A 56115-nucleotide genomic window follows, 5' to 3' on the forward strand; every position below is an offset into this window, starting at 1 on the left:
CCCTGCATTTGACGTCCACCGGCAAGCTGTTTCTGTCCACCGGCGACGCGCGCCAGGTGCGCGCTTATGCGCTGCGCACCGGCTTGGCGGGCCACACCCGCAACAGCCTGACGGATCTGGACCGCCTGGAACGCGAGCTGGCCCTGGTGCGCCGCCACGGCTATGCGCGCGACAACGAAGAACTTGAGCTGGGCGTGCGATGCATCGCGGCCGGCATTTTCGATGACACCGGCAAGCTGGTGGCGGGCCTGTCGATCTCGGCGCCCGCTGAACGTTTGCAGGATGACTGGATCAAGGCGCTGGTGGATACCGCCGCCAGCATTTCCGAAGCATTGGGTTACGAACCCTCGGTCTCCACCGGTTTCAATGGGTTAGGCATGGCGGCGGAAGCCTTGCGTCCGTAGCTCGCACAGACGCAAAAAAAGCCCCGCAAGGGGCTTTTTTGTAGGCAGACAGCGCTTATTCGAACCGCATTACTGCTGTTCGACGCCTGCCTTCTTGAAGAGCTCGGCCCACTGCGGCACTTGCTGCTTCACCTTGGCTTCCAGCCCTTGCGGGTTGGCTTCATTGGTCAGCACGGTGGCGCCCAGCTGCTTCATGCGTTCCTGGAACTTGGGGTCGGCCAGGCCGGTTTGCAGGCTCTTGATCAGCTTGTCCACGACCGGCTTGGGCGTGCCCTTCGGCACCCACATCCCGTGCCAGATGCCCACTTCGAAGCCCTTGTAGCCGGACTCGTCCATCGTCGGCAGCTTGGGCAGCGTGGGGACGCGTTGCAGGCTGGTCACGGCGTAGGCCTTGACCTTGCCGCTGTCGATCTGCTGCGTTGTGTTGGTGGTCTGGTCGCACATCAGGTCGACCTGCTTGCCCAGCAGATCGTTCATGGCGGGGGCGGTGCCCTTGTACGGGATGGTCAGCAATTGCACGCCCAGCGCTTCCACCAGCATGGTGCCGCACAGATGGCTGGCGGCGCCGATGCCGGCATTGGCCAGCGAGACCTTGTCCTTGTTCGCCTTGACGTACTCGGCCAGTTCCTTGATGTTGTTAGGCGGGAAGTCCGAGCGCGCGATGATGGTCATTGGCACGTCGACCACCAGGCCGATGGGCTCGAAGCTCTTGTAAGGGTCGTAGCCGGGATTCTTGTACAGCGACGGCGCAGTGGAGAAGCCGGCGTGCATCAGCAGGATGGAATAGCCGTCCGGCTGGGCGCGCGCGACTTGCGTCGTGCCGATGGTGCCGCCGGCGCCGCCCTTGTTTTCCACCACAACCGTCTGGCCCAGGCTCGGCCGCATGGCTTCCGCCAGCGAGCGGGCGACGTTGTCGGTCGGACCGCCTGCGGCGAATGGCACCACCATATTGATGGGGCGTTCCGGATATTCCGCTTGGGCGGCGCCAGTGGCGAGCATGGCGCTGGCCGCGAGCAGGGCCGAAAGCGTGCGGGGGATGAGGGTCATGAAGTCTCCAATTGCAGGGTTTTGCTTGCTGCGATTTAGTTTTATGCCGCTGACTTATGGTTTGTTTTATCTGTCATCAGCGTGAAAGCAGTGTAGAAAAGAATTGATACGCCGTCATGTCCGGTATTTCCCGAATCATGGGAAATTCTTGTTCTGGATCAAAGGCGTGCAGCGGCCTGCACCGTTAAAGTGCAAATACTTGTTGCGTTGCACAAAAACAGCTTGACAAGAAAAACTGCCAGTCTAGAATGTGAATTGTGCAGTGCATCAAACGGGCCGGCGGTAGCTTGTAGTACCAGTTTCCGCGCACGTTTTTATTTTTCGTCGCAGACAACCATCCTGACTTGCCGGAAAGCTTCCGGCTACCCCTAAAGGAGCATTCTATGAGCGCAATTCCGCAACAAGTTCTGGACCGCCAGAAGGCCAGCATCAACACTTTCGTGGCCGCCCAATCCGCTGTTTTCGCTGGCTTTGAAAAGCTGGTTGAACTGAATATGAAGGTCGTGCGCGCCACGCTGGACGAAGTCGCCCAGCGCTCGCAGCAAGCCTCTGAAGTGAAAGATCCGCAAGAAGCCGCTGCGTTCGCATCGGGCCTGCTGCAACCGGGCGCTGAAAAGGCCATGGCTTACACCAAGCACGTGTATGACATCGTTGCCGGCGTGCAGGGCAACCTGGTCAAGCTGACCGAAGAACAGATCGCCGAAAGCCAGCAACAGCTGAGCGAAGCCGTCGACCAGTTCTCCAAGAACGCGCCGGCCGGTTCCGAAAGCGCCGTTGCCCTGATCAAGTCCTCGTTGGCCACCGCCAACAGCGCCTACGATTCCGTGACCAAGGCCGCCAAGCAGGCTGCTGAAGTCGCCGAATCGAACCTGAATGCCGCCGCCAACGCGACCTTCAAGGCTGCAACGGATGCCGCCGATGCCGCCACCAAGGTTGCCAGCCGTAGCCGTCGCACCGCCTAAGTTTTTGGCGCGCGATGCTGCGCAAATTGCAGTAATGTAGTACTGTTGAGTGACAGAGCAGAGCTGGAATTAGGGCCACCCACAGGGTGGCCCCTTTTTTTGCCTGCTTGTTTTGCTATCGCTTCTGGACGGCGTTCACGCACTCGCCCACCAGCGCCGGGCCGCGGTAGATCAACCCCGTATACAACTGTACGGCGTCGGCGCCTGCGGCCATTTTCTCGCGCGCCTGCTGGCCCGACATCACGCCGCCCACGCCAATAATGGCCAGGCTGTCGCCCAGCTGTTCCTTCAGGCGGCGAATCACCTTCAACGACAATTCATGCACCGGCGCGCCCGACAGGCCACCGGCCTCGTCCGCGTGCGCCTGGCCCGTGACGGCGTCGCGCGACAGCGTTGTGTTGGTGGCGATGACGCCGTCAATGCCGTGGCGCGGCAGCGTGTCGGCGATGGCGTCGATTTGGTCTTGCGTGAGATCGGGGGCAATTTTCACCGCCATCGGCACGCGGCGCTGGTGCTGATCTTCCAGCGCACGGCGCTTGTCGGCCAATTGCGCCAGCAGCGACGACAATTCATCGCCGCTTTGCAAGGCCCGCAGATTCTTGGTGTTGGGCGACGAAATATTCACCGTCACGTAGTCCGCATGGGGATACACGCCTTCCAGGCCGATCAGGTAATCATCGGCGGCGCGTTCAATCGGCGTATCGGCGTTCTTGCCGATATTCAAGCCCAGAATCCCGCCTTGCTTGCGCCATTGGCTGCGCTGCACGTTCGCCAGAAAGGCATCCAGGCCCTGGTTGTTGAAGCCCAGCCGGTTGATCAGCGCATTGGCGCGCGGCAGCCGGAACATGCGCGGCTTCGGGTTGCCGGGCTGCGCGCGCGGCGTCACCGTGCCGACTTCAATGAAACCAAACCCCAGATTGCCCAGCGCGTCGATATACGCGCCGTTCTTGTCCAGCCCCGCCGCCAGCCCGATGGGATTGGCCAGTTGCATGCCCATCAGCGTGCAAGGCGCTTTGGGCTGCGCATGCATGAGCTTGCGCGTGGCGCCGCATTCATACGCGCGTTGCAGGCCCGAAAGCGTAACTTCGTGGGCGGTTTCCGCGTCCATGGCGAACAACGCCGGGCGGGCCAGGGGATAGGCGTGGAAGAGGATAGACATGGGGCGGAATTGTAGAGCGAATTTCGCCGGCCTAGCGGGCAGCCGCAGGCGCGCGGGAACGCAACGGGGGATAAATCAGAGGGACGGATCGTGCTGGTCGCGCCATTCGCCGTCGACGAGGAATTGCGCGGGATGAAAGCTGGACTTATAGGACATCTTGCGGCTGTCTGCGATCCAGTAGCCCAGATACAGCCAGGGCAGGTTCAGCGTGCGGCACTGTTCGATCTGCCACAGGATGCTGTAGGTGCCAAGACTGCCCTCTACATCGGGGTCGTAGAAGGTGTAGACGGACGAAAGCCCGTCATCCAGCACATCGATGATGGACACCATCATCAGCACGCCTTCGGCATCGCGGAACTCCACCAGCCGGGTGTTCACGCGGCTGGTCAGCAGGAACTGCGCATACTGCGTGCGGCTGTCTTCGTCCATGCCGCCGCCCGGATGCCGCCCTTGTTGATAGCGCGTATAGAGGCGGTAATGTTCGGGCGACCAGGCCAGTTCTGCCACGAAGGACTGCAGATGTTGATGGTCGCGCCAGGCGCGCCGCTGGCTGCGGTTGGGCGCGAAGCCCGCCGTATCCACGCGCACGGGTACACAGGCGCGGCAGTTATCGCAATGGGGACGGTACGTGAACAGCCCGCTACGGCGAAAGCCTTGTTCGACCAGCTGTGAATAGGTGCCCGCGTTGATCAGATGGCCGGGCGCGGCCACCTGCGACCGAGCCTGGCGACCCGGCAGATAGCTGCAAGGGTAGGGGGCGGTTGCGTAGAACTGCAGCGTGGAGAAGGGAAGTTCTTTGAGCTGGCTCATGGGGAATTGCGCATCGCGCGGATACGTCGGCGATGGATCGCTACATATTAACGCCGAAGTCGGCGTCAAATGTGGCGTCGGGTAACAGCCGGCCGGTGCTGTCCAGCACGCCGCGCGCCCAGGGAATCGGGGGTTGCGACGTGGCATGGCGCACATGCTGCAAAAAGCGCGACCGCGAGATCGGACGCGCGCCCAGGCTGGCCAGATGGCGCGTCTGCTGCTGGCAATCGATGCGTTCCACGCCCTGGGTAGCCAGATAGCGCACCAGGTAGGCCAGCGCAATTTTCGAGGCGTTTGGCACGCGGGTGAACATGGATTCCCCGAAAAACATGCGGCCCAGGCTGATGCCGTAAAGCCCGCCTGCAAGCTCGCCGTCGATCCAGGTTTCGATGCTGTGCACATAGCCCGCCCGATGCCAGTCGGCATACGCCTGCTGCATGGCGGACGTAATCCATGTGCCGGGCTGGCCGTCGCGCGGGGCGGCGCATTGCGCCATCACCTGCGGGAACACGGTGTCCACGCGCACCTGCACGCGGGGCGACGCCATGTATTCCTGGCTAGCGATCTGGCGCAGCAGTTTGCGCAGTGAATGCGATGGCGAAAAGTCGTCAATGGCCAGAACCATGCGCGGATCGGGGCTCCACCACAGCACCGGTTCGCCCTCGGAATACCAGGGGAAGATGCCGTTGGAGTACGCCTGGATCAAGCGTTCCGGGGACAGGTCCGCGCCCGCGGCGAGCAGGCCGTCAGGTTCCGTCAGCGCGAATTCCGCTGGCGGAAACGGGGTGTCGACGGCAAGCCAGGGCAGCTTCAACGGTGCGATTCTAGGGTGTAGTGATGGGGGACGAAGACGCCTTGCTTGCGGTCGTCGAAGTAGTGGCGCAGCGTGGTTGTCACCGTGCGGAACGCCAGATCGTCCCAGGGAATTTCAGACTCTTCGTACCAGCGGGCCTCCAGGCTTTCAGGGCCGGGGTCCAGTTCAGGCCCCAACGCCTGGGCCAGATAGAACACATGCACCTGATCGATCTGCGGCAGGTCGATCAAGGTATAGAGTTCGCCCAGCTGAATGCGCGCACCGGATTCTTCCAGCGTTTCGCGGGCCGCGCCTTGCGCCGTGCTTTCACCCAGCTCCATGAAACCCGCCGGCAGCGTCCAGGTGTTGTAGCGCGGTTCAATTGCACGCCGGCACAGCAGCACGCGGTTTTCCCACACCGGCACCGTGCCGACCACCAATCGCGGGTTCTGATAGTGAATGGCGCCGCAGTGATCACAGATGTCGCGCTCACGGTTGTCGCCTTCCGGCACCCGGCGGTTCAGGGGGGTGCCGCACTGAGTGCAAAACAGCGAACGGCGGGGGGCGGGGAAGTATTCGATGGGCGGTTTTGCGGTCATGGGTACGATTCTAACGGCTGCGGCGGGGACTGGTGCGTCTGGCTGGCGACACGGGGGCGGGGCTGCCGAAGCGCTCTTCCAGGTGCTCGACAAACGACCTCACCTTGGGCGACAGGAAGCGCCGGTGGGGGTAAATGGCGTACATCGAGATCGGGGTGTGTGCGTAGTCGGTCAGCAGCGCGATCAGCCGGCCCGCGCGGATGTCGTCGCCCACCAGGAATTCGGGCTGCAGGATGATGCCGTGTCCCGCCAGCGAGGCGGTGCGCAGCACGTCGCCGTTGTTCGCGCGCAAGGCGGCGTTCACCCGCACCAGATGCGTCACCCCATCCTTCTCGAAATGCCATTCATTGCCGGTGCTGGCATACGCGTAATGCAGGCAGCGGTGCTGCTTCAAGTCTTCAGGGGTTTGGGGCGTGCCGTGGCGCTTCAGGTAGGCGGGCGCGGCGCAAACCAGCAGTTGCTGCGCCGCCAACGGGCGCGCCACCAGCGACGAATCCAAGAGCGGGCCGATGCGCACCGCGACGTCGTAGCCGTCTTCCACCAGATCCACCACGCGGTCGTTCAGGTCCAGGTCGATGATGACGTCGGGGTAACGCTGCAGGTATTCGGCGATGGCCGGCCCCAGGTGCAGAATGCCGAACGACACCGGCGCGCTGACCCGCAGGCGGCCGCTGGGGCGCTGGCCTTCGGCTTGTAGCGACAGTTCCAGGTCGGCCACTTCCGCCAGAATCGGCCGCACCCGTTCATAGAACGCACGGCCGGCGTCGGTCATGCTGAGCTTGCGTGTGGTGCGGTTCAGCAGGCGCACGCCGTACTTCTGTTCCAGGTAGGCGATCTGCCGTGTCACCACGGAGCGGGCCTGGCCCATCTTATCGGCCGCAGCCGCGAATGAGCCCAATTCCACGACCTTGGCGTAGGTCTGCATGGCGGTATGGGTGTCCACGATTATTTCCTATCGGGGAACAATAATTTGCAATTCTGCATGTTTATCTTTGTTTTTGGAATCGCAAGAATAGCGGCCATGAAGAATCTTCCCGTTTTGGGCGATTCCTGAAACTCGCTCGAAGGAGAGTGCAATGATCGATAACCGTACCGCGCCTTATGCCGCGCTGTTGCTTCGTGTGGCGCTTGGCGTCATGTTCCTGGCCCACGGCCTGACCAAGCTGCTGGTGTTTACGCTGCCCGGCACCGCGCAGTTCTTCGCCAAGATCGGCTTTGCCGGCTGGCTGGCTTACCCGGTCACGTTCTTCGAAGTGGGCGCGGGCGTGTTGCTGATTCTGGGCATCGTGCCGCGCTGGGTCGCCGCGATTGCGGTGGTGCAATTGTTCGTGGCGTCGACCGTTCACTTTGGCAACGGCTGGGGTTTCGGCAATGCGGGTGGCGGCTGGGAATATCCCATCTTCCTGACCGTGGCCGCCGCCGTGCTGGCGCTGCTGGGTGACGGCAAGTTCGCCTTGGTCAAGAGCGGCCGGGGCTGAGCGCCGCGCGCACTAGACTGTTAACCGTTGCGGTCGTGGTTGCGGGGGCGGGCGGGTCATAGAATGACCCGCCCGCCCTAATTCATTCAGGAGTTCCCATGCTGTTTCCGATGACCTTCGCCAAACGCGCCGTGGGCGCGCTGTTGTTCGCCGCGGCCCTGTCGCCCGCCGTACAGGCCTCGCCCGAGCAAGAGGCGGCCAACAAGGCGGCCGTGCTGGCGTTCTACGAGAAGGGGTTGAATCAGAAGGATGCCGACGCTGCGTTGCAATACGTGGGGGAACGCTATGTGCAGCACAACCCGAACGCGGCCGACGGCCCCGAGGGCTTTCGCAAGTTCGTCGCCTATTTGCGCGACAAATTTCCGAAGTCGCACAGCGAGATCAAGCGTGTCTTTACCGATGGCGACTACGTGATCCTGCATGTGCATGCGGTGCGCGAACCCGGCACGCGGGGCAATGCCATCATCGACATCTTCCGCCTGGAGCAAGGCAAGATCGTCGAACACTGGGACGCCGTGCAACCCATACCCGAACAAGCCGCCAATACCAACGGCATGTTCTAAGGCGCGCCTAGTCTGGCGTTGCGCTGGGGTTGGGCTCGAACGCCAAGCGCCGCGCAACCTCATGCCTGGCGATGGCTTCCAGCGGCGCGGCGCCATATACGCCCGGCCACGACACGGTGATGCGTTGCGCGGGCGCCAGATCCGCCAAGCTGTCCAAGAGCGGCGCGCCGCTATCCGCCACCAGCCGTTCCAGCAGCGCGGGCAGGTCGCGGTCCATCACGATGCCGGGCCCTGCGGGCGTCGTGGCGTACAACTGGCCCGCGTCGTCCAGCCACCAGTGGCTGACCCCGGCCACCGTCACATCCGTGTGCGTCAGCAAGCCTTGGTTGTCGTCGCTCAGGCGCAGCACATACGGCGCGCCATCCAGCCGCACAAACACCCGCTGCGGCCCGTTCTGGAAATACCAGCGGCCGGCCTCATCGTGTTCGTAATTGCGATTGATGAAGTCCAGGATCTGGGTATTGGTGATGGACTCGCCCGCGCCGCCTTGCGCAGCCTGACCCTGGGGGTGCAGGCGCCACCGGCCGCGCGCATCCAGCGACAGCCAGCCATACACGGCCGGCACATTGGGCCAGCGGGCGATTGCGTCCTTCACCGATTGATCCATGTCAGGGGCGAATGATGATGGGGGGAGGGTTGATGACGATGGCTGGCGCCGGCATGGGCATCACGACTTGCGGCGGTGCGTAGTAGCCGCCGCGATAGTCATCGCGGCATTTGCGCTTTTCCGTGTATTCGCCGTTGCGCTTCCACTTGCGTTCGACTTTGCACGCGCCGTCCCAATACTTCTCTTTGTACTCGCGTCCGTGGCGGTGATGGTGCCGGTCGGAATCGGCCTCGGCCGCCATCGGCGCAAGCGACATCAATGCCGCGGCGGACAGGGCAAGCAACGGGGAACAGGCACGGGAATTCAGAATGCGGTGCATAGGATCGACGTTAATTGAAAACGGCGTCACCATAGCAATCATTCGATTGACAGCGCGTAGGGATGCGTAACCAGATGCGCGGGAAATACGGGGGGAGGGGGGAAAGATGCTGGAGGCGCAAGCCGGAATCGAACCGACGTACACGGATTTGCAATCCGCTGCATAACCACTCTGCCATTGCGCCAGCACTTGCAAGAAAAAAGGAAGCGCGGGGTTGGCCGTTGCTTCCTTTTTGTATTTGGAGCGGGAGACGAGTCTCGAACTCGCGACCTCAACCTTGGCAAGGTTGCGCTCTACCAACTGAGCTACTCCCGCAGGGTACTGCCTTCGTACTAGGCTTGGTGTTATCTAGTACGGCATGCATTTCTGCACGCTATTTCTGCTTTTCTTGGTGAGGACTTCGGGACATTTCCCGCTAGGCCGTCTCCACCAAAGACAGCGATTATACACAGAATTTTTGGCTTGTGTAGAGGGGGGCGAAAAGAGTGCTGAAAAAGGCCACGTCCCTGCATCAGCGTGACGCGCCCATCGCCTTATGGCGGACTCGCCCCGTAGTGAAAGTGTTCCATGGGCTGCGGATTGCGCCGCTCTGAACTGGGCGCCGCGCCGTAGACCGCGCGATAGGACTTGCTGAAATGGCACGCGGATTGAAACCCGCAGGCCGATGTGATGCTCATGATCGACATGGGTGTCTGCCGCAACAGCGCGCGGGCGTGCCGCAGCCGCAAGCTCAGGTAATGCTGTTTGGGGGTGGTGTCCAGGTGCTCGCGAAATAGCCGTTGCAACTGGCGCTGGGACGCGCCCGACAACTGCGCCAGTTCATCCAGCGACAGCGGCTCTTTCAGGTTCACCTCCATCAGTGCGATCACTTCAGCCAAGGCCGGATGCGCGGCCGGCATGCGGATGGATATCGGCAAGCGCTGCTTGTCCTTGTGGTCGCGCACATGCTCGATGGTGAACTGGTTGGCGATGGCGGCCACGATGGCAGGCCCGGCAGACTCTCCCACCAGGTTCAGCATCATGTCCAGCGGCGCGGTGCCGCCGGTGCAGGTGATGCGATCCCGGTCGATCACGAACAGGTCTTCGGACAGCCGGCTGCCCGGAAACTCGCGCCGCAGCGTCGCCATGTCTTCCCAATGGCTGGCGCAGAGGTAGCCCTCCAGCAAGCCAGCCTTCATCAACGTATACGTGCCGGTGCACAGGCTGCCGAGTGTGATCTGCCGCGCAGCCACTTCACGCAGCCAATCCAACGTGGCGGGTTCCGTCTGCGGGCTCAAGCGCGTGCCGCCGCAAACAAAGACGGCATCCGGCAGATCGTCATCATCCAGCGGGCTGGCGTACACCGACAGTCCATTGCTGGCCACTGCCGGCCCGCCTGCCGGGCTGACGACCGACCACCGGTAGTACGGCACGCCCAACAGGTGATTGGCCATGCGCAGCACTTCGATCGCGGTCGAGAAAGACAGCATGGTGAAGTGCGGCAAAGGCAGGAAGCCGAAATGCCTGAGACGCTGACGATCCGGGCCCGTCGGACGGGTAATCATGACCACGCTCCTTGTTCGGAATTCCGATGAACCGATGTCTGGTTCAGCTGCTTCGGCTTTTAAAGGCTGCGTGGTGGAGCGGCCATACGTTTAAACCCTTAAGACAATTACTAAAACGCGCAGAGCCAGTCTGCATGCGGGTTTGCGGCCGATGGCGCCATCGGCTTGTCGCAATCGGACAAGATCTGGTCCGCTTGGGATAACTGCCTCTGAGCCGATTGGGAAAGAATGCTTCACAGGCTCGGCGCGTGCCGGATTTTCAAATGTCATCGCTCAAGCAGGAAGGGTCTCATGTTCCAGAGTTCATCTCCGTTCTTCGCTGCGCCGCTCGCCAAGCGCGATCCCATTGTGATGGCCATGCAAGACCGCGAACTGCGCCGGCAGCAGTCGCAAATCGAGCTGATCGCGTCTGAAAATCTGGTGTCGCGCGCGGTGATGGACGCACAAGGCTCGGTGCTGACCAACAAGTACGCCGAAGGCTACGTCGGCCGCCGTTACTACGGCGGCTGCGAGCATGTGGACGAAGTCGAGTCGCTGGCCATTCTGCGCGTGCGCGAATTGTTCCAGGCCGATTACGCGAATGTGCAGCCGCACTCCGGCGCGCAGGCCAACGGCGCGGTGATGCTGGCGCTGCTGCAACCGGGCGACACCGTGCTCGGCATGTCGCTGGATGCGGGCGGCCACCTGACGCATGGCGCCCGGCCGGCGATGTCGGGCAAATGGTTCAAGGCGGTGCAATACGGCGTGCGCCCGGACACCTACCTGATCGATTACGACGAGGTCCGCGACTTGGCGCGGGAACACCGGCCCAAGCTGATCATCGCGGGCTACTCGGCCTATCCCCGCAAGCTGGATTTCGCCCGCTTTCGCGAGATCGCCGATGAAGTCGGCGCGATGCTGATGGTGGACATGGCGCACATTGCGGGGCTGGTGGCGGCCGGCAAGCACCCAAGCCCCGTGCCGCACGCGCACGTCGTGACGTCCACCACGCACAAGACGCTGCGCGGCCCGCGTGGCGGGTTCATCCTGACCAACGACGGTGCCATCGCCAAGAAAATCAATTCCGCCGTCTTTCCCGGTTTGCAGGGCGGTCCACTGATGCATGTGGTCGCGGCCAAGGCCGTGGCGTTCGGCGAAGCCTTGCAAGCCGATTTCAAACGCTACATCGACCGGGTGCTGGATAACGCCGACGCGCTGGGCAACGTGCTGGCAAGCGGCGGCGTCGACCTGGTTTCCGGCGGCACCGACAACCACTTGCTATTGCTCGATCTGCGTTCCAAAGGCCTGACCGGCGCGCATGTGGAACGCACGCTGGAACTGGCGGGCATCACCTGCAACAAGAACGGCATTCCCTTCGATACGGAAAAGCCATCCGTGACCTCGGGTATCCGCTTGGGCACCCCAGCCTGCACCTCGCGCGGCTTCACCGAAGACGATTTTCGCGCCGTGGGCGACATGATTGTCCAGGTCATCGACATGTTGTCGACCAGTCCCGACGAGCACGAGGCCGTTGAACGCCGCATCCGCGGCGACGTGCTGGCGCTGTGCCAGCGCCATCCCATCTATTGATTGATCTTGCACCGAGGCATCCCATGAACACGCTTCATCAGAAAAGCACGGTTATTGACGGCCTGATCATCTCCAAGTGGGACCGTGCCGTTTTCGAAGACATGCAACGTGGTGGTTTGACCGCCGCCAATTGCACGGTGTCTGTTTGGGAAGGGTTTGATCAAACCGTCGCGAACATCGCTGAAATGAAACGCCTGATTCGCGACAACGCCGATTTGCTGACCCTTGTGCGCAGCACCGGCGACATCCGCCAAGCCAAGCGCGACGGCCGCACCGGCGTCATCCTGGGCTTCCAGAATGGCCAGGCGTTTGAAGACAATCTGGGCGCGGTCGAAGCCTTTGCCGACATGGGGGTGCGCGTGGTTCAGCTTTGCTACAACACGCAGAACCTGATTGGCACCGGCTGCTACGAGCGCGACGGCGGCCTGTCCGGCTACGGCCATGAAGTCGTGGCCGAGATGAATCGGGTCGGCATCATGATTGATTTGTCGCACGTTGGCGCAAAGACGTCCGAAGAAGCCATCCTGGCGTCCACCAAACCCGTTTGCTATTCGCACTGCCTGCCGTCAGGGCTGAAGGACCACCCGCGCAACAAGAGCGACGCACAGCTTCGCTTCATTGCCGAACGCGGGGGCTTCATCGGGGTGACGATGTTCCCGCCCTTTCTCAAGCGCGGCGTGCAGGCCACGGTCGACGACTACGTCGAAGCCATTGCCTACGTGGTCAATCTGGCGGGTGAAGACGCCGTGGGTATCGGCACCGATTTCACGCAAGGTTATGGCCAGCCGTTCTTCGATTGGCTGACGCACGACAAGGGCCGCTATCGCCGCCTGACCGACTTCGGCGCTATCCGAAACCCCGAAGGCATCCAGACCATCGGCGAATTCCCCAACCTGACCGCCGCGATGCAGCGTGCTGGCTGGAGCGAGGTGCATATTCGGAAAATTCTGGGTGAGAACTGGTTGCGCGTGTTCGGCGAAGTCTGGCCGGACCAGGCCGCATCAACATAAGGAGCCTGCGATGAATCCCCAGCTGCCTATCGACGTCAACGAACAGACCGGCGTCTGGAGCACCGACGGGCTGCCGATGCTGTATGTGCCACGTCACTTCTTCATCAACAACCATCTGGCGGCCGAACGCGCGCTGGGCCGCGACACGTACGCGCGCATCCTGTACGACGCGGGCCATCAATCCGCCTACTACTGGTGCGACAAGGAATCCCAGGAACACCGGCTCGCCGGACTTGCCGTATACGAGCACTACCTGATGCGGCTGTCTCAGCGCGGATGGGGCTTGTTCCGGCTGACTGACGCCGACCCGGCTGCGATGACGGCGCGTATTGAATTGCGCCATTCCGCGTTCGTCCTTGCCCAACCTCAGGCCAGCGGGAAGCTGTGCCACATGTTCTCGGGCTGGTTCGCGGGCGCGATGGACTGGGTGGCTGACCAGCACGGGGGCGTCGCCCGTGCGCAATGCGTCGAAAGCCGCTGCGCCGGAGAGGGCCATGCCCACTGCGAATTCTCCGTTCTCCCTGTCGCTGCCTGAGGCCGGCCATGCGCTATCCCCACTTGTTTGCGCCCCTGACGCTGAACCGCGTGGTGCTGCGCAACCGCATCGTCAGCACGGCGCACGCCGAGGTCCACGCCGAACCCGGCGGGCTGCCGGGCGACCGCTACATCGCGTACTACGAAGAAAAGGCCAAGGGCGGGCTGGGGCTGGCCATCTGTGGCGGTTCCAGCCCCGTGTCGATCGATAGCCCGCAAGGATGGTGGCGGTCGGTCAACCTGACGACCGACCGCGTCATCGAGCCGCTGGCCCGGCTTAGCGAAGCCATGCACCGCCACGGCGCCAAGGTCATGATTCAGGCCACGCACATGGGCAGGCGTTCGGCCTGGCATGGCGAGCACTGGCCGCACCTGTTGACGCCGTCCGGCGTACGCGAACCCGTTCACCGGGGCAACGCCAAGACGATCGAGGTCGAAGACATCGCACGCATCATCCGCGACTTTGCCGCGGCCGCCAAACGCGTTCAGCAGGCGGGGTTGGACGGCATCGAAATCTCGGCCGCGCATCAGCACCTGATTGACCAGTTCTGGAGCCCCCGCACCAACTTTCGCAGCGATGCCTATGGCGGCAGCCTTGAGAACCGGCTGCGCTTTGGCATCGACGTATTGAAAGCCGTGCGCGAAGCCGTCGGGCCGGATTTCTGTGTGGGGCTGCGCATGTGCGGGGATGAGTTCCACGAAGACGGGCTGGATCACGACGCGCTGCGCGACATTGCGCAAGCCATGGCCGAGACGGGCTTGATCGATTACCTGGGCGTGATCGGGTCAGGCGCCGACACGCACAACACGCTGGCCAACTGTATGCCGCCGATGGCGCTGCCGCCCGAACCCTTTGCGTATCTGGCGGCCAACATCAAGTCGGCCGTGCATATCCCCGTGATGCACGCGCAGAGCATCCGCGACGCCGTGCAGGCCGAACGCCTGCTGGCGGCGGGCCATGCGGATCTGGTCGGCATGACGCGCGCACACATTGCTGACCCGCATCTGGTCATGAAGATCCGCGACGACCGCGAAGACCAGATCAAACAGTGCGTGGGCGCCAACTACTGCATTGACCGGCAGTACGACGGGCTAGACGTGCTATGCATCCAGAATGCCGCGACGGCGCGGGAAGTGTCGATGCCGCACATCGTTCCCCGGTCGCGCGGGCCAAGGCGAAAGGTGGTGGTGGTGGGCGCCGGCCCCGCGGGCATGGAGGCCGCGCGCGTCTGTGCCGAACGGGGTCACGATGTCGTGCTGTTCGAACGCAACGCGGCCATAGGCGGCCAGATACTGCTTGCGGCCAAAGCGCCCCAGCGCGAGCAGATGGATGGCATCGTCCGCTGGTTTGACCTGGAACTCAAACGGCTGCGGGTCGACTGCCGGATGGGCGCGCTCGCCACGCAGGAAGCCGTTATGGCCGAACAGCCCGACATCGTGGTGCTGGCAACCGGCGGCTTGAGTCACGTGTATGACCAGGTCGAATGGGGCGTGGCGAGCGGCTTGGCGGTCAGCGCCTGGGACATTCTTTCCGGCAAGGAAAAGCCCGCGCGCAACGTGCTGGTCTATGACGGCATCGGCACGCACGCGGGCGCGGGTGTGGCGGATTTCATGGCCAGCCGGGGTTCGTTGGTTGAGGTCGTCACCCCCGACCCCAAGGTGGCGGACGACGTGGGCGGCACGACGTTCCCGATTTTCTACCGCCGTCTGTACGCGCAAGACGTCGTGTTCACGCCCAACTACTGGCTGGAGCGCGTCAGTACCGAAGGCGACAAGACCATCGCCTTGCTGCGCAATGAATACACGGATGCGCGCGAAGAACGTGTGGTGGATCAGGTGGTGATCGAAAATGGCATCGTGCCCAACGACGCTTTGTATTGGATGCTTAAGCCGCAGTCGGTGAACCTGGGTCAAACCGATGTGCAGGCGCTATACGCCGCCGAACCGCAGCCGGCGCTTACCGAAGCGCTGGGCGACGGCCGCTATCTGCTGTTCCGCGTTGGCGATTGCATTTCGATGCACAACATCCATGCGTCCATCTACGACGCCTTGCGCCTGTGTAAGGACTTCTGATCATGGCACCCTTCGCTGCCGTTATTACGGGCCTGTTCTGGTTGTCGGTGCTGGGCGTCGCCGCGGGCGGGCTACGCCGTGCGGCGCTATGGCGCACCGGGCGCAAGGCGCCCGTGCGCTGGCGGGGTCTGCTTGCCGCGCCTAAGCGCTACTTCGTAGACCTGCACCGAGTGGTGGCGCGCGACCCCTACATTGCCCGCACGCACATTGCGACGGCGGGCGCCGCCGTGGCGGCCATGATGCTGGTGGCCGTGAACTACGGCCTGGCGCTCTATTCGCCCGCGCTGGATCTGGCCATCGCGCTGGCCGCGCTGATCATGCTGGGCGGGGTCGGTTTTGTCTGGCACCGCCGCAGGAACCCGCCCGCCCGCTTGTCACGCGGGATGTGGGACAGGCTGCCCTGGATGCTGGGCGCGCTGGCGCTGGGCTTGTTGTTGCTGGGCGGCATACCCACGCCGTTACTGTCGGGGGCGGCAGGGCTGGCTACTGTCGCGCTGCTGGCGGTGGGCGCGTGGGAATTGACGGCGGGCATGGCGCGCGGCGGCCCGATGAAGCATGCCTTCGCGGGCTTGTTGCATCTGGCGTTTCATCCGCGCCCCGAACGCTTCGGCCGCACATCGGCGGGGCAAAAGGCGGCGCTGCGGCCCTTGGCGCTGGGCCCTGAACCCGGCGTGCAACCGCTGGGCGCGGGCCAGCCTTCTGGCTTTGCCTGGAACCAGCTGCTGAGCTTTGACGCCTGCGTGCAATGCGGCAAGTGCGTAGCGGCCTGTCCCGCCTATGCGGCGGGCCAGCCGCTGAATCCCAAGCAGCTGATCCAGAATCTGGTCACGGGGATGGCGGGCGATGCCACGCAGCCCATGGTGCCGGACCTGATCGCGCCGGAGTCGCTATGGGCGTGCACCACGTGCCGGGCGTGTGTGCACGAATGCCCCATGCTGATCGAACACGTCGACGCCGTGATCGACATGCGCCGCCAGCAAACGCTTGAGCATGGCGCAGCACCCGGCAAAGCGCCGGCCGTGCTGGCCAACCTGCGCGAGACCGCCACCGCAGGCGGCTTCGATCTGAACGCGCGCTTTCACTGGACGGCCGATCTGGGCGTGGCGCAAATCCAGCCCGGCAAGTCCGTGGATGTGTTGCTGATCGTGGGCGAGGGCGCGTTCGGCATGCGCTACCAACGCAGCCTGCGGGCGCTGGTGAAGGCGATGCAGGCGGGCGGGGTCGACTTCGCGGTGCTGGGCGTACTGGAAACCGATACCGGCGATGTGGCCCGGCGGCTGGGCGACGAGGCGACCTTCCAGGCGTTGGCGCGCCGCCTGATCCGCACGCTGTCCGCGTTGACGTTTGACCGCATCGTCACGCCGGACCCCCATGTTTTGCACAGCCTGCGCAATGAATACCCCGCGCTGGGCGGGCACTATCGGGTGCTGCATCACACTAGCCTGCTGTCGGCCTTGGTCAAGGCGGGCCGACTCCGATTCAAGCTGGCCGATCCGCCCCAGGCCCTGACGTATCACGACCCTTGCTATCTGGGCCGCTACAACGGCGAAACCGAGGCGCCGCGCGAGGTATTGCGTCATTTGGGGTTTCCCATCAAAGAGATGACACGCCACGGGCTGAACGGGCGTTGCTGCGGTGGTGGCGGCGGCGCGGCATTGACCGACATCCCCGGCAAGCAGCGCATTCCCGACCTGCGCATCCAGGATGCGCGCGATGTGGGCGCCGAGACTGTCGCGGTCGCCTGCCCAAACTGCACGGTCATGCTGGAAGGGGTGGTAGGCCCACGGCCGGATGTGCGGGATATCGCCGAACTGGTCGCCGACGCGTTGGAGCCACAATGAACCCCATCCGCAGACTTCCCGCCCGCCGGCCGCACACGCTGACCCCGGCAGGCATCAAGCGTATCGTGCTGGAACGCGTTCAGCCTGACGGCAAGCGCGCCAAGCCCGCGGCCGCGAACAAGCCTTTGCGCACGGACGAGCTTGCATTGCGCAACGTGTTGGCCGTTGCCCACAGCGATCGTGGCCAGCTGGATGCGCACGCGCGCCAGACCATCGCCGCGGCCGCGTTGCTGGCGCAAGCGGACACCGCCGTCCATCTGCTTGTGTTTGGCGAATTGGACGCTGACGCCGCGCACTTGGGCGTGGACGCGCTGACCTGCGTGCCGTCCACCTCGGTTCCCCCGGCCTATGCGCCTGACGTCGAACTGGCCATCTTGCTGACCTTGATCGACCGCCTTAGTCCCATGCACATCTTCCTGCCCGACAACGGGCTGCCGGATGGCGACCTTGGCCGTCGTCTGGCGGCGGCGACCCGCAGCACGGTCGCCACACATGTCGTGGCCCTGAGCCACGCGGGCGCGGCAAGTGCGTACGCAGGCAACACGCGCATGCAATGCCGGGCGTTGTCTCGGAGCTTGCCGCGCATTGTGCTGCTGGCGCCCGATGTCGTCGACGAGCGCTTGCCCTTCATCGGCCATGGCAAGCGGGCGCAGCTCGCGCCGCTGCGAGCCACCTCCGCCTATCGGGACCACGGCACCCGTTCGCTGCCCGCCACCGAGGTCGACCTTCAAGAAGCGGACCTGATCGTCGCCGCGGGCAACGGCGTTCGGGATCTAGCGGGCTTCCAAGACTTGGCCGATGCGCTGGGCGCGGCGGTAGGCGCCAGCCGCGTGGCGGTCGATGACGGCCGCTTTCCGCGCAGCCAGCAAATCGGCGCCACGGGCAAGACGGTCAGCGCCAGCGCCTATCTGGCGTTCGGCATTTCGGGAGCCGTGCAGCATCTGCAAGGCATCAAGGACTGCCGCCACGTCATTGCCGTAAATCTGGACGCCAGCGCACCGCTCGTCCGCCGCGCCGACCTGAGCATCATCGATGACACGCAAAGCGTGGCGCAGGCGCTGCTGGCCGAGGTTCGCCGTGCGCGCGCCGCGCATCAAGCCCAGCAGGTGCGGCATGACTAAGCTGCGCATTGCCGTACTGGTTTCCGTCGGAGCGCACCCCATCAGCGGCGCGGCGCGTTGGAGCCGTAATGACGCGCTGGCGCTAGCCATGGCGCAGGAGATGGTGAAGGGCGCGGCCGATATCGACGTCATCCATGCCGGCGATCCCGCCGAGCCCGCATTGCGCGACTATCTGGCGCTGGGCGCGGTCAGCGTCGACGCTATCGAGGCGCCATGCGGGCGCGACATTGTGGGCGCGCTGGCCGAACGCGTGCGTGGCTACCACATCGTGCTGTGCGGCACCCGGGCGGAAAGCGGGGAAGGCAGCGGCCTGCTGCCGTATTTATTGGCGCAGGCCATGCATGCGCCGCTATTGCCCGCGGTGCTGACCGCGCAGCTGCACGCGGACAGCATCGTCACACAGCAGTTTCTGCCCAAGGGCAGGCGGCGCGAAGTCGCCGCATCGTTGCCGGCGGTCCTGGCGGTGCATCCGCTGGCGCCGTTCGAACCGCGCCATGTCTATGCCCGTCAACGCGCTGGCCACGTTGCCGCACGCGTCGCGCGCGTGGTGGGCGCGCCCTTGGCGGCCGCGCGGGTGGAACCGGCCGTGGCGCCGCCCGTCAAGCTGGCCGCGCGGGAGTCACGGTCGGGGCGGGCGCGGCTGCTGGCCGCCACCACCCTGCAAAGCCGCGGCGGTGCGGTGATCACCCATGGGACCGCCGTTGAAAAGGCGCAGGCGGTCATTGCCTATCTGCGCCGTCACAGCCTGATCGATTATTGAGGTGGACGATGAATGCCTACAAACAGATTCCCGTCGTGCGTGCGCAGGCGGACGATGCCGTCCGCACCCTGATCGCCAATCGGCGGCCGGGCTACAGCCTGGATGCCGATTTCTATATCAGTCCTGCCATCTTTGATCTCGACATGGAAGACATCTTCGGCCGCCATTGGATCTTTGTGGCGGTCGAGCCCGACATCCCGGAGCCGGGCGACTACATCACGGTAGATATCGGCCGTCAGCCCGTGGTGATCTTGCGGGACGACGATGACCAGTTGCGCGCCTTTCATAACGTGTGCCGCCACCGGGGGTCGCGCTTGTGCGCGCAAGAGCAGGGGTCTGCGGGCAACCTTGTGTGCCCCTACCACCAATGGACGTACCGCCTGAACGGCAATCTGGCCTATGCCGAGCACATGGGTGAAAACTTTGACAAAAGCCAGCACAGCTTGAAGCCTGTGCGTATCGAGAGCGTGAGCGGCCTGATCTTCATCTGCCTGGACCCCGACGCGCCCGAAGATTTTCAAGCCTTTCGCGAGCAGGTCGAACCCTATCTGCGCCCGCATCGCATTCAAGACTGCAAGGTCGCGGCGCAGGTGGACATCGTGGAAGACTGCAACTGGAAGCTCACGATGGAGAACAACCGCGAGTGCTATCACTGCGCCGCCAACCACCCTGAGCTGACCGTGTCGGTCTTTGAATTTGGCTTTGGCTATCAGCCATCGCCCGCCAATGCGCGGCAGCTGGAGCAGTTTGCGCAGATATCGGCGCAACGCTGCCTGGAATGGGAGGCGGCGGGTTTGCCGTCAGAGGAACGCGATGCGCTGGATGACCGCGTCACTGGATACCGCGTGCGGCGCCTGCCATTGGACCTGAGCGGCGAATCCCAAACGCTGGACGGCAATGCCGCATCGCGCAAGTTGCTGGGCGATCTGGTGCGCCCCGACCTGGGCGGGCTGTCGCTGTGGACGCAGCCTAACGGCTGGTTCCATTTCATGAGCGATCACATCGTGGCGTTTTCCGTGCTGCCGCTGGGGCCTGAGAAGACCCTGGTCCGCACCCGCTGGCTCGTGCACAAGGACGCGGAAGAAGGCCGGGATTACGACATTGATCACCTGACTGCCGTGTGGCGCGCGACCAATGCGCAAGACCGCACGCTGGTGGAACTTTCGCAGCAAGGGGTGCGCAGCGCGGCCTATCAGCCCGGCCCCTATTCGCCGCATACGGAAGCGCTGGTAGAGAAGTTCTGCAACTGGTACATCGGCCGCTTGTCGGCGCGCTATCTGGGTTGAGGTTTCGCCATGCCGCACGCGCTTCGACGCATCCATCAACCCGAGTTCTGGCAGCGCTTGCCATCGCTTTGGGACAGCGATGTCGAGGAATCCCTGCAATGCTGCCAGGTCCGGCAAGAGACGCACGACGTCAAGAGCTTCTTCTTCCGGTCGCTGGCCGGGCATGCGTTTCGGTTCTCTCCTGGCCAGTTCCTCACTTTGGAGCTGGACGTCGATGGCCAGCGCGTGAACCGGTGCTACACGATCTCGTCGCCGCCGACCCGGCCGCATACGCTGTCGATCACCGTCAAGCGTGTGCCGGGCGGCACGGTGTCGAACTGGCTGCATGACCATCTGGAAGTGGGGGATTCCGTGCGCGTGCTGGGACCGGCTGGGGATTTTTCATCGGCATTGCATCCGGCCGAGCGCTATCTATTTTTGTCTGCGGGTTCCGGCGTTACGCCGTTGATGTCCATGGCGCGCACGCACCGCGACTTATGCGATGACCGCGATACCGTATTCGTGCATAGCGCCCGAACGCCGGACGACATCATCTTCGGACGCGAGCTGACGCTGCTGGCGTCCACGCAGCAGCGGTTTCGGGCGCATTTCATTTGCGAAGGGCTGGGCGAGCAGGGCGGCTGGCATGGGCTGACGGGCCGCATCACGCTGCCGCTGTTGCAGTTGATGGCGCCGGATTTCATGACGCGCGAGATCTTTGTCTGCGGGCCGGCGCCGTATATGCAGGCTGTCAGAGAGATGCTGCGCGAAGCCGGCTTCAACATGGCGCGGCATCACGAAGAGAGCTTCTCGTTTGACCGCTTGCCAGCGGTGCACCAAGCGCCGGGCGTGACGGAATTGTCCGCAGCTAACCAGAATTCCAGCCCGAATTCCAACCTGAATTCCAACCCGAATTCCAGCCCCGCACCGGCCACCGCCTTCAGCATTGTTTTCCAAAAAAGCCAGCGCACCATCGAATGCGGCGCGGCCCAAGCCCTGCTGGACGCCGCGCGGGATGCTGGCTTGCGCCTGCCCGCGTCGTGTACGCAGGGTATGTGCGGCACGTGCAAGGTGCGCTTGTTGGATGGCAAAGTCGACATGCGGCACCAGGGCGGAATACGCCAGCGCGAAATCGACCAAGGCATGGTGTTGTTATGTTGCAGTGTGCCTTTGACCAATTTGCGCATCGACAAATGAGGTTGGCCGATACTCATGCCTATGCAATATGCCCACGCCCCTGCGCCTGATGACACCCGCCCGCCGTTCGGTTCGGCTGCCACGGACTCCAGCGCGCTGCACTTCTGTTTTCTGCTGCTGCCGAAATTCTCGATGATCGCGTTTGCCGGCGCCGTGGAAACGCTGCGCATGGCCAACTACGTCAGTGGGCGGGAGCTGTATCGATGGTCCGTGATGACGCTGGACGGCACGGTGGTGCAGGCAAGTAATAACCTTCGGATATCACCCGTGGCGGGTCCGGCGCCCGATAGCGCCTTTGATGCTGTTTTCGTCTGCGGCGGGCTGCAGGTGCAGGACTATGTGTCCGATGCCCTGATCAAACTGCTTAATAGCTGGGCTCGGCGGGGTGTTGCGCTGGGAGGGCTTTGCACGGGCAGTTATGCGCTGGTGAAGGCGGGCCTGATGTCGGGCTATCGCTGCGCGGTGCATTGGGAAAACCTGTTCGCGGTCCGCGAAGAGTTTCCCTCTGCTGAGCTGACCGAAGCCCTCTACGTCATTGACCGCGACCGCATGACCAGTTCCGGCGGCACCGCGCCCATCGACCTGATGCTGCGCATCACCACGAAGCGGTTCGGCGCGCAGCTGGCTGACGCCGTGTCGGAACAATTCATTCTGGATCGAATACGGCTGGCGACCGAGCGGCAGCACATTCCGATGGCGGCCCGCGTGGGCTTTAACCGCCAGGGGCTGGTCAAGGTTGGGCAGTTGATGGAGGCGCATATTGAAGACCCGCTGCCCTTCGAGGACATTGCCAGCCAGGTTGGTTTGTCGCAGCGCCAATTGCAGCGCATGTTCAAGTACTACCTGGGCATGTCGCCGATGCGGTACTACCTGGGGTTAAGGCTGCTGCGCGCACGCGAACTCTTGTTGCAGACCCGGATGTCCATCATGGGGGTAACGGTGGCGTGCGGGTTTCAGTCGCCCTGCCACTTCAGCAAGGCGTATCGCGCGCGCTTTGGCCATTCACCCACCAGCGAACGGCGGCTGATGCGCGGGTAGCCGCCGGCCGGAGCCAGCGGCGCGGGGGGGGCGGTTCAGCGGGCGAGCATGGCGTGCGGATCAATCACGAACTTCTTGGGCGCGCCCGCATCGAACGCGGCATAGCCCTCGGGCGCGGCATCCAGCGAAATGACCTGTACGCCCACCACTTCGGCGATGTTGATTCGGTCCCACAGAATGGCCTGCATCAGGGCGCGGTTGTACTTGATGACCGGCGTCTGGCCGGTGTGGAAACTATGCGCTTTCGCCCAACCCAGGCCGAAGCGCACGGACAAGCTGCCGCGCTGGGCGGCGGCGTCGGCAGCGCCAGGGTCGTCGGTGACATACAGCCCCGGGATGCCGATGCGGCCCGCCACGCGCGTCACTTCCATCAATGCGTTCAAGACGGCGGCGGGCGCTTCGGCCTGTGATCCCGCGGCGCCGTGGCCGCGCGCTTCGAAACCCACGGCATCGATGGCGCAATCGACTTCGGGCGTGCCGAGCAGCGCGGCGATCTGTTCGCCCAACGTGGCGTCCAACGACAAGTCGGCCGTCTCGAAGCCGACCTTGCGCGCATGCGCCAGCCGCAAGGGATTCATATCGCCAACGATGACTACCGCCGCGCCCAGCAGCCGGGCCGACGCCGCCGCGGCCATGCCGACAGGCCCCGCGCCGGCGACGTAGACGGTGCTGCCGGGGCCAACGCCCGCGCTGACCGCGCCGTGATAGCCCGTGGGCAGAATGTCTGACAGACAGGTCAGGTCGCGGATCTTCGCCAGAGCCTGGTCGCGGTCAGGAAAACGCAGCAGGTTGAAGTCGGCGTAGGGCACCATGACATATTCCGCCTGGCCGCCGATCCAGTCGCCCATGTCGACGTAGCCATAGGCGCCGCCCGCGCGCGCGGGGTTCACCGTCAGGCACACGCCCGTGTCCTGTTCCTTGCAGGTGCGGCAGCGGCCGCAGGCCACGTTGAACGGCACGGATACCAGATCACCCGATTTCAGCGTTTCGACATCGCGGCCCACTTCGATGACTTCGCCCGTGATTTCATGGCCTAGCACCAGCCCCTTCTGCGCCGTGGTGCGGCCGCGCACCATGTGCTGATCTGACCCGCAGATGTTGGTGGACACCACCTTCAGGATCACGCCGTGCTCGATGTTGCGGCCGCGCGGGTCCACCAACTTGGGAAAGCTGATCGACTGCACCTCGACGCGCCCGTCGCCAACGTAAACCACGCCCCTGTTCGCTGCCATGTCTGCGTCTCCTTGCCTGGCCGATTCCTTGCCGGGCCCATATTCATGCGGGCGGATGCCCGTCAGCGTTTGATTTTGGCAAGCCGGCGCGTGCGCTAGCTGTCTGCAAGCGACACCCAGCGGCGGGTAGACGACAGCGCGGGCCAAGCGGCGGCCGGTGTCGCAATCAGGCAAATTCCTGTCCGGCGCGGCAAGGAGCGCCCGGCGTCTTGAGACAAAAATGCAGGCATGGCGCAGTGCCTGCCGCTGCGCACCGGATCGCGTCGTTTCCCAAGGAATCACCATGAGCCGCTATTCCCTCTTCAGCCTGATCCGCAACGGGCTGTCGAACCATCAACGCTGGCCGCGCGCCTGGCGCAGCCCCGAGCCCCGGCCGGAGTACGACGTGGTGGTGGTGGGTGGCGGCGGCCATGGGCTGGCCACCGCGTATTACCTGGCGAAGGAACACGGCGTGAAGCGCGTCGCGGTGCTGGAAAAGGGCTGGGTGGGCGGCGGCAACACCGCGCGCAACACCACGATTGTCCGGTCCAATTACCTGTGGGACGAGTCCTCGCAGTTGTATGAAAAGGCCATGCAACTGTGGGAAGGCCTGTCGCAGGAGTTGAACTACAACGTCATGTTCAGCCAGCGCGGCGTGATGAATCTGGCGCACACGCTGCAAGACGTGCGCGACACGCAACGCCGCATCAGCGCCAACCGCTATAACGGCGTCGACGGTGAATGGCTCACCCCCGCGCAAGTCAAGCAAATCGTCCCCTACATCAATCTGGATTGCCGCTACCCGGTGCTGGGCGCGTCGTTCCAACGGCGCGCGGGCGTGGCCCGGCATGACGCCGTCGCCTGGGGATACGCGCGCGCGGCCGACCGGCTGGGCGTGGACATCATCGAAAACTGTCCGGTCACCGGCATTCGCCGCGAGAACGGCCAGGTGCTGGGCGTGGAAACCGGCAAGGGCTATATCAAGGCGGCGAAAGTGGCGGTGGTGGCTGCGGGCCACTCCAGCGTCATCGCCGACATGGCGGGCATTCGCTTGCCGCTGGAAAGTCATCCGCTGCAAGCGCTGGTCTCTGAACCGCTGAAACCGATCCTGGACACCGTCGTCATGTCGAACGCGGTCCACGCGTATATCAGCCAGTCCGACAAAGGCGATCTCGTCATTGGCGCGGGCATCGATCAATACGTGGGCTACGGCCAGCGCGGCAGCTTTCACCTGATCGAAAGCACCTTGCAGGCCATTGTTGAAATGTTCCCCATCTTCAGCCGGGTGCGGATGAACCGGCAGTGGGGCGGCATCGTGGACGTGTCCCCCGACGCCTGTCCGATCATTTCCACCACCCCCATCAAGGGCCTGTATGTCAACTGCGGATGGGGTACGGGCGGCTTCAAGGCCACGCCCGGCTCGGGCTGGGTCTTCGCCTACACCGTGGCCAACAACGCGCCGCACCGGCTGAACGCGCCGTTTTCCCTGAACCGCTTTGAAACCGGCCATTTGATCGACGAACACGGCGCTGCCGCCGTGGCGCACTGACGACGGAGCTTGAGCATGCTGATGCTGACTTGCCCGTACTGCGGCCCCCGGGCCGAGACGGAGTTCACCTGCGGCGGCGAAGCCGATATCGTCCGCCCGCAAGATTGCGACACCCTGACCGACGCCCAATGGGCGAACTACCTCTTCATGCGCAAGAACGTGCGCGGACGCGCGCGCGAGCAGTGGCAGCACGCCCACGGCTGCCGCCGCTGGTTCCTGGCCGAGCGCGATACCGTCAGCCATGCGTTCCATGGGTTCCACACGTTCGAACACGCTGCGGGAGAGCGCAGATGACGCAAACGCATCGGCTGTCGAACCGTGGGCGCATTGACCCGGCCACGTCCCTCGAATTCACGTTCAATGGGCGCACCTATTTTGGTTGCCAGGGCGATACGCTGGCCTCGGCGTTGCTGGCCAACGGTGAACATTTCGTGGCGCGCAGCTGGAAGTACCACCGGCCGCGCGGCATCATGACGGCCGGTGTCGACGAGCCCAACGCGCTGGTGCAACTCGAGACCGGCGCGCACACGGTGCCGAACCCCTGCGCGACCACCGTCGAACTTTATGAAGGCTTGCGCGCCAGCAGCGTCAATGCCGCGCCCGACCTTGAACGCGACCGCATGGCGGTGTTGCAGCGCCTGGGCCGCTTCATCCCCGCAGGCTTCTACTACAAGACGTTCATGTGGCCGCACCGCTGGTGGCCGCGTTATGAACGGTGGATACGCAAGGCGGGCGGCTTGGGCCAGGCGCCGGCGCTGCCAGACCCCGATCACTACGACAAGCGCTACGCCCATTGCGATGTGCTGGTGGTGGGCGGCGGCCCGGCGGGCCTGGCTGCGGCCATGGCGGCGGGACTGACCGGCGCGCGCGTGATCCTGGTCGACAACCAGGCCGAGCTGGGCGGCAGCCTGCTGGCCCTGCCGTCTTTGATCAACGGCGCAGCCAACTCTGAATGGATTCAGCAGATGCATGCCGAGCTCCAGGGCATGAAGGAAGTCAGGATTCTGACGCGCAGCACGGCGTTCGGCTATCACGACCAGAACCTGCTGACGGTCTGTGAGCAACTGACCGACCATCTGCCGCCCGAACAGCGGCAGGGTGTGCGGCAACGGCTGTGGAAGGTGCGCGCCAAACAGGTGGTGCTGGCAACGGGCGCGCACGAGCGGCCCCTGCTGTTTGGCAACAATGACCTGCCCGGCGTCATGCTGGCGTCAGCGGTATCAACGTACGTGCGGCGCTACTGTGTTCTGCCGGGGCGGCGCGTGGTGCTCTACACCAATAACGACGGCGCTTACCGCACGGCGCTGGATTTGCGCGAGCAGGGCGCGAACATCACCGTGATCGATCCCCGGCCCGCGGGGCGGGGCGCCTGGCCCGACGCGGTGCGCAGCGCCGGTATCGAGGTCCGCAACGAAACGGTCGTGTTGCAGGCGCGCGGCAAACGCCACGTCACGGGCGTCGTCGTCGCCGCCTTCGCGGATGGCCGTGCCGGGCCGGGCAACGAAAAGCTGGCTTGCGACTTGCTCGCCGTGTCGGGCGGGTGGAATCCGGTATTGCATCTGCACGCGCAGTCCGGCGGAAAGACGCGCTGGGACGAGGCGCTGGCGTGCTTCGTGCCGGACGGGGCCACGCAGGCGCAGATCAGCGCGGGCGCGGCCAATGGTGAGTATCGTTTGTCGCAGGCGCTGCATGGCGGTAGCGCCGCCGGCGCGCATGCAGCCATGCTGGCTGGCTTTGATTCGGTAAGCCCCTTGTCTTGGCGCACGGTCGATATCTATCAAGATCCGCTGATGCCGCTTTGGCATGTGGCCAGGCCCGGCGCGACGGCCCGGCGTGGCGCGGCCCAGTTCGTTGACTTCCAGAATGACGTGACGGTGGCGGACATTCATCTGGCCGTGCGCGAAGGCTATCACTCGGTCGAGCACGTCAAACGCTATACCGCCATGGGATTTGGCACCGATCAGGGCAAACTGGGAAACATCAACGGCGCGGCGGTGTTGGCCGACGCCTTGGGCCAAACCATCGCACAGACGGGCACCACCACCTATCGTCCGAACTACACGCCCGTCACGTTCGGGGTGCTGGCGGGCCGTGAGTTGGGCGACTTCTTCGACCCCATCCGCAAGACCTGCGTGCACGAATGGCATGTGGCGCGGGGCGCGGTATTCGAAGACGTGGGCAACTGGAAGCGCCCTTGGTATTTCCCGCTACCCGGGGAAAACATGCACGCGGCCGTCGCCCGGGAATGCCTGGCCGTGCGCAACGGCGTGGGCATGCTGGATGCCTCCACATTGGGCAAGATCGACGTGCAAGGGCCGGACGCCGCCACCTTGTTGAACTGGGTCTACACCAATCTGTGGACCAAGCTCGACGTGGGCAAAGGCCGCTACGGCCTGATGCTGGATGAAAACGGCATGGTGTTCGACGACGGCGTCACCATGCGCCTGGGCGAGCAGCATTTCTTGATGAGCACCACCACCGGCGGCGCAGCCCGCGTGCTGGCGTGGATGGAACGCTGGCTACAGACGGAATGGCCCCATTTGGATGTGCACCTGACAACGGTCACCGATCACTTCGCCACGTTTGCGGTAGCGGGGCCGCTTGCGCGAAAAGTGCTGGTCAAGGTTTGCCAGGATATCGATTTCTCGAACGAAGCCTTTCCTTTCATGACGTTCCGTGAAGGCACCTTGGGCGGCGGGGGCTGGTCGAGTCCGGCGCGCATCATGCGGATCAGCTTTTCAGGGGAACTGTCCTACGAGGTGAACGTGCCGGCCAACCTGGGGGGACGCGTCTGGAACGCCTTGATGGAGGCTGGCCGCGAATACGGCATCACGCCTTACGGCACCGAAGCCATGCACGTGCTGCGCGCGGAAAAGGGCTTCATCATCGTGGGCCAGGATACCGATGGCTCCGTCACGCCGCAGGATCTCGGCATGGGCGGGCTCGTCGCCAAGTCCAAGGATTGCCTGGGCAAGCGTTCGCTCGCGCGCGCGCACACAGCGGGCGGCAAGCGCAAACAGCTGGTTGGCCTGTTGGCGCGCGACACGTCCATCGTGCTGCCCGAAGGCAGCCAGATCATGAACCAGCCCAGCCGCGCGCCGATTGCGCCGATGATCGGCCACGTGACGTCCAGCTACATGAGCCCCACGCTGAACCGCTCGATCGCGCTGGCGTTGGTGCAGGACGGCCACACAAGAATGGGGCAGCGCGTTGAAGTGGCGTTGCCCAACGGTGGGTTCATGCCGGCCACCATCGGCAGCCCGGTGTTTTACGACCCCGAAGGAGGGCGTCAGCATGTGGACTGAATCGCATCAGGAATCGCCCCTGCACAGCCTGGCGCCCTTGCGCTCGCCCGTTGATACGGAAAGCGCCCGGCGTCTGCGCATCATCGAGCGGCCGTTTTTGGACTTGGCGGTATTGCGGGGCAATTTGCGGTCGCCCGCCTTCGTGCAGACGATTGAACGCGCGCTAGGCGCCGCGCCGCCCGGGGCGCCCAACACGGTTGCGCAGGGGCATCGGCATTTGCTGGCGTGGATGGGGCCGGATGAATGGTGGGTGCAATCGTTGATGCCCGCACGGCCCGCACTGGAGCCGACGCTACGCCCGTCGTTGTTTGGGCAATCCGCGTGCGTGGTGGATGTCAGCAGCGGGTACACGGTGTTGGAACTGCGCGGCGAACACGCGCGCGACGTGCTCGAAAAGGGGTGCCCGCTGGATTTGCATCCTCGTGTGTTCGGCGCCGGGCAATGCGCGCAAAGCCATTACTTCAAGGCCGGCGTCATGCTGCGTGCATTGCACGATGGGGGCGTGGAGGTCGTGGTGCGCCGCAGTTTTGCAGACTATGTGGGCCGCATGCTGCTGGACGCCGCAAGGGAATATCTGCCGTAATCATGCCCGCGGAGTCTTGCCATGGCATCCCGTGGCATGCTTTGGCTTTGTTGGGCATGCTTTGGCATTGTTGGGCATGCTTTGGCATTCCTTGGCACTCTTTGGCATTCCGAGCGCGCATGAAAAAAGGGCTCGGAGGCCCTTTTTCAATGATTCGCAGCAAGCCGGTAAACCGGATGCTGCCAATCCAAATATGGAGCGGGAGACGAGTCTCGAACTCGCGACCTCAACCTTGGCAAGGTTGCGCTCTACCAACTGAGCTACTCCCGCGTACGCTGCTTTTTTGCAAGCGAGGCGGAAGTATACCCAATTTTTAGAAAAATGCACGCCGAATAAAAAAAACTCGTCACGACTCTATGGAACGGCCCGGTTTCGCCAAGGGCGCGCCGACGCCTGTCCGCGCCTGAGTTTGCGCCCGAGCCTGGGGCTGGATCTGAGTCTGAGCTTGGCGTTCTCTGCGCACCCGCAAGCGCATGCGCGCGAGCGTGTCGTCCCGGCTGACGTAGTGATGCCACAGCGCCGCACCGATATGCAGCGCCAGCAGGCCATACAACATCCACGCCAGCACCTCATGCGCCCAGATCGCGGTAATGACGAGCGCCGGGTCGGCCGCGACCAGCCGGGGGAACTCCAGGCTGGTCAGCGGCAACGGAATCGCAAAGCCCTTGGCGTTGACGATGATCCAGCCCAGCAGGCATTCCGCCAGGATGAACGCATAGATCGACAGGTGCACGGCATGCGCGCAAGCGTCCTGCATGCAGAATCCGGCCGCTGCGGCGCGGCGGCGCGTCATCCGCACCAGCGCGCGCGCCAGCGTAACCAGCAATAGCGCCATGCCGCAGCCGATGTGCAAGATCATCACCCATCGCATCGGGATGGCGGTGTGGTTCACCAGCAAATGGCGAATTTCCCCGCTGAGCGCGAGCAGCGCCATCAGGCTGACGCTCAGCCAATGCAGGGAAATTTGCGCCCGGGTATAGGCCGGTGCGGCCACGGGGTCGAGGGGGCGGGCAACGCCGGGATTCATGGATCTTCCTTCAAGCGGGCCGGGCTGCGCACGCGAAGGGCGAGGCAGGGCCAAAGAGGCGAGATTGAAGCGCCCCAAGTCCCCTCGCACCACCTTCCTCAATGCTTCTTCAAACCCGCTTCTTCGACCCCACTTCTTCGACCCCACTTCTTCGACCCCACTTCTTCGACCCCACTTCTTCAACCCCGCTTCTTCAACTCCGCTTCTTCAAACCCGCTCCTTCAAACGGGTTGAAGTTCTTTTTAGAAACGTTGAGGCACTGGGGCGCGCATGGAAATATGCGGTCCTGCGAAGAGATTTCCCCTCATAGATGCGGTCCGGCAACGCCGGCGCATGGAACCACCATCGTTCTTCACGGTGCTGGGCTCTTCTTGCCTTCCAACACGAGTTGCCGCCACGCGGCATTCCTCCATTCAGAAAAGCGGACACATGAAGACACTTACCTTCCGACGCCGTCTCGGCTTGCAGCAAGGCTTCACCTTGCTGGAGCTGCTGGTCGTGCTGTTGATCATTGCGTTGCTGGCCGGCTATGTCGGCCCCAAGCTGTTCTCCCAGGTCGACCGGGCCAAGGTGAAGGCAACGCAGGCGCAGATGAAAACGTTGGGCGACGCCCTGACGCAATACCGCCTGGACGTCGGCAGTTATCCGACGACCGAGCAGGGATTGCAAGCATTGAATAAACAACCTCAAGGCACGCCCAACTGGCACGGCCCGTATCTGGCGAAGGACGTGCCGGCGGACGCCTGGGGCCGTCCGTATGTCTTGAACGTGCCGGGTCGCAGCAGCGATGCCGAGGTGGTGTCTTATGGCGAAGAAGGCCGGGCGGGAGGCAGCGGTGAGTTGGTCTACGGCCTCTAAATCGGCGGCGTTTGCCGCGCTGGCGGCCCTGACGTTCAGCACGGGCGCCGCCGCCAACTGCTGGCAGGAATCGGGCGACCGTCACGGCGTTGATCCGTTGTTGCTGTATTCGATCGCCAAGGTGGAGTCGTCACTGAACCCGCGCGCCGTCAACCAGAACACCAACGGCACGCAAGACGTCGGCCTGATGCAGATCAACAGCATCCATCTGACGTGGCTGGCCAAGCGGGGCATCACGCGCCAGCAGCTGCTGGACGAGCCGTGCCTGTCCATTGATGTGGGCGCCGAGATTCTGGCGGACTTCATCAAGCGCTATGGCTACACGTGGCGGGCCGTGGGCGCCTACAACGCCGGCGGCGCGGATTCCCGCGAAGACGCGCGCAAGCGATATGTAAAGCGCGTGTGGCAACACTATCTGGTTTTGGCGCAGGCGCGTGACGACAAGGTCCGCCAGGCGCAACTGGCGCGGCAATGACATGAATGAGTTCCGGATCAGCCTGCTCAGGCAGGGCGAAGTGCGCGTGCAGACCGTGCGCGCCGCCAATGAAAACGAAGCGCGCGCGCAGGTTGGCGAGGCCGACGGCATGGTGCTGGAGGTCAAGCGGGCGCCCGCCGGAAGGCGTCATGCCGCGCAGCGCAAGCAGGGCTTTTCGTTGGGCTTGCTGCTTCAGGAACTCTCAACCTTGCTTGAGGCCGGCCTGGCCTTGATCGAAGCGCTGGAGGCGTTGAGCGACAAGGCGGGCCAGGGCAACAAGGCGCTGCAAGCCACGCTGACCGGCGTGCTGCGGTCGTTGTATCAGGGCTTGCCGCTGTCCAAGGCCATGCAGGCGCAGCCTTCGGTGTTTCCGTCCTTGCTGGTGGCGACGGTGGCCTCAGCCGAAGGCAGCGGGCAGTTGCCGATGGTGCTCAAGCGCTATCAGTACTACGAGCTGCGCATTGAAAACATCCGCAAGAAAGTGGTGGGTGCGCTGGTGTACCCGCTGGTGGTGATCGCGGTGGGCTTTGGCATTTTGCTGTTCATGCTGTTCTTCGTGGTGCCGCGCTTTGCGGTGGTCTTCGAAAGCATGCGCGACTTGCCGGCCACGGCCGAAGCGATGCTGTGGTGGGCAAGGCTTGTGCAGTCGGATGGTGAATGGCTGGGGGCGGGCATTGGCGCGACCCTGCTGGTCACCGCGCTGGCGCTGCGCACGCAACGCATGAAGACGGCATTGATGAATCTGTTCTGGCGCCTGCCCAAGCTGCGTGATGTGGGCAACCTGTTTGTGCTGGCGCGCTTTTATCGCACGGTCGGCTTGCTGATCGAGGGCGGAACGCCTGCCTTGCAGGCCTTTGAATTATCCGAGCGGATCTTGCCTGCCGCCTATGCGCAGCGCCTGGAGCTGGCGTTGCAGGAGTTGCGGGCGGGGCGCCCGGTGGCCGAGACCTTGACGCGGCATGGGCTGACGACGGCGGTGGCGGAACGGCTGCTGCGCGTAGGAGAGCAAAGCGGAGACCTGGGCGGCATGTGCGAACGCATCGCTCAGTTTCACGACGGCACGCTGGACCATGCCATCGAAGTCTTTGGAAAAGTATTCGAACCATTGTTGATGCTGGTGGTGGGCGGCCTGGTCGGCGCCATCGTCATCTTGCTGTACATGCCCATCTTCGAGATGGCGGGGAGTCTGGGATGAGTGGCGGTCAAACCATCGAAATCAATCAGGACGACGCAAACGTGGCGGCGGCGGGCGAGGCCTGGTGGCTGTGGCAGGAGCAAGCCGCGGAACGCAGCGTGGCGCTGTCCGAATACCTCAATGACGAACTCGCGCGCCGCCCTGAATTTCTGATGCCGCTGGCGCAAGCGCTGGGCATGCAGGCGCTGAGCGCCGAGCAGTGCCGCCAGGCGTCACCGCGCTTTGACGCCTTGTCGTTGACCGAGGCGCTGAATTGCCGCGCCGCGCCGTTGGAGGTGGATGGCGAGCTGCTGCTGGCGTTGGCGGACCCGTTCTCACGTGCGGCCCGTTTGAAGCTCCAGTCGATGTTCTCGGGCCGCGTGTTGCGCTTTGCGCTGTGTCCGGCGGGCGTGGTGGATGCGTGGCTGAAGCAGGCTGAGGCCAGCGAGCGGGTGATGGACGGCGTGGCTGTTGACATGGAAGACGATTCGCTTGCCAAGGCAGTCGAGTCGATTTCCCTGGCGTCGCTGGCGAAAGATGAAAGCCCCGTGATCCGCCTGGTCAACATGACCCTCTACGACGGACTGCAAAGCCGGGCCAGCGATATCCATCTGGAGTCGGATGAAGAAGGCTTGTTGATCCGCTACCGCATCGATGGCGTGATGCTGCGCATTCGCCAGGTGCCGGGGCAGGTGACCGCCAACCAGGTGATGTCGCGCCTGAAGGTGCTGTCCAGCCTGGACATCGCTGAAAAGCGCGTGCCGCAGGATGGCCGCTTCAAAGTCGTGTTGCAGGGGCGGGAAGTGGATTTTCGCGTGTCGATCATGCCGGGCAACCACGGCGAGAACGCCGTCTTGCGTTTGCTGGATCGTTCGCAACGGGGCGACAAGCTCAGCCTGGACACGCTTGGGTTTCCGGCGGAGACCGCGCGGCGCATTCGTGCGCTGGCGCAGTTGCCGTATGGGCTGACGCTGATCACCGGCCCGACCGGCAGCGGCAAGTCCACCACGCTGTATGGCGCGCTGTCCGAGCTGAACAGCGGTGACGAAAAGCTGATCACCATCGAAGACCCGGTGGAATACGAGATGGCCGGCATTCTGCAAATTCCGGTCAATGAAAAAAAGGGCCTGACGTTTGCGCGCGGCCTGCGATCGATCCTGCGTCACGACCCGGACACGATCCTGGTGGGCGAAATTCGCGACGCCGAAACGGCCGCCATCGCGGTGCAGTCCGCGCTGACGGGGCACCGGGTGCTGTCGTCCGTGCACGCCAACGACGCGTTCAGTGTGATCGACCGCTTTCTGTACATGGATGTGGAGCCGGCCACGTTTCTGGAATCGCTGAACGGCGTGGTGTCGCAGCGGCTGGTGCGACGCTTGTGCCCCCATTGCGCACCCAAGGATGAGGCGCGCGCGGGGCCGGGCTGCGAGGCCTGCCGTCACACCGGTTTTCTTGGCCGCATTGCGTTGGCTGAAGTGCTGCGGCTGGATAGCCGCATGAAAAGTGCGCTGCTGGACCGCTCGCCCGAGCGGCGCCTGGAAGCGCTGGCGCACTGCGCTGATTATCAATCGATGCGTGACGCCGCCCACGAGGCGGTGGCGCGTGGGCTCACCACTTATCAGGAGGTTTGCCGTGCTGTCGCTATGGAATGAACAAACCGTGCTGATCGACGCCGAACACGCGAGCCTGCTCGCGCCGGGCGTCTCGGTTGATGACCGGATGAAAGTCTTGCACGCAGGGGACCCTGCGACCGCCGTGGCCTCGTTGCTTGCCACCGTCGAGCGGCGCGGGCCGCGCTGGCGCAATCGCTTGAACGTGTGGCTGGGGTATCCGTGGTTTCATGGCCAGCTGCTGGCCTGGCAGCCGGGTTTGAAGGGTGGCGACAGCCACTGGTGCAACTATGCGCAGGCCTTGCTGCGTGAGCGCGGTATTACGGGCTCGCTGCGGGTGCGTTTGGGACCCGCGCGCTACGGTCAGGCTCGCCTGGCCTTCGCGGCCGACGCCGCAATGCTGGATGCGCTGGAGCGCAACGTGGGCGAGCAGGGCTGGACGGTAGCAGGCTGCCGCGACGTGCTGTCTGCCAGCGTGCAGCGCTTTCGCGGCGCGCTCAGCCATGCCGGCCAGTGCCTGGTGCTGGCCGAGCGTACGGCGATGACCTGTCTGTGGCAGTCCGAGCGGGGCTGGCAAGACATGATCACTTTACAGATGTCGCCCGGGCAATCCGCCGATGCGGGCATTGCCGCGGCGCAAGCGCTTTGCGCCCGCGTGGCCCCAGCGCAGTACGGCTGGGTCTCGACCCTGGGCCCGCGGCAGCTTCCCCCCGCAGCGCAAGCGCGCTGGCTGGGCTTTCCGCATGCAATGTTAGCGGAGCGGACATGGCCGGCTTGAATATCAACACGCCTGACTTCGGCAAGCGCAAGACCGCGAATCCGCTCGCGATCGCGGCGGTGCTGCTGCTCTTGGCCGTCGGCTTGCTGAGCGCCTGGCGCGAATGGGATGTGGCGGCGCTGCGCAGCGAAGTCACCCAGCTGGATGACCGGCTGGCCAATCAACGCATGTTGCATGAGCGCGAGCTGCGCCGTGTGCAGGCGCAGTCGCCCGAAGAAAGAAAGGTGGATGCCTTGTTGTCGGCGCAGAGCGCCGAAGACCGGCTGCGGCCGAAGTTGCTGCGCGCGATTGAGCAGGCCTGGGCGCCGCGGATTGCGGTCATGAACCTGAAGATTGAATTGGCGGGTAAGGCCGCGTCGTTGGAACTCATGACCGCGGATCTGAGCGAGATCTTTGCGTTCGCCGCGCGCATGAACGAGCCCGACTCGGGCATGCGCGCCACGGTGATGCGCCACGGCATCAAGTCGGGCGATCCTAACCTGGCCACGATGGCCACCGTACGGGTGGAGCTGCGATGAATGCCTTTCGATCACTCAAATTGCGTGTTGCCGCCTTGCGGCAGGGCAATGGACTGGCATGGCTGCGCTGGCATGGGCAGCGCAGCGCCGAGCGCCTGGGCCGTGGCGGCATATTGGCGCTGGCTACTGCGCTGGTCTTGCTCGCCCACTTCATCGTGGTGCTGTGGCCGGAGAAGAACGCACTGCAGAACCGGGCCATGGAAATGTATGGCGAACTGCACGCGTGCAGCCCGTCGATCGAGCCGCCCGGCAATGACATGACTGCGCTGCGCGTGCAGATGCGGCTGGACCCCGACCAGCGCAAGCTGGAAATCATGGGCGAGCTGTTGCGCGCGGGCCTGTTGCTGGTGGATATCCAGTATCAGGGCGAAGACACCATTCAGGGCCGGTTGCGCCGCACCTCGTTGGACATTACGGCCATCGGTTCGTACCAGGACGTGTCCACGGGGCTGCGCAAGCTGGCCGAGCATCCGCTGCTGCGCCTGGAGTCGCTGGCGCTGGACAGGCAAAGGCCGGAAAACATGCTGGTGAACATCAAGATGCGCTTGAGCATGCTGGGAGTCGTGTGATGAAGCGCCTGATGAAAGTCACGCTGGGCGCCATGTTGCTAGCCGCCGCGGCGTCGGCAGCGAGTAATGACGCAGCCGGCAATGAGGACGTGGTGAACGAAGCCGCTGTGCTTGACGCAGCTGGCCATGAAGCGGCCGTCAATGACGCGGCCGGCAATGAGGACGTGGTGAACGAAGCCGCTGTGCTTGACGCCGATGGCCATGAGGTGGCCGTCAATGACGCGGCCGCCAATGAGGACGTGGTGAACGAAGCCGCTGTGGTTGACGCAGATGGCCTTGAAGCGGCCGTCAATGACGCAGCCGGCAATGAAACACCCGCCGATGAAACACCCGCCGATGACGCAACCGCCGGGGACACCCCCTTTGAGGAATCCGCGACTCCGCAAGAAGTCGACCTGTTTCCGTCCCAGCCTTGGGCGTCGCTAGTGGGCGGCCAGGCGCCGCAAGCGCCGAACGGCGCGCCCGGTTCGGACACGTCGCCGGCGGCGGAAGCGGACGCCTTGACGACGGAACAGGACACGGCTGAGCCGGCGCTTGTGCTGGTTCCCATTCACGCCGTCGGTGAGTGGATCGATGACGCCCACCGCATTGTCGTGCTTGAGAGCCAGGGGCAAACCTATCTGCTCTGCCAGCGTTGCAGCATCGCCGATGCCTTGCGGCCGGGCGACACGGTGGCGCAGCAGTACCAATTCAAGGCATTGGAGCCCTCGCGCGCGGTGCTGATCGACCCGAAAGGGCGAGAACTACACGTCGACCTGGCGCCCTTGGCGCAGTAGACCCGGCGCCTGCGGGCGCACGCCGCCGATGGCTGGCGTCACGTCAAATTAGGAAAGAAAATGATGAGCTTCAAACCTGCCGCACTGGCGGTTTCACTGACCGTCGCGCTAAGCGGCTGCGCCGCGCCCGAGTCATTCAAACGGGCGCTGGGCGCATCGCCACCCCCGACCGCCTCCGAGCGTCTGGCCGCTGGCCGCGCGCAGCTGGCCAACAATCCCAACGACATCGAAGCAAACAAGAACGTGGTCCGCGACGACATCGCCGTGGCGCGCGAGATCCTGCAACGTGTGCGCGTGAAGATGGAAGCGGGCGACGAGCAGGAAGCGTTGACAGAGGTGCACGAACTGCTGGCCATGAACCCGGGCAACATGCGCGGGCAGCAGCTGAAGGCGCAGCTGGAGCAGCGTCTTCATCTGAAAGAGGAGCTGGCCGAGGCCGCCGCCATGCAGCACGACCGCCCGGCCGAGGCGTTGTACAAGGTCAACCGCATCCTGCAAGAGCAACCGGGCTATGCGCAGGCCGAGGCGCTGCGCAACCAGATGCAGCGCCGGGATGCGGGGCGCCACGCGGCCCGGCCCAGGCTGGCTGACGCGCTGCGCAAGCCGGTGTCGCTGAACTTCAAGTCGCAGCCTATCGTGCAGATTCTGGACGCGATCTCGCTCGCGGCCGGTGTGGACTTTGTGCTGGACCCGGACGTGCAGACGACGATGCCGGCCAGCATCATGGCCCGTCAGACCACGGCGGAAGATGCGATCAACCTGCTGTTGCGCACCAATCAGCTGGAAAAGAAGGTGCTGGACCAGCACAGCCTGTTGATCTACCCGGCCCGCGCGGACAAGGAAAAGGAATACCGCGAGCTCATGGTGCGCGTGTTCTACCTGGATCAGGCGAATGCCACGCACGTGCTGGCGGCCTTGCGGCAGATCAGCGCACCGAAGAACGTGCATCTGGATGAGCGCGCCAACGCGGTGCTGGTGCGCGACACGCCGGAAGTCATGGCGGTGGTGGAGCGGGTGGTGGCGGCGCTGGACATCGCGCAGTCGGAAGTCACCATGGACGTGCAAGTACTGGAAGTGAACGCCAATGACGAGCTGGAAGTCGGTGTCGACTACCCCAGCGATCTGCGTTTTTCGATTCTGCCGCAAGGTGAAAGCGGCAGAGTCACCGTGCGCGACCTGCTGAACCTGAACCAGGGCAAGATCGGCGTGGGCAGCCGCAATGATCTTTCCGTGGCGTTGAACATGCTGCAAAAGCGGGGCAAGACGAAGGTGCTGGCCAATCCGAAGATACGGGTGCGCAATATGGAAAAGGCCAGCATCAAGATCGGCGAAAAGGTGCCGGTGGTGACGACGACAAACGCCAACGGCGTGGTGACGGAATCGGTCAACTATCAGGATGTCGGGTTGATCCTGCAAGTGGAGCCGCGCATCAGCCTGAGCAACGAAGTCAGCGTCAAGGTCAGCATGGAAGTCAGCAACCTCAAGGGTGAGGTCAAGACGGCGGGCGGCGGCATCGTCTACCCGATGAGCACGCGTAACGCTGAAACGGTGATGACCGCACGCGATGGTGAAACCCAAGTGCTGGCCGGCCTGGTGAACCAGCAGCAGACGCGCAGCAGCAGCGGCTTGCCAGGCCTGAGCGTGATGGGATGGCTGGGCAGCCTGTTCGGCGGCCAGAAAAAGACGGATCAAACCACCGAGATCGTCTTGCTGCTGACGCCGCACATCGAACGTTCGATGGCGCTGCCGTCGGCCTCCGACAGCTACTTCCCGTCCGGCACGGAGTCACGCGTTACGGTGGTTCCGATGACGACGCAAGCCCCGGCGCCCGCGCCGGCCGCACCCGCTGCGGCCTCGGGTGAAGCGTCCCCGGCGCTGGACGCGGCGCTGGCGAAGCCGCCGTTCTAAGGCGCCAGCATGCGTAAGCAATCCGGGTTCACGTTGATTGAGATGCTGGCGGCCATGACGTTGCTGGCGTTGTTGCTGAGCGTGGCGGTGCCGTTTTCGGCGCTGGTGAATCAGCGCGCCAAGGAAACTGAACTGCGCCACAGCCTGCAAGTTATCCGCAACGCCATTGACGCGTATTACCAGGCCAGCCGCGAAGGCAAGATCGAGAAGTCGGTAGACCGCAGCGGCTACCCGCCAGACCTCGACAGCCTGGTCAAAGGGGTGCAAGACAAGACAGACCCCAATGGCGGCAACATTTATTTCCTGCGCCGCCTGCCCGCGGACCCCATGTGCGAACACTGCGAGGGGCGCGCGGCGGCCGACACCTGGGACACGCGCAGTTACGACAGTTCGGCGGAATCTTTTTCGTCGGGCCGAGATGTATTTGATGTGCGGTCCAAGAACCGCCGAGAGGGTATCAATGGCATTCCATACACGGCGTGGTAGACGCGCATGCGCCGGCTTCACACTGATCGAACTGCTGGCCGTCATGGCCATCATCGGCGCGCTGATGTCGCTGGTGGCGCCGTCCTTCCTGAAAAGCAATGACCGCGCACGCGAAACCGTGCTGCGGCACAACCTGCAAGCGATCCGGCATGCGCTGGACGACTACCGCGCGGATCATGGCGCTAACCCCGACACGCTTGAAGCGCTGGTCTCTGCGCGCTATCTGCGCGAGTTGCCGATGGACCCGGTTACGGGCCGGCGCGATAGCTGGCAGCCGCAGCGGGGAGAAGAGAGCGGGGTGAATGACGTGATCAGCGGCGCCAAGGGCGCCGGCCTGGATGGGCTTGACTATGCAAGCTGGTAGGCGCGGTGGCGCGCGCGAGGAAGGCTCGGCCTACCTGGCGATCTTGATGCTGGTGCTGGCGGTGTCCACGGGCCTGGCTGCGGTGGCGCAGCCCTGGCACACCAAGAAAGTGCGCGAACAAGAGGCGGAGCTGCTGTTTATTGGCAAACAGTTTCAGCGGGCTTTGGCGTCTTACTACCGGTCAGGCACTGCGCCCGCCTATCCGAAGACGATGGAGGCGCTGCTCAAGGACGACCGCGTGTCGTTCACGCGCCGGCATTTGCGGCGCGTCTACACGGACCCGATCACGGGCAGCCAGGAATGGGGCATCGTCAAATCGCCCGACGGAGGAATCATGGGCGTGTACAGCCTGTCGGAACGCGCGCCGCTCAAGCAGGATGGCTTTGAGGCGGAACTGGGAGACTTGTCGGGCAAGTCCAGTTATCAGGACTGGAAGTTTGTTTTCTTCGACGCTATGTGATCTTGGGGAACTCCCGGGGGGGAGGCAGGTCTTGATAAAGCGCCAGGAGATCTAGCGCCAGGAGATCAAGCGCCCGGGCATCAAGCGCCCGGCAATCAAGCATGCCGGTGTGCGTGTATAGCCAGTCAAAGCATAGATAGTCAAAAGATAGATAGTCAAAAGAGTGCGAATTTTCGTCGGATTTTGATAATTGTCTTGCGCCTATTTCCTTTGAGAAAGTTCTTATTGTTGCTGCTATCCCCGCATGAAATCATTCTTCCGGGGTATCAAATGTGATTGCCGGAATAAAAAAATAGTCATTCGGGAATTGCCGCCAATAGGAAATCTGCCGAATGATCGTCGCGATTCTCGAAGACTCTCCCGCTCAGGTTGAGTGGGTCACCAAGCTGCTGCAACGCCATGGCCATCAGGTCTATACACGCGGCGATGGCGACAGCTTTATCGCCTTGTTGAAAACGCAGCCGGCTGACGTCGTGTTGTTGGACTGGGAAGTGCCGGGCGCGTCCGGCATGGCGGTGCTGAAGTGGGCGCGCAGCAATATGTCGCCCAAGCTGCCCATCCTGATGGTGACGCAGCGCGACGACGAAGAAAGCATCGTTCAGGCGCTGAACCAGGGCGCTGATGACTATCTGCAAAAGCCGGTGCGTGAACGCGAACTGCTGGCGCGCATGACTGCGCAGTTGCGCAAGTCGCAACGGGACGAAGCCAATAGCTCGCTATTTCAAGTGGGGCACTTCGCCTTCAACCTGGATGCCAAAACCGTCACCGTGGACGGGCGTCCCGTCAGCTTGCCGACGCGTGAATTTGATTTGGCCACGCTGTTGTTCAGAAACCCCGGACGCATCATCACCAAAGATGCGCTCAGCAAACACATCTGGGGCACGGCCGATCGCAAATACGACGCCAGCTTGGCGACTTATGTCAGCAATCTGCGTTCGTCGCTCGGCCTGCGCTCGCGTAATGGCTACGTGATCGCCACCGTATACAACTACGGCTACCGCTTGGAACGCATGCATTGATTCGCGGGCCGTCTTCCCGGCGTTGCTGACTGCTCCGCCACGGTGGCCGTGGCTTCGGTGTTTCCCTCTTTCCTGACTTGCCGCTTGCGCGCCGCCGGCTGATTTCCGCCGCGATTGCGCCGCGCGTTTCCCTGTTCCCGAATCGACTATGAAACTGCTACTTCAGCCTTTCCTGCGCTTGGGCGCGAAAAAGAACGATGCGCTGCTGTTTTGCAACCTGGGCATCATCTTGCTGTGCTTCGCCATGCCCACAGGTGAGCATCCCATCACCTCGGCCGCGCCGGGCGTATGGATGGACCTTGGCATTCTGGCTTGTCTGGCGCTGGTGTTCATCATGTCGGGCCAATCGCGGTTGCGTCTTCGCGCCTTGGCGTGGCTGGCCGGCTTCTGGGTGGTGGCGGCCGTGGTGGTGATCACCGCGCGCACCTGGACGCCGATGTTCGCACCGGTATGGGGTGGCGTGCTGGCCTATTGCTGCGTGGCGCGGTGGCGCTTTGAAGCGGCGCGGTCGGCGCGCCGAGAGCGTGTGTTGAAGCAGGCCGCGGGCGCGGCGGATGCCGCCGCGCTGGCGCCTCAAGTCTGCCCGAAAGACACTGCGCGCGACCGCGAAGTGATGCTGCAAATGATGCACGACCTGCGCAGCCCTTTGTCGACGGTGTTGGTGATGCTGGAAAAGCAAAGCGCGCAAAGCAATGACCCGCGGCACGACGAGTTCGTGGACTCGGTGCGCGATCTGGTGCAGTACAGCTTGTCGGTGGCGCAAGACTGCATGTACGTCTCGCGCGCTGAACGCTTGGACAAGGCCAAATTTCTGCCCGTGTCCCTGCAAGATCTGGGGCGCGAAGCGGTGGACCAGACCGAACTGCTGGCCGAACGAAAGTGCATCGACATCCGAGTCCGCGAATGCAAGGAAACGATGTGGGTGTCGGGCGATTACTGCATGCTGTTGCGCGCCGTGGTGAATGTGCTGGATAACGCGATCAAGTATTCGGGTCCGTCTTCGCAGATTACGTTGACGGTGCAGCGGCAAGGCGACATGGGCCGCATCTGCGTAGCGGATCAGGGCATCGGTATTCAGGACGTTGATGTGCCGAAGCTTTGCCAGGCGTTCTACCAGATTGAATCCGGCGGCCGGCGTGGCGATGGGGTGGGCCTGGGGTTGTCGCTCGTCATGGCGGTGGCCGATGCGCACAGTGGAAAGTTGGCGGTCGAATCGCGGCCCGACGCAGGCAGTATTTTTTCGCTGACGTTTCCGTTGATGCACAAAGAATCAAACGAAAAAAAATGCGCGGAAAGGCGCGGAAAATTCAGTGCAAGCCTGCATCCTGCCTCATGACAAAGCGCCTTTATGGCGCTTTTTTTTAGACTGTGTTGAGAATGATTTTGGTGATGAAAGCGGCGCGGAATAATGGCATCGCTTCGCGGGTTTCGTGCATTTTTCCGATGCCAGTCGCGTGCATAGAACCATCCCAAAATAAGGATATTTGATGAAAAAAACTTCCCTGCGCGGCGCAGCCGGCAAGCTGGCGTTGCCGGTTGCCGCTCTGACCCAAGCTGTGCTGATGGCCATGGCTCCGGCCACGGTTTCGGCCCACGGTTCGATGATCGATCCTCCTAGCCGTGAATACGGTTGCAACACGCACGACACGCCGTGGAATAACCCCAAGCATTCGGGTTGCGGCAAGATCGCTGGTCTGGCGGGCAGCTGGCAGTCCAACGCCATTCTTGGCGTGAAGAGCAACCACAAAGACTTCATCCGTGACGGCCTGCTGTGCGCGGGCGGCAAGGAAAGCTGGAAGGAACTGGACGGCAACCACGAATGGCCCACCACGGTTGTCACGCCTGACGCCAACGGCAACGTGCAGTTCAAGTACATGCAGACCGCAGCTCACGTCAGCACGTACTTCAAGACCTACATCAGCAAGGACAGCTACGACCCCAAGCGCGGCCTGCGTTGGGACGATCTGGAACTGATCGGCGACACCGGCTTCCTGCCGCGTCCGGCCAATAACTCGATCACCCCGCTTGACGTCAAGATCCCGCCGCACCTGACTGGCAAGCGCGTGATTTACAGCGTGTGGCAACGTGACCCCAGCGACAACGCTGAAGGTTTCTACGCGTGCTCGAACGTGGAAGTGATGCCCGCTAACGTGCAATGGCAAGCCAGCGGCGCGCTGCAAGGCGGCCAGGTGGATACCGGTTCGAAGATGACCCTGCGTGTGTTCGATCTGAGCCGCACGGGCGATCTGGAAAGCCATTCGATCATGGTCAAGGCCGGTGAAGAAAAGGCGGCCCAGTGGATGTACGCGCTGGCCAAGGAAGTCAACAGCAAGTCGTCCGTGATCAAGGTCGGCAAGATGGGGACCAACGGCCAGGTTGTGCCGCAGCAAAGCGACACTGAAAACCAGGTTTATGGCCTGAACAAGAAGGTGGGCTTCGCGATTGACCAGAAGGCTCCCGAGCCGGTCGATCCCCCACCCGTTGTCATCAACCCGCCCAAGGCTGAACTGACTGGCCCGGCAACGGCCAAGGCTGGCGAGCGCGTTTCGCTGTCGGCCAAGGGGTCGAACAACGGTGGCGGCAAGCTGCAATTCCAATGGACCGCTCCGGCTGGCATCACCGCTTCGGCGCTGAACCAGGCTGACCTGAGCTTCACGGCTCCGGCCCTGGCGCAAGACAAGTCCTACTCGTTCACCGTCAAGGTCACGAACGAAAAGGGTTCGTCGAGCAAGTCGCATTCCGTGCTGGTGAAGAAGCAGGAACAAACCGGCGGCGGCTCTGACGGCGGCAACACTGGCGGCACCGGCGGCGGCAACAACGGCGGCACCGATGGCGGCAACACCGGCGGCGCCGGCACGTACCCGGCCTACAAGGAAGGCACGACGTACGCGGCGGGCGACAAGGTGTCGAACGGTGGCAAGAACTACCAGTGCAAGATCTGGCCCTACACCGCATGGTGCAGCACCTCGCCGTTCCACTACGCGCCCGGCAAGGGCCTGAACTGGGACCAGGCTTGGGACCTGATCAAGTAAACCTGCTTGATCGCAAGTTATAGCGGTTATCGAAAATCGTAAAAAAGCCGTGGGTAATAAGGCGGCGCCAAGTAGTGACTCTTCCCTCGCACGAAAGTGCGGGGGATTTTTTTTGCCGGGCTTCAAGCGATTCCACAGAAGGCGCGGCCAGTGTGGTTAAAGCGCTTTGAGAAAGCATTCAACAACTTTGAGTGCGAGTCAGCTTGCGGCCGAGAATGGTCTCACTGCGCGGAACAGGCTCGTTCATGCAGTGATTCTTCAACTCTCTTCTTATAAATAGATACCAATGAGATCTTTCAAACTTACGTTGCTCGGTGGCGTGGTATTGGCAGCAATGTCCGGTACGGCTTTGGCGCACGGCACCATGTCCTTTCCGAAGGCGCGCGTTCTGCACTGCTACGCGGGTAGTCAGAGCGAAGGCTGCCAAGCCTACAAAGCGCAAGGCGGCAGTGTGTACGACTGGCGTGAAATCTGGCAGAAGCCGGGTGGCGAAGCCACGTTCCCGACCACGCCGGGCGATCGCCTGTGCGACGGCGGCACCAAGGCGTCGCATCGCGGCCTGAACGCGCTGGCCCAATGGCCCGTGACCACGCTGAAACCCGATGCCAATGGCAAGGTCACGCTGAAGTGGAACCACACCGTGGCTCACCGCACGAAGTCGATTCAGTTCTTCGTGACGAAGATGCCGTACGACTCCACCAAGCCCTTGCAATTTTCCGACCTGGAAAAGTTCTGCGAACAGCGCGACTTCACGCCGGCGATCGCCGGTGAAAACCGCGAACAGGAATACAGCTGCACGTTGCCTCCGGGCAAGACGGGCCGCCACCTGATCGTTAGCGTGTGGAACACGAACCACGTGGGCGATGGCGTCACCTCTGGTGAGTCGTATCGCGCATGCGGCGACGTAAACATCGAAGGCACGGCCAACATCAATCTGCCGACCGACATCGGCGCGCTGTACAAGATCGGCCAACCCGTGGCGGGCGATTCGCTGGTGTGGCGCCTGGCTGATCCCAAGCGTAATGGCGAGTACCTGGAACAGTTGCGCGTGCCGCTGGACGCGAACGCCATCCAGGGCGAGCGCTGGACGAAGGCCCTGGGCGATGCCGTCAACAGCACGTCGCAACGCGTTCGTGTCGGTTTGCTGGGCGCCGACGGCAAGACCGTGACCGCCACTGAAGGGTTGGACAAGTCGCACGTCTACTCGATCGACGGCAATAAGTACCACTTTGCCGTGACGAAGGAATCGGCCGCGGTTGAGCCGCCGCCTCCCGAGGTGATCGCGCCGCAATCGGCCATCACTGGCCCCGCCAGCGCGCAAGCGGGTCAGAAGGTGCAGTTGTCTGGCTCGGCGTCGACCGGCAGCGACCTGAAGTTCTCGTGGACGGTGCCGGCCGGCATCAGCGCCGCCGTGAAGAACCAGCCCACCCTGAGCTTTGTTGCCCCCACGCTGACGAAGGACCAGCAGTACTCCTTCAAGCTGACCACCAGCAACAGCAAGGGCGCCTCGGACGCGACCCACGTGGTGACGGTCAAGGCCAAGCCGGTGGTTGACGAAGGTAATAACGGCGGCAACAACGGCGGCAACAACGGCGGCAACGACGGCGTGACCGACGGTTCCGTGCCGGCCTACAAGGCAGGCACCGCCTACAAGCCGCTGGAGCGCGTGACGAACCTGGGCAAGGTCTACGAGTGCAAGCCGTGGCCCTACACCAACTGGTGCGGCCAGTCGCCATTCCACTACGAGCCCGGCAAGGGCCTGTACTGGAGCCAGGCCTGGAACCTGATCAAGTAACGCACCCGCGTTAGCAGGCGCCGCCGCGCCTCGCGCAGCGGCGCCTGATTGACGCCAGCCCCTTTCGGCCAGCCCCCTTTCGACTCTGGAGGGGGGCTTTTTCTTATCGCGTTTTTTTATCCGGCGGCTAGCCGGATCGCGGAAGACTCATGAAAAAAACGATGCATCTGTCACTGCTCGCGCTCTTGTTTGGCGCGGGTTTCATTCCCGCTACGCACGCGGCGCAAGCCGATGAGCCTAGGCCCATTTTTGTCCGGCTGAAGGCGGAAGCGCCGAACCCGGCGCTGCGCCGCGCGGGCAACCCCGAAAGCTTGCAGGCCATGGAAGACCTGAAGCGTCTGACGCCTGCCATGCGTCCGTTGGTCTCCTTGTCGCCCATGTCTCGCAGCGTGGAAGACATTGAGGCGCTGGAGCGCCATAACCTGCTGCGTTATTACCAGATTCCCGCTGAAGCGCTGCAAGGTGTCGATGCGCAAGCGCTGGTTGCGCAACTGCTGGCCAATCCGCTGGTCGACAGTGCTCAGATCGAGCCGGTTCCGATGTCGATGAAGGAAGGCGCTGATAGTGGCGCCGAACCCGCCAACAGTATTGCGGGCATTCCCGACTTCACGGATTGCGCATCGACCAACGGCAAGAGCTGCCAAAGCTACATGGGACCGGCTGCGCCCTATGCCGCCTGGAAGCTGGGCGGCATCAACGCGTTTGAAGCACAACGCCTGACGGGCCACTATGGCAACAACGTCCGTTTGTTCTCTAACGAGCTCGAACACTGGGACTATGACCACATCGATCTGCCCAAGCCTTTCATGGTGCATAGCAGCGCCAACGCCGTGACGGGTGGCCACGACACCATGTCGGCCGGCATCATGTTCGGCCAGAACAATGGGTTTGGCGTCACGGGCGTGGTGCCGAATGCTCAAGCTGGCTACACGCAATACAGCGTTGGCGGCATGATCGACCTGCGCCACGTGCTGCGTGCCGGCGACGTGCTGCAAATTGGCGTGCATTACAAGTGGGGTCACGGATGCGGCCCGAATGTGACGTGCTATCTGCCGGTTGAGCACGTTGATGCCGTCTTCGACGCCATCTCGTACCTGGTCCAGGAAAAGGGCGTGCACGTCATTCTGGCGGCTGCCAACGGTAACGCCAACCTGGATGATCCGTGGTTCAAGGGCCGCTATGACCGCCGCGTGCGGGATTCCGGTTCGATCTATGTGGGCGCGGCCAACCCCGCCAGCGGCGCACGGGCAGGCTTCTCCGAATATGGAAGCCGGGTCGACGTGTTCAGTTGGGGCGGCCAGGTGACCACGACTTCTTGGGCCGATGGCAAGCACGACCTGTACACGACCAACTTCTCTGGCACCTCGTCCGCCAACCCCATCATTGCCGGCGGCGTGGCGTGGTTGCAGAGCCTGGCCCGCGAACGCGGCCTGGGCAACATCCCGCCCCAGACCATGCGCCAGATTTTGGTGGACAGCGGCAACCCGTTGCCCGTCGTGGACCCAGTCAGAAACATCGGCGTGCAACCCGACCTGGTGCGTGCGGCAGAACTGCTGGGCGGCGACGTGCTGGGCGGGCAACCCCCGCAAGCTCACTTGACCGGACCCGCCACCGCACAGGCGGGTGACAAGGTTGTCTTGTCCGCCGCCAAGTCCAGCGGCAAGGATCTGGCGTATGCGTGGAGCAGCCAGCCGGCGCTGACGTTCGCCAAGCAAGGGGCCGAAGCCAGCTTCGTCGCGCCCGAAAGCACGCAGGACGTGGCGTATCGCATCACGGTGAAGGTGACGGACGCGCAAGGCCGCACCGCGTCCACGCATCATGGCGTCCAGGTCAAGGCGAAGGCCGCGGCCGGCGTGTGCGCGCAGGCGCCCGCGTGGGACGCGAAGAAGATCTACAACGTTCCGAACGAGGCCGTTTCTTATAAGGGCAAGCTGTATCGCCAGAACTACTGGAACGTGGACGCAGCGCCGGACGTGAACTCGGCGCAGTGGGGCAAGCCGTGGAAGTCGCCGGAAGCGTGCGATCTGGAACCCGCGCCGATTCCGTTGCCTGTCGCCAAGATCAGCGGGCCGGTTGAAGTGAAGGCCATGGAGCGCGTGACGTTGTCGGCCAGCGCGTCGACGGGCCAAGGGCTGAAGTTTGTCTGGACCAGCATGGATGGCATGCCGCTGGATGCCGCGGGCAACACCGCGTCCTTCACGGCGCCGCCTTTGGGTGCGGACCGCAGCTTCACGTTCAAGCTTGCCGTCACCGATGACCGCGGCAGGACGGCGACGGCCAGCCATGTCGTGAAGGTCAAGGCCAAGGAGCAGATCCCGGAAGTGATCGCGCCCCAAGCCAAGCTGAGCGGCCCGGCCAAGGTGCGCGCGGGTGAACGTGTCACGTTGTCCGGCAAGGCGTCCGTGGGCACGGACCTGCGCTACCGTTGGACGGCGCCCGCAGGCATTTCGGCGGCCACGTTGGATCAGGCCGACCTGAGCTTTGTGGCGCCGGCCGCCACGAAGGACACGCCGTACCGCTTTACGCTGACGGTGAGCAACGCGCGCGGCGAGGCCCAGGCCAGCCATACCGTTACCGTAACGGCTCAGCCGGCGGTGGGTGGCGTGCCGCAGTACCAGGTTGGCGCGACTTACAAGGCGGGCGATAAGGTCCAGAACGGCGGCAAGACCTACGAGTGCAAACTGTGGCCGTATGAAGGCTGGTGCAGCGCTTCGCCGTCGCACTACGCGCCGGGTACGGGTTCGCACTGGCGTGACGCCTGGATTCTGCGCTAAGCGTCTGAAGGTTAAAGGCTGAACGTTTCCAGCCCCCACCGGGTTCGCCCGGCGGGGGCTTTTTCATGGATGGGAAGTGGAAAGTGGGAATTGGGAATTGGGGATCGGGAATCGGGAATTGAGGATTATTCACGCATCTCGCAGATGACCCGGTGCGTGCGCAACACCCGCTTCGCGTCCAGATAGCAGAGCATCACATCGTTTTCCAGGCAGGCCAGCGTAGCGGCGCTAGCCAGCTCCGGCGGCAGGTGCGAAAGATCAAACGCAATGCGTTCGTCGGGCCCGGCCTCGTGGCGGATTTGTCCCAGGATGTGGCCCAGCCGTGTGTATTGCTGGTGGATGTCTGGTGTGTCCGGCAGAGCGCGTGCGCGCAGCCGAATGCCGATCGCCGCGCAGGGCGCTTCAAGCGGTGTCAGCTCGTTGGGTTGCAGGTACAGGGCGTGCAGCGTATGCAGGGGCGGGCGCCCGCTCATCGGCAGCGCATCCAGCAGTGCCTGCCCGCCTGTTGCGCGCGTCACCAGATGCGCCATGGCGGGCGCCGCGACGGGCTGGCTCAGGCGATATAGATGGCGGCGCTTGAAGTGGTGCACGGCCAGCGTGGACGTGGCGAACATCAGGAACAACGCGGCCAGCAGCGGCACCAGCCAGATCATCAGGCTGGGGTGGTCGGTGAAGGGGTGCTGGTAGTTCTCGACGGCCTGCGGGTACAGATATCGCAGCAGCGGCTTGAACATCAACCCTTCGTTCAAGGCATCCGTTACCCAGCTGATCAGTACGACGGAGCTGATGGCGTAGCCCGCCGTTTTCAAGCGGTGCAACAGTACGGAGCGGCTGATTCTTGTCATGGGGCGGGCTAATTGGCGGCAATCGTGTCGACAATTGGCTCGTGGTTTTCCTGCCGGTCCAGGAACTTGGCGGCCATTTCGGTATAGAAGGCCTCGAAGAGCACGGCGATATTGACGAAGTGCTCGCGAATGCGCCGTCTGTCAGCCTCGGTGTTGGCAAAGGTCGACAACACGCTCCAGACGAAATCGATGTGCTCGTCGGCGATGTCGTGGCTGACGTGGGCGGATTGGCCCCTTGCCGCGCCATCGCCAAAGTTGCGTTCGATATTGCTGATCCACTTCGGCTGTGTCTTGTTCGCCAGCGATTCGATCAGGTAAGCGCTGCACAGCGAGGCCAGCGGGCGGCCTTCATGCTCCAGTCCGTAATAGAAATACCCCTGGAGCAGCTTCGTCGACAGCAGCGGGTCGGTGGAATAGATCTCTTCCTTGGTCACCCCGATGCGTTCCAGGTCGGTGGCGAACAGGCTGTCGTGCAGCATTTCGTCTTCGGTGTATCCCGCCCACTTCTTGGCCAGCACCGGATCGGTCTTCGTGAAGTAGTGAACCGTCAGGGCGTCAATCACGCGCTTCAAGCGCAGGCGCAGGATGATCTCGATAACATGCCGTTTGTAGTATTCCGGGTCAATGGCGTCGCTGGTCAGCAGATGATCCGCGCCCTTGACCGTTTGATAGAAGCGCGTCAGCCGGCGCTCTAGCAAGGCATCGATCTCGGCGCGGAAGTCGGGGGTCGAAACAGGAACTGGGAGCGTCATCATGGGAAGTCGCCTGAAGAGTGGGGTTGCGCAAGGACTCAGACAGCCAGAGTAGGGGCGGCGTCGTCATTCGAACAGATGACCTTTCTGATATTGCCGCGCAAACCGTTATGGGCGTTTGACCATACAGTTTGGGGTATGCTCGGCCGAGCCGCTCTGGTGCAGCGTTCAACACGTGTAGACGAGGGAGGTTCGACGCGCAGCGTATGTTCACACTCGACAGACAGGGACGAGACACGCTCGTCGATCAGATTTATGAGGGCGTGCAAGGGCTGATCACTACGGGCCACTGGCCCGTGGGCGCAAGGCTTCCGTCAGTGCGGCGCTTGGCCAGTGATCTCGATGTCAGCATCTTCACCGTCTCGTCGGCCTATTCGCGGCTGGTCTCGGATGGTGTGCTGTTCTCGCGGGTGGGCGCCGGTTTTTTCGTGGCGCTGCCCAAGCCGGACATCCTGAATGCGGAACACAAGAGCGCCTTGCGGCGGCCAGATTGCGCGGCAGATTATGTGTTGAATGCGGTTGATCTCGGCCGATATGCGGTGCCGGCGGGTTCTGGTTTCGTGCCGGAAGATTGGCTGCAAGACGCCATTCCGCCTGCGGTGGTGGGCCGCCTGATGCGCCAGGAAGTGTCAATTTCGACACCGGTCTCCGTGATGGGCTTGCCGCTGTTGCGTGAGCAGATTGCGTCACGCCTGGCTGACATCAGGATCAATGCGCAGCCCACGCAGATTGTGACGACCTGCGGCGCGACGCATGCGTTTTCACTGGTCAGCACGATGCTGCTGGGGCCGGGCGACACGGTGGTGGTCGAAGAGCCGGGCTACATGATGCATAAAGCGCAGCTCGTGAAAACGGGAGCGGCCATCGTTCCGGTGCCGCGCACGCCCGACGGGCCTGATCTGGACAGGCTGGAAGCAGTGGCCAAACAGGTCCGGCCCAAGGCGTTCGTGATTCAGCCTGTACTGCACAACCCGACGGGCTTCACGCTGTCGCCCGCCTGCGCATATCGACTGCTGACACTTGCCGAGCGCTATGGCTTTTATGTCATCGAAGACGACGTATTTGGCAGCCTGTGCACCGAACGCCATCTGCGCCTGAGCGCGCTGGATGGCTTTAGCCGCGTCTTCTACATCAGCAGCTTCACCAAGGTGCTGAGCCCCGCCTTGCGCGTCGGGTTCGTCGCGTGCCCGCCGGCGTTCTGCGAACCCATCATCGAGGCGAAGATACTTTCGGTGCAGCACAGTTCGTCATTGCAAGAAACCATCGTGGCGCATGTGTTGCGGTCTGGGCGGTATCAGGCGCACTTGAGCGCATTGCGTGGCCGCATCCTGAAAGCGCACTCGGCGGCTCGGGTGGCGTTGTCCGAAGTCGGCGTGGCATTCGACGGGCCACCCAACGACGGGCTGTTTCTGTGGGGAAGGCTCGCGGCGGAAGTCGATATCGACGGGCTTATCGATGCCGCATTTTGCGATGGGATATTTCTGCTGAGCGGGACGCTGTTTTCGGTGCGCGGCGATTTCGAGCGGCATATGCGCTTTAACGTCGGCTATTCGAGCGACCCGCGCCTGTGCGCATTGCTGGATCGCTTTCGTGCCGGTGCGGCCTTGCAGCCTATGCCCAGGTATGCCAGCGCACGAAAACGACAGGCATGAAAAAAGGGCCCGTAGGCCCTTTTTAGTGATTCGCAGAACTTCTGAAGAAACGCTGCAAATCTGAATTTGGAGCGGGAGACGAGTCTCGAACTCGCGACCTCAACCTTGGCAAGGTTGCGCTCTACCAACTGAGCTACTCCCGCATGGGTTCCGACTTAGCACTGCTCAGAACCTGTTTTTTTATTCACTCTGATCAACTTGGTTATCGATCAGAAGGCGCGCATCTTACATGATTTTTTTGAGTTTGTCATGAGCCTGATGTCTTTTTGCTTTTTTCGCCGAGATCTCTTTGCAGAGCGGCTGTTGAAAAAGGCAGTGAATTCAGACCCAAACACTCAATCAAGTAATATGAGCGAAGACAGAAACTATAGCACAACCCGTAGCACCCATGTCAAATCCTTCTGCTATCAACCCGGCGCCAAGCGCGCTGATCCCCATCACGCAAGACCTGAGCCGGCTCAATACGCTGGGGCTCGCCTCTCAAGCCCAGGCGTTCGTGTCGCTGGACGACGTGGCGCAATTGCCCGCCTTGTCGGCCCTGGCGCGCGAAGCAGAATCGTTGCTGGTGTTAGGCGGGGGCAGCAATTTGGTGCTGCCCGAGCGTGTGCCGGGTCTGGTGGCGAAAGTGGCGTTCAAGGGCGTGCGGTTGCTGGAACGCCGGCCGGATGCCTGGATCATCGAAGCGGCCGGGGGCGAGAGCTGGCATGGCTTCGTGGAAACCTGCGTGAACAACGGATGGGATGGCCTGGAAAATCTGGCGCTGATTCCCGGCACCGTAGGCGCGGCCCCGGTTCAGAACATCGGCGCCTATGGCGTGGAGTTCGAAGAACGCTTTCACAGCCTGACGGCGTGGGATGTGCCGGCCGGACGGCTGGTTGAGATGAGCGCGGCCGATTGCCGTTTTTCGTACCGCGACAGCGCCTTCAAGCACGATGCGCCAGGCCGCTGGGTCATCGTCAGCGTGCGGTTCGCGCTGCCGCGCCCGTGGCAGCCGGTACTGGGATATCCCGATTTGCAGCGCCATGCCGCACTCGCTGAAGGGGCGCCCACCGCGCGTGGCATTTTCGACGCGGTCTGCGAGATTCGCCGCGCGAAGTTGCCCGACCCCGCCGTGACGGGTAACGCCGGCAGCTTCTTCAAGAACCCCATCGTTGCGGCCAATGTGCGCGATGGCTTGGCGGAACGCTTTCCGGGGCTGGTCTCGTATGCGCAGCCCGACGGCCGCTACAAGCTGGCGGCAGGCTGGCTGATCGATCAGTGCGGCTGGAAGGGGCAAGCGCTGGGGGCGGCCGGGGTGCATGACCGGCAAGCGCTGGTGTTGGTGAACCGCGGCGGCGCCACGGCGGCCGACATCATGGGCCTGGCCCACGCCATCCAGGCGGCGGTGCAGGCGCGTTATGGCGTCAGTCTGGAACCCGAACCCGTCGTGGTGTGAACGGCGGCGCAAGGCAAACGAAAAAAAGGACCCGCAGGGGTCCTTTTTCATGCACGCGGGTCAGAGCAGGGCTTACAGCCCCAGCACCGATTGCATGTCGTACAGACCGTTGTGCTTGTCTTCCAGGAAGCGCGTGGCGCGCAGCGCGCCTTCGGCGTAGGTGGCGCGGCTGCCCGAGCGGTGCGTGATTTCGATACGTTCGCCGATGCCGCAGAACGACACCGTGTGATCGCCCACGATATCGCCGCCGCGCAGCACCGAGAAGCCGATGGTGCCGGGTTTGCGCACGCCGGTGTCGCCGTGGCGGCTCCAGGTGGCGACATCAGGCAGCGCTACATCCCAGGCCGACGCAATGGTTTCGCCCATCTTCAAGGCCGTGCCAGAGGGCGCGTCGACCTTGTTGCGGTGGTGCGCTTCGAACACTTCGACGTCGTAGCCGGAATTCAGGATGCGGGCGGCCATGTCCAGCAGCTTCAGCGTGGCGTTCACGCCCACGCTCATGTTGGGCGCGAACACGATGGCGATCTTTTGTGCGGCGACTTCAATCGCGGCGCGGCCGTTGTCATCGAAGCCCGTCGTGCCGATGACGGCGCGCGTGCCGTGCTTGACGCAAGCTTGCAGGTGTTCCAGCGTGCCTTCGGGGCGCGTGAAGTCGATCAGGCAATCAGCGTTGGCCAGGGCGTCGAGATCATCGGTGATGAAGACGCCCGTCTGTTTGCCCAACGGGGCGCCGGCATCCTGGCCCAGGGCGGTTGAACCCTTGCGGTCCAGCGCAACCGTCAGTTGCAGGTCGGTGGACTTGAGGATGGCGTCGATCAGCATTTGGCCCATACGGCCGCTGGCGCCGGCAATTGCAATACGCATGAAAAAAATCCTTGGGGTTACCGGAGCGGCTCGGGCGCGTTGCCGGGCTGGCCGGGGTACTGGTTCAGCGGGCTGACGGGGGCTGCGGCGTCACGCTTTTGCAGCGCTTCTTCTTGCTTGATCCGCTCCATGTCCTGATCCAGGCGCTTGTCGGCCTTTTCGTCCGCCGTGCTGCTGGGCGTATTCAGTTGATACGGTTGCAAGTCGGGTTGCTTGTCGCCTTCCCAGCGGGTCAGGCGGTCGTTTTCGAACCAGACGGTGAACTTGCGCTCGCGGGCTTCGCCGTAGCCGGGCTTGTAGTAGTAGGGGTAGTCCCAGCGGTTGGCGTGCAGCACGCTGGTCAGCGTGGGGCTGCCCAACGCGAAGCGCACTTGCTCGCGCGTCATGCCCGGCTGCAGCAGCGAGACTTGCTCCTGGGTGATCCAGTTGCCCTGCTGGACACCGGCTTTGTAGGGGAAGCCCCACTTGTCCCCCGTGCAACCAGCAAGGGCGACGGCCAGGGCGGCAACGGCCAATCCGGTCTTCAGTGAGCGGGAGGGAATTCGTGCAATCATGGACACTACGCGCCCCTATTATTTGGAAGCAGACAAAACCGTTATCATAAAGGTTTCATAAGGATAGTTCCGCGGGGCGGCATGAATTCAGGTGAGCCGGCTCGCGGCGCACCCCAATCCTTGCCCATGCCAACGCGGACGGAGAGCGATTACACCATGAGCGACCAAAGCGAACTGAAGAACATGGGTTTGAAGGCGACGTTTCCGCGCCTGAAAATTCTTGATATTTTCCGCAAATCCGACCAGCGGCACCTTAGCGCCGAAGACGTTTACCGCGCCCTGATTGGCGAAAACGTCGAAATTGGCCTGGCGACGGTCTATCGCGTGCTGACGCAGTTCGAACAAGCCGGCATTCTTGCCCGCAGCCAGTTCGACAGCGGCAAGGCCGTGTTCGAGCTCAACGACGGCGATCACCACGATCACCTGATTTGCACGAATTGCGGCACGGTGGTCGAGTTCTCAGACCCGGACATCGAAAAGCGTCAGCAGAAGATTGCCAAGGACAACGGCTTTGCGCTGGAAAGCCATGCCATGGTGCTTTACGGCATCTGCGGCAGCTGCATGAAAGGCCGCTAATCCGCTAGCGTCCGCCCCACGGTCCGTGGCCGCGCTCACTGCGGGCCAGTGAGATCAAAAGCCCCTCGTAACAGTAGGGGCTTTTTTTATGGGCGGCGCTGAAAAGAAAACCCCCGTGCCTGAGCGTGGGGGGAGGCGGTCTGTCTTTTTAGCCGGTGACGCATTGAAGGCGTCATTCACCCGCGGGCTGGCCGAACCCTTCAAGCATCTCGCGTGCGTGTTCTCGTGTGGTGGCGGTGAGCTTGATGCCGCCCAGCATCCGGGCGATTTCTTCGACACGGGCGGCCGCGTCCAGTTCTTCGATGCTGGAGCGCGTAGTGCCGCGGGATTCGGTCTTGCTGACCAGGAACTGGTTGTTGGCGCAGGCGGCCACTTGCGGCAAGTGCGTGACGCACAGCACCTGATGGCGTTCACCGAGTTCGCGCAGAAGTTTGCCCACGGCTTCGGCCACCGCGCCGCCAACCCCGCTGTCG

The 56115-nt window shown here is 63.3% G+C and carries 54 protein-coding genes and 4 tRNA genes (2 of these 58 cut by a window edge); 38 read left to right on the plus strand and 20 right to left on the minus strand.

Going from position 1 to position 56115, the window contains the following annotated elements:
• Positions 1-404 carry the final stretch of an IclR family transcriptional regulator gene (locus tag ACFZAI_RS08345; protein ID WP_391566486.1) on the plus strand. It extends 460 nt beyond the left edge of the window, so 404 of the gene's 864 nt are visible here — the last part of the coding sequence; its start codon lies off the left edge, out of view; the stop codon is at positions 402-404.
• Between the two features lie 69 nt (positions 405-473).
• On the opposite strand, the gene ACFZAI_RS08350 is transcribed toward ACFZAI_RS08345, so the two are convergent.
• A complete protein-coding gene (locus tag ACFZAI_RS08350) occupies positions 474-1451 on the minus strand; it encodes a tripartite tricarboxylate transporter substrate binding protein BugD (protein WP_391566487.1) in 978 nt (325 codons plus the stop codon).
• A 383-nt stretch (positions 1452-1834) separates the two neighbouring features.
• Between ACFZAI_RS08350 and ACFZAI_RS08355 the strand changes: the two genes are divergently transcribed.
• The gene (locus ACFZAI_RS08355; protein WP_054424530.1) at positions 1835-2413 is read left to right on the plus strand and encodes a phasin family protein; all 579 of its coding nucleotides are present in this window, start codon (positions 1835-1837) and stop codon (positions 2411-2413) included.
• 115 nt (positions 2414-2528) lie between these two features.
• Here the strand turns inward: ACFZAI_RS08355 and ACFZAI_RS08360 are convergent, their stop codons facing one another.
• The 5 genes from ACFZAI_RS08360 to ACFZAI_RS08380 all read right to left on the minus strand — a co-directional run bounded on the left by ACFZAI_RS08360 (position 2529) and on the right by ACFZAI_RS08380 (position 6717).
• The gene (locus ACFZAI_RS08360) at positions 2529-3572 is read right to left on the minus strand and encodes a quinone-dependent dihydroorotate dehydrogenase (RefSeq protein ID WP_391566488.1); all 1044 of its coding nucleotides are present in this window, start codon (positions 3570-3572) and stop codon (positions 2529-2531) included.
• Positions 3573-3647: 75 nt separating this feature from the next.
• The gene (locus ACFZAI_RS08365; RefSeq protein ID WP_054424526.1) at positions 3648-4382 is read right to left on the minus strand and encodes an arginyltransferase; all 735 of its coding nucleotides are present in this window, start codon (positions 4380-4382) and stop codon (positions 3648-3650) included.
• Positions 4383-4422: 40 nt separating this feature from the next.
• Entirely contained in the window at positions 4423-5196 is a 774-nt protein-coding gene (gene aat / locus ACFZAI_RS08370) for a leucyl/phenylalanyl-tRNA--protein transferase (RefSeq protein ID WP_391566489.1), read from the minus strand.
• Positions 5193-5774: an NUDIX hydrolase gene (locus ACFZAI_RS08375; protein WP_391566490.1), complete on the minus strand. Its 582-nt coding sequence runs from the start codon at positions 5772-5774 to the stop codon at positions 5193-5195. Before ACFZAI_RS08375 ends, aat begins: the two co-directional genes overlap by 4 nt.
• 10 nt (positions 5775-5784) lie before the next feature.
• Positions 5785-6717 (minus strand): LysR family transcriptional regulator, encoded by a 933-nt coding sequence (locus tag ACFZAI_RS08380; protein ID WP_391566491.1) that lies wholly within the window; start codon positions 6715-6717, stop codon positions 5785-5787.
• A gap of 133 nt (positions 6718-6850) precedes the next feature.
• Here ACFZAI_RS08380 and ACFZAI_RS08385 point away from each other — a divergent pair, with 133 nt between their 5' ends.
• Both ACFZAI_RS08385 and ACFZAI_RS08390 read left to right on the plus strand, forming a co-directional pair.
• Complete coding sequence (locus ACFZAI_RS08385) at positions 6851-7252, plus strand: DoxX family protein (RefSeq protein ID WP_391566492.1); 402 nt, start codon at positions 6851-6853, stop codon at positions 7250-7252.
• 98 nt (positions 7253-7350) lie between these two features.
• The gene (locus tag ACFZAI_RS08390) at positions 7351-7815 is read left to right on the plus strand and encodes a nuclear transport factor 2 family protein (RefSeq protein WP_391566493.1); all 465 of its coding nucleotides are present in this window, start codon (positions 7351-7353) and stop codon (positions 7813-7815) included.
• 7 nt (positions 7816-7822) lie between these two features.
• On the opposite strand, the gene ACFZAI_RS08395 is transcribed toward ACFZAI_RS08390, so the two are convergent.
• The 5 genes from ACFZAI_RS08395 to ACFZAI_RS08415 all read right to left on the minus strand — a co-directional run bounded on the left by ACFZAI_RS08395 (position 7823) and on the right by ACFZAI_RS08415 (position 10285).
• Positions 7823-8422 (minus strand): DUF2946 family protein, encoded by a 600-nt coding sequence (locus ACFZAI_RS08395; RefSeq protein ID WP_391566494.1) that lies wholly within the window; start codon positions 8420-8422, stop codon positions 7823-7825.
• 1 nt (position 8423) lies between these two features.
• The gene (locus tag ACFZAI_RS08400) at positions 8424-8741 is read right to left on the minus strand and encodes a hypothetical protein (protein ID WP_391566495.1); all 318 of its coding nucleotides are present in this window, start codon (positions 8739-8741) and stop codon (positions 8424-8426) included.
• Positions 8742-8851: 110 nt separating this feature from the next.
• Positions 8852-8925, minus strand: a tRNA-Cys gene (locus ACFZAI_RS08405).
• Between the two features lie 55 nt (positions 8926-8980).
• Positions 8981-9056, minus strand: a tRNA-Gly gene (locus ACFZAI_RS08410).
• Positions 9057-9274: 218 nt separating this feature from the next.
• Entirely contained in the window at positions 9275-10285 is a 1011-nt protein-coding gene (locus tag ACFZAI_RS08415) for a GlxA family transcriptional regulator (protein WP_391566496.1), read from the minus strand.
• A gap of 291 nt (positions 10286-10576) precedes the next feature.
• Between ACFZAI_RS08415 and glyA the strand changes: the two genes are divergently transcribed.
• Genes glyA through ACFZAI_RS08465 form a run of 10 tightly spaced genes read left to right on the plus strand, consistent with a single transcriptional unit; the run spans position 10577 to position 22693 of the window.
• Complete coding sequence (gene glyA / locus ACFZAI_RS08420) at positions 10577-11854, plus strand: serine hydroxymethyltransferase (protein WP_391566497.1); 1278 nt, start codon at positions 10577-10579, stop codon at positions 11852-11854.
• 23 nt (positions 11855-11877) lie between these two features.
• A complete protein-coding gene (locus ACFZAI_RS08425) occupies positions 11878-12864 on the plus strand; it encodes a dipeptidase (RefSeq protein ID WP_391566498.1) in 987 nt (328 codons plus the stop codon).
• A 10-nt stretch (positions 12865-12874) separates the two neighbouring features.
• Positions 12875-13399 carry a DUF5943 domain-containing protein gene (locus tag ACFZAI_RS08430; RefSeq protein WP_391566499.1) on the plus strand — a complete coding sequence of 175 codons (525 nt, stop codon included), beginning with the start codon at positions 12875-12877 and terminating at the stop codon, positions 13397-13399.
• An 8-nt stretch (positions 13400-13407) separates the two neighbouring features.
• The gene (locus ACFZAI_RS08435) at positions 13408-15471 is read left to right on the plus strand and encodes an FAD-dependent oxidoreductase (protein WP_391566500.1); all 2064 of its coding nucleotides are present in this window, start codon (positions 13408-13410) and stop codon (positions 15469-15471) included.
• 2 nt (positions 15472-15473) lie between these two features.
• Complete coding sequence (locus ACFZAI_RS08440) at positions 15474-17312, plus strand: (Fe-S)-binding protein (protein ID WP_391566501.1); 1839 nt, start codon at positions 15474-15476, stop codon at positions 17310-17312.
• A complete protein-coding gene (locus tag ACFZAI_RS08445) occupies positions 17309-18433 on the plus strand; it encodes an electron transfer flavoprotein subunit alpha/FixB family protein (protein WP_391566502.1) in 1125 nt (374 codons plus the stop codon). Before ACFZAI_RS08440 ends, ACFZAI_RS08445 begins: the two co-directional genes overlap by 4 nt.
• Complete coding sequence (locus ACFZAI_RS08450; protein WP_391566503.1) at positions 18426-19193, plus strand: electron transfer flavoprotein subunit beta/FixA family protein; 768 nt, start codon at positions 18426-18428, stop codon at positions 19191-19193. Before ACFZAI_RS08445 ends, ACFZAI_RS08450 begins: the two co-directional genes overlap by 8 nt.
• A gap of 8 nt (positions 19194-19201) precedes the next feature.
• Positions 19202-20479: an aromatic ring-hydroxylating dioxygenase subunit alpha gene (locus ACFZAI_RS08455; RefSeq protein WP_391566504.1), complete on the plus strand. Its 1278-nt coding sequence runs from the start codon at positions 19202-19204 to the stop codon at positions 20477-20479.
• A 9-nt stretch (positions 20480-20488) separates the two neighbouring features.
• Complete coding sequence (locus ACFZAI_RS08460; RefSeq protein WP_391566505.1) at positions 20489-21655, plus strand: 2Fe-2S iron-sulfur cluster-binding protein; 1167 nt, start codon at positions 20489-20491, stop codon at positions 21653-21655.
• A 21-nt stretch (positions 21656-21676) separates the two neighbouring features.
• Positions 21677-22693, plus strand: coding sequence for a GlxA family transcriptional regulator (locus tag ACFZAI_RS08465; protein ID WP_391567094.1), 1017 nt, complete (start codon positions 21677-21679; stop codon positions 22691-22693).
• 35 nt (positions 22694-22728) lie between these two features.
• On the opposite strand, the gene fdhA is transcribed toward ACFZAI_RS08465, so the two are convergent.
• Positions 22729-23925, minus strand: a complete 1197-nt coding sequence (fdhA, locus tag ACFZAI_RS08470; RefSeq protein WP_391566506.1) for a formaldehyde dehydrogenase, glutathione-independent — start codon at positions 23923-23925, stop codon at positions 22729-22731.
• Between the two features lie 283 nt (positions 23926-24208).
• On the opposite strand from fdhA, the gene ACFZAI_RS08475 reads away from it, so the two are divergent.
• The 4 genes from ACFZAI_RS08475 to ACFZAI_RS08490 are packed head-to-tail and all read left to right on the plus strand — an operon-like array spanning position 24209 to position 29341.
• Positions 24209-25453, plus strand: a complete 1245-nt coding sequence (locus ACFZAI_RS08475) for a sarcosine oxidase subunit beta family protein (RefSeq protein ID WP_391566507.1) — start codon at positions 24209-24211, stop codon at positions 25451-25453.
• Positions 25454-25468: 15 nt separating this feature from the next.
• Positions 25469-25747, plus strand: a complete 279-nt coding sequence (locus tag ACFZAI_RS08480) for a sarcosine oxidase subunit delta (RefSeq protein ID WP_391566508.1) — start codon at positions 25469-25471, stop codon at positions 25745-25747.
• Complete coding sequence (locus ACFZAI_RS08485) at positions 25744-28758, plus strand: sarcosine oxidase subunit alpha family protein (RefSeq protein WP_391566509.1); 3015 nt, start codon at positions 25744-25746, stop codon at positions 28756-28758. The genes ACFZAI_RS08480 and ACFZAI_RS08485 overlap by 4 nt, the downstream gene beginning before the upstream one ends.
• The gene (locus ACFZAI_RS08490) at positions 28748-29341 is read left to right on the plus strand and encodes a sarcosine oxidase subunit gamma (RefSeq protein ID WP_391566510.1); all 594 of its coding nucleotides are present in this window, start codon (positions 28748-28750) and stop codon (positions 29339-29341) included. The genes ACFZAI_RS08485 and ACFZAI_RS08490 overlap by 11 nt, the downstream gene beginning before the upstream one ends.
• 194 nt (positions 29342-29535) lie before the next feature.
• Here ACFZAI_RS08490 and ACFZAI_RS08495 read toward each other — a convergent pair.
• A tRNA-Gly gene (locus ACFZAI_RS08495) sits at positions 29536-29611 on the minus strand.
• A gap of 76 nt (positions 29612-29687) precedes the next feature.
• A complete protein-coding gene (locus ACFZAI_RS08500; protein ID WP_391566511.1) occupies positions 29688-30368 on the minus strand; it encodes a cytochrome b in 681 nt (226 codons plus the stop codon).
• 429 nt (positions 30369-30797) lie between these two features.
• Between ACFZAI_RS08500 and gspG the strand changes: the two genes are divergently transcribed.
• The 17 genes from gspG (at position 30798) to ACFZAI_RS08585 (ending at position 48964) form a co-directional block, all read left to right on the plus strand.
• Positions 30798-31226: a type II secretion system major pseudopilin GspG gene (gspG, locus tag ACFZAI_RS08505; protein WP_391566512.1), complete on the plus strand. Its 429-nt coding sequence runs from the start codon at positions 30798-30800 to the stop codon at positions 31224-31226.
• Complete coding sequence (locus tag ACFZAI_RS08510; RefSeq protein ID WP_391566513.1) at positions 31204-31701, plus strand: lytic transglycosylase domain-containing protein; 498 nt, start codon at positions 31204-31206, stop codon at positions 31699-31701. Before gspG ends, ACFZAI_RS08510 begins: the two co-directional genes overlap by 23 nt.
• Position 31702: 1 nt before the next feature.
• Positions 31703-32896, plus strand: a complete 1194-nt coding sequence (locus ACFZAI_RS08515; RefSeq protein ID WP_391566514.1) for a type II secretion system F family protein — start codon at positions 31703-31705, stop codon at positions 32894-32896.
• Positions 32893-34527: a GspE/PulE family protein gene (locus tag ACFZAI_RS08520; protein WP_391566515.1), complete on the plus strand. Its 1635-nt coding sequence runs from the start codon at positions 32893-32895 to the stop codon at positions 34525-34527. Before ACFZAI_RS08515 ends, ACFZAI_RS08520 begins: the two co-directional genes overlap by 4 nt.
• The gene (locus ACFZAI_RS08525; RefSeq protein WP_391566516.1) at positions 34508-35263 is read left to right on the plus strand and encodes a hypothetical protein; all 756 of its coding nucleotides are present in this window, start codon (positions 34508-34510) and stop codon (positions 35261-35263) included. The genes ACFZAI_RS08520 and ACFZAI_RS08525 overlap by 20 nt, the downstream gene beginning before the upstream one ends.
• Complete coding sequence (locus tag ACFZAI_RS08530) at positions 35251-35781, plus strand: hypothetical protein (RefSeq protein WP_391566517.1); 531 nt, start codon at positions 35251-35253, stop codon at positions 35779-35781. The genes ACFZAI_RS08525 and ACFZAI_RS08530 overlap by 13 nt, the downstream gene beginning before the upstream one ends.
• Positions 35778-36350 carry a hypothetical protein gene (locus tag ACFZAI_RS08535; protein ID WP_391566518.1) on the plus strand — a complete coding sequence of 191 codons (573 nt, stop codon included), beginning with the start codon at positions 35778-35780 and terminating at the stop codon, positions 36348-36350. The genes ACFZAI_RS08530 and ACFZAI_RS08535 overlap by 4 nt, the downstream gene beginning before the upstream one ends.
• Positions 36350-37126, plus strand: coding sequence for a hypothetical protein (locus ACFZAI_RS08540; RefSeq protein ID WP_391566519.1), 777 nt, complete (start codon positions 36350-36352; stop codon positions 37124-37126). Before ACFZAI_RS08535 ends, ACFZAI_RS08540 begins: the two co-directional genes overlap by 1 nt.
• 60 nt (positions 37127-37186) lie before the next feature.
• Positions 37187-39034 (plus strand): secretin N-terminal domain-containing protein, encoded by a 1848-nt coding sequence (locus ACFZAI_RS08545; protein ID WP_391566520.1) that lies wholly within the window; start codon positions 37187-37189, stop codon positions 39032-39034.
• 9 nt (positions 39035-39043) lie between these two features.
• Positions 39044-39520, plus strand: coding sequence for a type II secretion system protein (locus ACFZAI_RS08550; RefSeq protein WP_391566521.1), 477 nt, complete (start codon positions 39044-39046; stop codon positions 39518-39520).
• Positions 39495-39884 (plus strand): type II secretion system protein, encoded by a 390-nt coding sequence (locus tag ACFZAI_RS08555; RefSeq protein ID WP_391566522.1) that lies wholly within the window; start codon positions 39495-39497, stop codon positions 39882-39884. Before ACFZAI_RS08550 ends, ACFZAI_RS08555 begins: the two co-directional genes overlap by 26 nt.
• Positions 39871-40344, plus strand: a complete 474-nt coding sequence (locus ACFZAI_RS08560; protein ID WP_391566523.1) for a type II secretion system protein — start codon at positions 39871-39873, stop codon at positions 40342-40344. Before ACFZAI_RS08555 ends, ACFZAI_RS08560 begins: the two co-directional genes overlap by 14 nt.
• Before the next feature lie 332 nt (positions 40345-40676).
• On the plus strand, positions 40677-41363 hold the full coding sequence (locus ACFZAI_RS08565) for a response regulator transcription factor (protein ID WP_391566524.1): 687 nt from the start codon (positions 40677-40679) through the stop codon (positions 41361-41363).
• A gap of 148 nt (positions 41364-41511) precedes the next feature.
• Positions 41512-42699: a sensor histidine kinase gene (locus ACFZAI_RS08570; RefSeq protein WP_391566525.1), complete on the plus strand. Its 1188-nt coding sequence runs from the start codon at positions 41512-41514 to the stop codon at positions 42697-42699.
• 151 nt (positions 42700-42850) lie between these two features.
• Positions 42851-44395, plus strand: coding sequence for a lytic polysaccharide monooxygenase (locus ACFZAI_RS08575; protein ID WP_391566526.1), 1545 nt, complete (start codon positions 42851-42853; stop codon positions 44393-44395).
• A 364-nt stretch (positions 44396-44759) separates the two neighbouring features.
• On the plus strand, positions 44760-46190 hold the full coding sequence (locus ACFZAI_RS08580) for a lytic polysaccharide monooxygenase (protein ID WP_391566527.1): 1431 nt from the start codon (positions 44760-44762) through the stop codon (positions 46188-46190).
• Between the two features lie 149 nt (positions 46191-46339).
• Entirely contained in the window at positions 46340-48964 is a 2625-nt protein-coding gene (locus ACFZAI_RS08585) for a S8 family serine peptidase (RefSeq protein ID WP_391566528.1), read from the plus strand.
• A gap of 125 nt (positions 48965-49089) precedes the next feature.
• Here ACFZAI_RS08585 and ACFZAI_RS08590 read toward each other — a convergent pair whose 3' ends face one another.
• Both ACFZAI_RS08590 and ACFZAI_RS08595 read right to left on the minus strand, forming a co-directional pair.
• On the minus strand, positions 49090-49809 hold the full coding sequence (locus ACFZAI_RS08590) for a hypothetical protein (RefSeq protein WP_391566529.1): 720 nt from the start codon (positions 49807-49809) through the stop codon (positions 49090-49092).
• Between the two features lie 8 nt (positions 49810-49817).
• Complete coding sequence (locus ACFZAI_RS08595) at positions 49818-50564, minus strand: iron-containing redox enzyme family protein (protein ID WP_391566530.1); 747 nt, start codon at positions 50562-50564, stop codon at positions 49818-49820.
• A gap of 203 nt (positions 50565-50767) precedes the next feature.
• On the opposite strand from ACFZAI_RS08595, the gene ACFZAI_RS08600 reads away from it, so the two are divergent.
• A complete protein-coding gene (locus ACFZAI_RS08600; protein ID WP_391566531.1) occupies positions 50768-52213 on the plus strand; it encodes a PLP-dependent aminotransferase family protein in 1446 nt (481 codons plus the stop codon).
• A gap of 67 nt (positions 52214-52280) precedes the next feature.
• Here ACFZAI_RS08600 and ACFZAI_RS08605 read toward each other — a convergent pair.
• A tRNA-Gly gene (locus ACFZAI_RS08605) sits at positions 52281-52356 on the minus strand.
• A 245-nt stretch (positions 52357-52601) separates the two neighbouring features.
• Here ACFZAI_RS08605 and murB point away from each other — a divergent pair.
• Complete coding sequence (gene murB, locus ACFZAI_RS08610) at positions 52602-53648, plus strand: UDP-N-acetylmuramate dehydrogenase (RefSeq protein WP_391566532.1); 1047 nt, start codon at positions 52602-52604, stop codon at positions 53646-53648.
• A gap of 72 nt (positions 53649-53720) precedes the next feature.
• Here the strand turns inward: murB and dapB are convergent, their stop codons facing one another.
• The gene (dapB, locus tag ACFZAI_RS08615; RefSeq protein WP_391566533.1) at positions 53721-54512 is read right to left on the minus strand and encodes a 4-hydroxy-tetrahydrodipicolinate reductase; all 792 of its coding nucleotides are present in this window, start codon (positions 54510-54512) and stop codon (positions 53721-53723) included.
• 17 nt (positions 54513-54529) lie between these two features.
• Positions 54530-55066 carry an outer membrane protein assembly factor BamE gene (locus ACFZAI_RS08620; protein ID WP_391566534.1) on the minus strand — a complete coding sequence of 179 codons (537 nt, stop codon included), beginning with the start codon at positions 55064-55066 and terminating at the stop codon, positions 54530-54532.
• A 156-nt stretch (positions 55067-55222) separates the two neighbouring features.
• Between ACFZAI_RS08620 and fur the strand changes: the two genes are divergently transcribed.
• Entirely contained in the window at positions 55223-55642 is a 420-nt protein-coding gene (gene fur / locus ACFZAI_RS08625; RefSeq protein ID WP_054424439.1) for a ferric iron uptake transcriptional regulator, read from the plus strand.
• 172 nt (positions 55643-55814) lie between these two features.
• On the opposite strand, the gene recN is transcribed toward fur, so the two are convergent.
• A protein-coding gene (recN, locus tag ACFZAI_RS08630; RefSeq protein WP_391566535.1) for a DNA repair protein RecN crosses the window boundary here: on the minus strand, positions 55815-56115 show its end. It continues 1364 nt past the right edge of the window; only the last 301 of its 1665 coding nucleotides appear in the window; the start codon falls outside the window, past its right edge; its stop codon occupies positions 55815-55817.

The organism is Achromobacter sp. NPDC008082 (genome assembly GCF_042957345.1).
GTDB classification, from domain to species: domain Bacteria; phylum Pseudomonadota; class Gammaproteobacteria; order Burkholderiales; family Burkholderiaceae_B; genus Achromobacter; species Achromobacter kerstersii_A.

Excerpts from the sequence above, each read along its gene's own strand:
- ACFZAI_RS08350 (WP_391566487.1), bottom strand. The coding sequence starts at position 1,451 with ATGACCCTCATCCCCCGCACGCTTTCGGCCCTGCTCGCGGCCAGCGCC.
- ACFZAI_RS08355 (WP_054424530.1), top strand. The coding sequence starts at position 1,835 with ATGAGCGCAATTCCGCAACAAGTTCTGGACCGCCAGAAGGCCAGCATC.
- ACFZAI_RS08360 (WP_391566488.1), bottom strand. The coding sequence starts at position 3,572 with ATGTCTATCCTCTTCCACGCCTATCCCCTGGCCCGCCCGGCGTTGTTC.
- ACFZAI_RS08365 (WP_054424526.1), bottom strand. The coding sequence starts at position 4,382 with ATGAGCCAGCTCAAAGAACTTCCCTTCTCCACGCTGCAGTTCTACGCA.
- ACFZAI_RS08375 (WP_391566490.1), bottom strand. The coding sequence starts at position 5,774 with ATGACCGCAAAACCGCCCATCGAATACTTCCCCGCCCCCCGCCGTTCG.
- ACFZAI_RS08385 (WP_391566492.1), top strand. The coding sequence starts at position 6,851 with ATGATCGATAACCGTACCGCGCCTTATGCCGCGCTGTTGCTTCGTGTG.
- ACFZAI_RS08390 (WP_391566493.1), top strand. The coding sequence starts at position 7,351 with ATGCTGTTTCCGATGACCTTCGCCAAACGCGCCGTGGGCGCGCTGTTG.
- ACFZAI_RS08395 (WP_391566494.1), bottom strand. The coding sequence starts at position 8,422 with ATGGATCAATCGGTGAAGGACGCAATCGCCCGCTGGCCCAATGTGCCG.
- ACFZAI_RS08400 (WP_391566495.1), bottom strand. The coding sequence starts at position 8,741 with ATGCACCGCATTCTGAATTCCCGTGCCTGTTCCCCGTTGCTTGCCCTG.
- ACFZAI_RS08415 (WP_391566496.1), bottom strand. The coding sequence starts at position 10,285 with ATGATTACCCGTCCGACGGGCCCGGATCGTCAGCGTCTCAGGCATTTC.
- glyA (WP_391566497.1), top strand. The coding sequence starts at position 10,577 with ATGTTCCAGAGTTCATCTCCGTTCTTCGCTGCGCCGCTCGCCAAGCGC.
- ACFZAI_RS08425 (WP_391566498.1), top strand. The coding sequence starts at position 11,878 with ATGAACACGCTTCATCAGAAAAGCACGGTTATTGACGGCCTGATCATC.
- ACFZAI_RS08430 (WP_391566499.1), top strand. The coding sequence starts at position 12,875 with ATGAATCCCCAGCTGCCTATCGACGTCAACGAACAGACCGGCGTCTGG.
- ACFZAI_RS08435 (WP_391566500.1), top strand. The coding sequence starts at position 13,408 with ATGCGCTATCCCCACTTGTTTGCGCCCCTGACGCTGAACCGCGTGGTG.
- ACFZAI_RS08440 (WP_391566501.1), top strand. The coding sequence starts at position 15,474 with ATGGCACCCTTCGCTGCCGTTATTACGGGCCTGTTCTGGTTGTCGGTG.
- ACFZAI_RS08445 (WP_391566502.1), top strand. The coding sequence starts at position 17,309 with ATGAACCCCATCCGCAGACTTCCCGCCCGCCGGCCGCACACGCTGACC.
- ACFZAI_RS08450 (WP_391566503.1), top strand. The coding sequence starts at position 18,426 with ATGACTAAGCTGCGCATTGCCGTACTGGTTTCCGTCGGAGCGCACCCC.
- ACFZAI_RS08455 (WP_391566504.1), top strand. The coding sequence starts at position 19,202 with ATGAATGCCTACAAACAGATTCCCGTCGTGCGTGCGCAGGCGGACGAT.
- ACFZAI_RS08460 (WP_391566505.1), top strand. The coding sequence starts at position 20,489 with ATGCCGCACGCGCTTCGACGCATCCATCAACCCGAGTTCTGGCAGCGC.
- ACFZAI_RS08465 (WP_391567094.1), top strand. The coding sequence starts at position 21,677 with ATGCAATATGCCCACGCCCCTGCGCCTGATGACACCCGCCCGCCGTTC.
- fdhA (WP_391566506.1), bottom strand. The coding sequence starts at position 23,925 with ATGGCAGCGAACAGGGGCGTGGTTTACGTTGGCGACGGGCGCGTCGAG.
- ACFZAI_RS08475 (WP_391566507.1), top strand. The coding sequence starts at position 24,209 with ATGAGCCGCTATTCCCTCTTCAGCCTGATCCGCAACGGGCTGTCGAAC.
- ACFZAI_RS08480 (WP_391566508.1), top strand. The coding sequence starts at position 25,469 with ATGCTGATGCTGACTTGCCCGTACTGCGGCCCCCGGGCCGAGACGGAG.
- ACFZAI_RS08485 (WP_391566509.1), top strand. The coding sequence starts at position 25,744 with ATGACGCAAACGCATCGGCTGTCGAACCGTGGGCGCATTGACCCGGCC.
- ACFZAI_RS08490 (WP_391566510.1), top strand. The coding sequence starts at position 28,748 with ATGTGGACTGAATCGCATCAGGAATCGCCCCTGCACAGCCTGGCGCCC.
- ACFZAI_RS08500 (WP_391566511.1), bottom strand. The coding sequence starts at position 30,368 with ATGAATCCCGGCGTTGCCCGCCCCCTCGACCCCGTGGCCGCACCGGCC.
- gspG (WP_391566512.1), top strand. The coding sequence starts at position 30,798 with ATGAAGACACTTACCTTCCGACGCCGTCTCGGCTTGCAGCAAGGCTTC.
- ACFZAI_RS08515 (WP_391566514.1), top strand. The coding sequence starts at position 31,703 with ATGAATGAGTTCCGGATCAGCCTGCTCAGGCAGGGCGAAGTGCGCGTG.
- ACFZAI_RS08520 (WP_391566515.1), top strand. The coding sequence starts at position 32,893 with ATGAGTGGCGGTCAAACCATCGAAATCAATCAGGACGACGCAAACGTG.
- ACFZAI_RS08530 (WP_391566517.1), top strand. The coding sequence starts at position 35,251 with ATGGCCGGCTTGAATATCAACACGCCTGACTTCGGCAAGCGCAAGACC.
- ACFZAI_RS08535 (WP_391566518.1), top strand. The coding sequence starts at position 35,778 with ATGAATGCCTTTCGATCACTCAAATTGCGTGTTGCCGCCTTGCGGCAG.
- ACFZAI_RS08540 (WP_391566519.1), top strand. The coding sequence starts at position 36,350 with ATGAAGCGCCTGATGAAAGTCACGCTGGGCGCCATGTTGCTAGCCGCC.
- ACFZAI_RS08545 (WP_391566520.1), top strand. The coding sequence starts at position 37,187 with ATGATGAGCTTCAAACCTGCCGCACTGGCGGTTTCACTGACCGTCGCG.
- ACFZAI_RS08550 (WP_391566521.1), top strand. The coding sequence starts at position 39,044 with ATGCGTAAGCAATCCGGGTTCACGTTGATTGAGATGCTGGCGGCCATG.
- ACFZAI_RS08555 (WP_391566522.1), top strand. The coding sequence starts at position 39,495 with ATGGCATTCCATACACGGCGTGGTAGACGCGCATGCGCCGGCTTCACA.
- ACFZAI_RS08560 (WP_391566523.1), top strand. The coding sequence starts at position 39,871 with ATGCAAGCTGGTAGGCGCGGTGGCGCGCGCGAGGAAGGCTCGGCCTAC.
- ACFZAI_RS08565 (WP_391566524.1), top strand. The coding sequence starts at position 40,677 with ATGATCGTCGCGATTCTCGAAGACTCTCCCGCTCAGGTTGAGTGGGTC.
- ACFZAI_RS08570 (WP_391566525.1), top strand. The coding sequence starts at position 41,512 with ATGAAACTGCTACTTCAGCCTTTCCTGCGCTTGGGCGCGAAAAAGAAC.
- ACFZAI_RS08575 (WP_391566526.1), top strand. The coding sequence starts at position 42,851 with ATGAAAAAAACTTCCCTGCGCGGCGCAGCCGGCAAGCTGGCGTTGCCG.
- ACFZAI_RS08580 (WP_391566527.1), top strand. The coding sequence starts at position 44,760 with ATGTCCTTTCCGAAGGCGCGCGTTCTGCACTGCTACGCGGGTAGTCAG.
- ACFZAI_RS08585 (WP_391566528.1), top strand. The coding sequence starts at position 46,340 with ATGAAAAAAACGATGCATCTGTCACTGCTCGCGCTCTTGTTTGGCGCG.
- ACFZAI_RS08590 (WP_391566529.1), bottom strand. The coding sequence starts at position 49,809 with ATGACAAGAATCAGCCGCTCCGTACTGTTGCACCGCTTGAAAACGGCG.
- ACFZAI_RS08595 (WP_391566530.1), bottom strand. The coding sequence starts at position 50,564 with ATGATGACGCTCCCAGTTCCTGTTTCGACCCCCGACTTCCGCGCCGAG.
- ACFZAI_RS08600 (WP_391566531.1), top strand. The coding sequence starts at position 50,768 with ATGTTCACACTCGACAGACAGGGACGAGACACGCTCGTCGATCAGATT.
- murB (WP_391566532.1), top strand. The coding sequence starts at position 52,602 with ATGTCAAATCCTTCTGCTATCAACCCGGCGCCAAGCGCGCTGATCCCC.
- dapB (WP_391566533.1), bottom strand. The coding sequence starts at position 54,512 with ATGCGTATTGCAATTGCCGGCGCCAGCGGCCGTATGGGCCAAATGCTG.
- ACFZAI_RS08620 (WP_391566534.1), bottom strand. The coding sequence starts at position 55,066 with ATGATTGCACGAATTCCCTCCCGCTCACTGAAGACCGGATTGGCCGTT.
- fur (WP_054424439.1), top strand. The coding sequence starts at position 55,223 with ATGAGCGACCAAAGCGAACTGAAGAACATGGGTTTGAAGGCGACGTTT.